Genomic DNA, 57671 nt, shown 5'->3' with positions numbered 1-57671 from the left:
TGCGTGCCCTGCGTCCCTGACGTCGGCACGATCGCGTCCCACTCGCGGAGCGCGGACACCGCGAGGAGTTGCTCGGCGATCTTCTCCTTGCCGGCACGGTCGACCTTCGTGACGATCGCGATCTTCTTCGCGCGCGGGAAGTGGTCGAGCGTCTCGTTGATGAACCGGTCGCCCGGCCCGATCGGCTCGTTCGCCGGGACGCAGAAGCCGATCACGTCGACGTCGCCCAGGGTGGACTGGACGAGGTCGTTGAGCCGCTCGCCGAGCAACGTGCGCGGTCGGTGCACACCGGGGGTGTCGACGATGATGACCTGCCCGTCGGGGCGGTGCACGATGCCGCGGATCGCGCGGCGGGTGGTCTGCGGCTTCGACGAGGTGATCGCGACCTTCTCGCCGACCAGCGCGTTGGTGAGCGTCGACTTGCCGACGTTCGGGCGGCCGACGAACGAGACGAACCCGGCTCGGAACGGTGTGGCGGAGGTGTCGGTCATGGGTGCGTGGTTCCCGTCGTGGTGGATGCGGTGTCGTCGAACGCCTGCTCCGCGCCGGCGAGGGCGTCGGTGCGTTCGGCGAGCACGGAGATGAGGTGGCGGCGCTTGCCCTCGACGCGGTCGGCCGTCAGCACGACGCCGGACACGGTCACGGACTCGCCCGCGGTGGCCAGGTGGCCGAGTTCCTTCGTGAGGAGGCCCCCGGCGGTGTCGACGTCGTCGTCGTCGAGGTCGATGCCGAACAGGTCGCCGAGGTCGTCGATCGGCATCCGGGCGGAGACCCGCCAGACGCCGCCGCCGAGGTCGACGCGGTCGATGACGGTGCGGTCGTACTCGTCGGAGATGTCGCCGACGAGTTCTTCGATGAGGTCTTCCATGGTGACGAGCCCGGCGACCCCGCCGTACTCGTCGACGACCAGGACGAGGTGGTTCTTCGCGGCCTGCATGTGCCGGAGGGTCTCGTCGGCGTGCTTGGACTCCGGGACGAACTCGGCGACGCGGAGCAACGAGGTGACGGGGCGGCCGCCGGCGTCGGTGCTCTCGTAGAGGGCCCTGGCGAGGTCGCGGAGGTACACGACGCCGAGGACGTCGTCGCTGTCCCGCCCGGTGACCGGCATCCGGGAGACGCCGGCGGCGAGGAACTGCTCCATCACCGCGGCGAGGGTGTCGGTGGCGTCCGCGGTGACCATGTCGGTCCGGGGCACCATGACCTCGCGCACCAGGGTGTCGCTGAACTCGAACACCGAGTGGATGAGCTCTCGGTCCTCGTCCTCGAGCACGTTGCTCTCGGTCGCCTCGTCGACCAGGGAGAGCAGCTGCTCCTCGCTGGAGACGCTCGACGTGCTGCCGTTCCGGCCGGGGGTCACCCGGTCGCCGATGAGCACCAGGAGGCCGGCGAGCGGCCCGAGCACGATGCGGACGGCGTGCACGAGCCCGCCGGTGACCGCGACGAGCCGGTCGGCGTGCGCGCGCCCGACGCTCCGCGGGCTGGACCCGACGAGCACGAACGAGACGGCGGTCATGATCGCCGCGGAGACGATGAGCGCCAGCCACCAGGTGTCGAGCACCGAGAAGAGCGCGATCGTGACGAGCACGGCCGCCGCGGTCTCGGCGAGCACGCGGAAGAAGTTCAGCGCGTTGACGTGGGCGCCGACGTCGTCAGCGATCGCCTCGATGGCCCGGCGGCGCTTGCTGCCGCGGGCGATGTCGTCGAGGTCCGCGCGCGAGAGCACCCCGAGCGCGGCGTCCGACGCGGCGAGGAGCCCGCCGAGGACGACGAGCACGAACGCCACCGCGAGCAGGACGGCGACGAGCAGCACTGCGGTCACCGCCCCCGGCGCTGCGCGGCGAAGGCTGTCAGGATCTCCCCCTGCAGCCCGAACATCTCGGCCTTCTCCTCCGGCTCGGCGTGGTCGAAGCCGAGGAGGTGGAGGATGCCGTGGCAGGTGAGCAGCAGGAGCTCGTCGGTCGTCGAGTGCCCAGCGGTCTTCGCCTGGGCCTCGGCGACCTGCGGGCAGAGCACGATGTCGCCGAGGAGCCCGGCCGGCGTCGGCTCGTCCTCGGTCCCGGGGCGGAGCTCGTCCATCGGGAAGCTCAGCACGTCCGTGGGGCCGGGCTCGTCCATCCACCGGACGTGCAGCTGCTCCATCGCCCCCTCGTCGACGAGCACGATCGCGAGCTCGGCGTCCGCGTGCACGTGCATCGCGTCGAGCGCGAAGGCCGCGAGCCGCTGCACCGCGTCGTCGTCGATGTCCACACCGGACTCGTTGTTGAGCTCGATGCTCACCGGGTTCCTCCTCGGGGGTCGTTCTGGGGGTACGGGCTGTGCTGGCGGTCCTGCGGCGGGCGACCACGACGCTCGGCACGGTTCGCGCCGGCGGGGTTCGGCGTCGGGGCGGTGCCGCGACCACCGGGGCGGTGCCCGGCCTGCTCGGCGAGCCGCTGTTCGTCGTAGACCGTGTACGCGTCGACGATGCGGCCGACGAGCGTGTGCCGCACGACGTCCTCGCTGCCCAGGCGGGCGAAGTGGATGTCGTCCACCTCGAACAGGATCTGCGTGACGATCCGCAGGCCCGAGACGTTGCCGGGCAGGTCGACCTGGGTGATGTCGCCCGTGACGACCATCTTCGAGCCGAAGCCCAGACGCGTCAGGAACATCTTCATCTGCTCGGGCGTGGTGTTCTGCGCTTCGTCGAGGACCACGAACGAGTCGTTGAGCGTCCGGCCGCGCATGTACGCGAGCGGTGCCACCTCGACCGTGCCGGCGGCGAGGAGCTTCGGGACCAGCTCCGGGTCCATCATCTCGTTGAGCGCGTCGTACAGCGGTCGGAGGTACGGGTCGATCTTGTCGGTGAGCGTGCCGGGCAGGAACCCGAGGCGCTCCCCCGCTTCGACCGCGGGGCGGGTCAGGATGATCCGGGTGACCTCGCGCCGCTGCAGTGCCTGCACGGCCTTCGCCATCGCCAGGTACGTCTTGCCGGTACCGGCGGGACCGATGCCGAACGTGATGGTGTTCTCGTCGATGGCGTCGACGTAGCGCCGCTGTCCGTCGGTCTTCGGGCGCACGGACTTGCCGCGGCTCGAGACGATGGGCGTGCCGAACACGTCGGAGGGACTGCGTTCCTCGTCGATGATCCGGGCGGAGGTCGGGATGTCGCCCTGGCCGATGTCCTGGCCGCGCTTGACCATGCCGACGAGCTCGTCGACGAGCGCGCGGGCACGGGCGACGTCGCGCTCCGGCCCGGTGAGGGTGACCTCGTTGCCACGGACCAGGACGCGGACGCCCGGGTACTGGCGTTCGACGGTCTTCAGCAGCCGGTCCTGGGGGCCGAGGAGCTGGACCATCGCGATCCCGTCGACGCTGAGTTCCGAGACGGCTTCGGGCTCGGGGTGTGCGGTGTCGTCAGCTGGCAAGGGTGCCTTCCTGCAGGTCGCCTGCGAGTACGTGCGCGTGCACGTGGAACACGGTCTGTCCGACGGTCTCGCCGGTGTTGAAGACGAGACGGTACTGCCCGCCGGAGCGCTCGTCGGCGATGCGCTGCGCGGTGGTCACGATGTGGGCGAGGAGGTCCGGGTCACCCGCGGCGAGTTCGGTCACGTTGGCGTAGTCCTCGGTCTTGGGGACGACGAGCACGTGCACGGGGGCCTTGGGCGCGATGTCCTCGAACGCGATGACGCGGTCGTCCTCGGTCACGATGGTGGCCGGGATCTCCCGCGCGATGATCTTCGAGAAGACGCTGCTCATGACCCCATCGTAGAACGCGCCACCGACCGCGACACCGGGTTCACCAGCGTCCGAGCTTGGCCTGCAGCACGGCGAGTGCCGCGGGGCCGGCGGTGGAGGTCCGCAGCACGCTGTCGCCGAGCCGCACCCGGACGGCGCCGGCGGCGGTGAGGCGGTCGAACTCGGAGCCGTCGATCCCGCCTTCCGGGCCGACGACCAGGACGATCTCGGTGGCGTCGGACGGCGGTTCCCAGGTCGCGAGCCGCACCGTGGCGGTCGGGTCCAGCACGACCAACGCGACCCGAGCCTCCAGGCCGGAATCGCCGGCACCGCCGGCACCGCCGGCACCGCCGGCACCGCCGGAACCGACCCCGGCAGCCAACGCCGCCGTCGTCACCGGCGCCGACACGGACGGCACCCGCGACCGGATCGCCTGCTTCGCGGCTTCCTGCGCGATGGCCGCCCACCGGGCCTGCCCCTTCGCGACCTTCGCGCCCTCCCACCGGGAGACGCTCCGCGCGGCCGACCACGGGACGACGTGGTCGACACCGATCTCGGTCGCCGCCTGCACCGCCATCTCGTCGCGGCCGCCCTTCGCGAGCGCCTGCACGAGCGTCAACGACGGGACCGGCGCTGGTGACGTGGTCAGCGACGACACGGTCAGCACCAGGGCGTCACGGTCGAGCGACGCCACCGAGCCGATGGCGACGGTCCCCCGGCCGTCCGAGAGCCGCAGCGTCTCGCCGACCCGGACCCGCGCGACGGTCACGGCGTGCCGCCCCTCTGGTCCGTCGAGCGCGACGGACCCGCCGACCCTCACGCCGTCGAGCGAGTCCACCAGGTAGAGCGATGCCATCAGAAGTTGAAGAAGCGGTCGCGGAGCTTGCCGAACATGCCCTGCTGGAACTTCGCGAGCTGGGGCGGCGCCGCCTTGTGCGACTTCGCGAGCTGCTCGACGAGCTGGCGTTCCTTGTGCGAGAGCTTCGTCGGGGTGACGACCTGCACGCCGACGCGGAGGTCGCCGCGGCCGTTCCCGCGGAGCTTCGTGACGCCGCGGTCCTTGAGGACGAGGACGTCGGCGCTCTGCACACCGGGGCGGAGCTCGAGCTCGACCGGGCCGTCGAGGCCGTCGATCGTGGTCTTCGTGCCGAGGACCGCGTCGGTCATCGACACCTCGAGCGTGGCGAGGAGGTCGTCCCCGTCACGGCTGAAGACGTCGTGGTGGCGCACGCGGATCTCGAGGTAGAGGTCACCGGAGGGGCCGCCGGCGGGGCCGACCTCGCCCTGGCCGGGCATCTGCAGGCGGAGTCCGGAGTCGACGCCGGCCGGGACGTCCACGGGGATGGTCCGGCGTGCGCGCACGCGGCCCTGGCCCTGGCAGGTGGGGCACGGGTTCGGGATGACGGTGCCGTGTCCGCGGCAGGTGCCGCACGGCGCGCTCGTCACGACGTTGCCGAGGAGCGAGCGGACCTGGCGCTGGATGTGGCCGGTGCCACCGCAGATGTCGCAGGTGCGCGGGCTCGTGCCGGGCGCGCAGCAGGAGCCGCCGCACGTCTCGCAGAGCACCGCGGTGTCCACCTCGACGTCCTTATGGGTGCCGAACACGACCTCGTCGAGGTCGACGTCGATGCGGAGCAGGGCGTCCTGCCCGCGCTCGGCGCGGCTGCGCGGACCGTTGCCACGGCCGCCACCGCCACCGCCGCCGAAGAAGGCGTCGAAGATGTCGCTGAAGCCGCCGGCGCCGCCGCCGAACGGGTTGTCGGCCTGGGGGCCGGCGTCGTACCGACGACGCTGCTCGGGGTCGCTCAGCACGTCGTACGCGTGCGTCACGTCCTTGAAGCGCTCGGCGGCGTCCGGGCTCGGGTTCACGTCCGGGTGCAGTTCGCGGGCGAGGCGGCGGTACGCCTTCTTGATGTCGGCGTCGGCCGCGTCGCGCGGGACACCGAGGACGTCGTAGTGGTCTGCCACGTGTTCCTCAGGTAGGTTTCGTCGGTCTTGCTGGTGGATCGGTCTGGAGGCCCGGGTCGGCTCCTGCGCTCAGCGCGCGTCCCCGGGGTGGTCGGTCGTCAATTCTCTCCGAGCAGTCTGGACAGGTACCGCGCGACCGCGCGGACCGCGGCCATGTTGGAGCCGTAGTCCATCCGGGTGGGGCCGAGGACGCCGAGCCGGGCGACCTCGCCGCCCGCCGCGACGTACCCGCCGGCGACGATGCTCGTCGCGTCGAGGCCGTACTCGGCGTTCTCGACGCCGATCCGTGCGGTCACGGAGACGTCGTCGAGCTGCATCTCCCCGAACAACCGGAGCAGGGTCACTTGTTCCTCGATCGCTTCGAGGACCGGGAACAGGCCGCCGGAGAAGTCCTGTTCGCTCTTCGCGAGGTTCGCGGCGCCGGCCATCAGCAGCCGGTCCTGCCGGTTGGCGGCGACCTGCTCGATGAGGGTCGCGACGACCACGCCGGCGAGGGTCTGGGACTCCGGCCGGATCTGCGCGGGGATCGCCCGGAGCGCGGTCGGGACATCGTGGAGCAGGAGCCCGACGGACGAACCGTTGACCACGGAGCGGAGTTCGACGAGCGCGGTCTCGTCGAGGGTGACGTCCGTCTCGACCACGCGCTGCTCGACCCGGGCGGTGTCGGTGATGAGCACCACCATCAGGCGGGTGTCCCCGAGCCGGACGAGTTCGACGTGCTGCACCCGGGCGCGCACCATCGACGGGTACTGCACGAGGGCGACCTGGTTCGTCAGCTGACTGAGCAGGCGGACCGTGCGGCTGAGGACGTCGTCGAGGTCGTTCGACGCGCCGAGGAAGGTCTCGATGGCCTGGCGCTGGGCACTGGTCAGCGGGCGCGCGGCGGCGAGGTGGTCGACGAAGAGGCGGTACCCCTTGTCCGTGGGCACCCGACCGGAGGAGGTGTGCGGGGCGATGATGAGCTGCTCGTCCTCGAGCAGGGCCATGTCGTTGCGGATCGTGGCGGCGCTGACGCCGAACGCGTGGCGCTCCACGATCGACTTCGAGCCGACGGGTTCGCGGGAGGCGACGTAGTCGCGCACGATGGCCTTGAGGACCTCGAGGGACCGTTCACTGACCACCAGGACCCCTTCCGCTCGCGCTGGCACTCGGACGTGACGAGTGCTGATCCTACGCCCGACCACCGACGTCCCGACACTTTGCGCACCGGTGTCGATACGCTCTCGGCATGAGCTACGGACAGCCGCCGAACGGACCCCAGGGCTACGGACAGCAGCCCGGCGGTCAGCAGTACCAGCCACCCCAGCCGATGACCCCCGAGGACCAGCGCCTCTGGTCGACGCTCACGCACATCGGCGGGATCTTCTTCAACTTCATCGCCCCGCTCGTCGCGTACCTGCTGTTCCGCGACCGCGGCGGCTTCGTCCGCGAGCACACCCGCGTCGCGCTGAACTTCCACATCACGATGGCCATCGCGTACGCCGTCGGTGTCGTCACGGTCTGGCTCGGCATCGGCCTGCTGATCCTCTTCGGCGTCTGGGTCGTGACGATCATCTTCGGCATCATGGCCGCCGTCGCCGCGAACCAGGGCCGGTTCTACCGCTACCCGCTCTCGATCGAGTTCATCAAGAACTGAGCACGAGCACCTAGTCGAGCAGCTCCCGCACCACCGCGTCCGCGAGCAGCCGGCCCTGCAGCGTGAGGACGAGGCGACCCGGCGTGCCGGGCGTCCCCAGGGCACTGCGCCCGTCCACGAGACCGCGTGCGATGAGCCCGGCGACCCGGCCACGGGCCTCCTGTCGGATCTCGTCCGTCCGCAGCTCCCCACGGACCCGCGCCGCCAGGAGCAGCCGCTCCACGTACCGGGTCTCGTCGTCGATGGTCTCCCGGCCGGCCGCCGGCGACTCGTCGGCGAGCACCCGGTTCGCGTACGCGGCCGGGTGCTTGACGTTCCACCACCGGGTGCCGGCGACGCTCGAGTGCGCGCCGGGGCCGACGCCCCACCAGTCGTGGCCCTTCCAGTAGGACAGGTTGTGCCGGCTGACGTGCTCGTCGCCGCGGGCCCAGTTCGAGACCTCGTACCAGCCGTACCCGGCGTCGCCGAGGACCTGGTCCGCGAGCTCGTACATGTCCGCGGCGAGGTCGTCGTCGGGCGCCGGCAGCTCCCCGCGCGAGACGGCGCGGCCCATCGCCGTGCCGTCCTCGACGATGAGCGAGTACGCGGACACGTGGTCGGGCTCGCAGGCGATCGCGGCGTCGAGCGAGGTGCGCCAGTCGTCCAGGGACTCCCCCGGCGTGGAGTAGATCAGGTCGAGCGAGACGTCGAGCCCCTGCTGCTTCGCGAGGTCGACGACGTCCGGCACCCGGAGCGGGTCGTGGGTACGGTCGAGCGTCGCGAGCACGTGCGGGACCGCGGACTGCATGCCGTAGCTCATCCGCGTGAAGCCCGCGCGCTGCAGGGTCGCGATGGACTCCGCGTCGACGGAGTCCGGGTTCGCCTCGGTGGTGACCTCGGCACCGGGGAGGATCCCCCACGTGTCGTCGATCGCCCTGAGGATCATCGCCAGGTCGCTCGCGGGGAGCATCGTCGGGGTGCCGCCGCCGAAGAAGACGGTGGACACCGGACGTCGCGGCACGCCGGAGCGGTCCAGGACCGAAGCGGCCCAGGCGATCTCGCGGACGGCGTGTCCGGCGTAGTCGTCGCGGCGGACACCGCGGAGCTCGGACGCGGTGTACGTGTTGAAGTCGCAGTAGCCGCAGCGCACCCGGCAGAAGGGCACGTGCACGTAGACGCCGAAGGGCACGTCGCCCGATCCGGCGCCGGGGGTGATCAGACCGTCCGCGGGTGCCGGGTCAGCGATCGGGAGGGCACTCGGCATGGAGTCCATTGTCCGCCATGATGGAGTCATGGAGCACCACCCCGTCCCGACCACGGTGCTGTGGGACATCGACGGCACCCTCGTCCGGAACGCCACATCGCCCGGCAACCTGTACCACCTCGCGCTCGAACGGGCGACGGGCCGCGACCTCCCCCTCCTCGTCGGGCACCAGCACGGCCGGACCGACGCCGGCATCATCGCCGAGCACGTCCGCGCCCACGACCTCGGCGACGACCTGATCCCCACCGTGACCCGCCACCTCCGCGACCTCTCCGAAGAACGGCACCGCGCGGGCGAGCACCGCACCGCCGCACCGGGGGCCGTCGCCCTCGTCACCCGCTTCGCCGAGCTCGGCTGGCGGAACGGCCTGCTCACCGGCAACTCCGCCTACCGCGCACGGGTCAAGCTCGCCGGCGCCGGGTTCGACGTCGACGCGTTCGACTGGGAACACTCGTACTTCGGCGACGAAGAGGTGGAGCGCGCCGGGGTCACCGCCCTCGCCGCGGACGCACTCGCCGGCACCCGCGCCGTCATCGTCGGCGACACCCCGCGCGACGGCGAAGCGGCGGACGCCGTCGGCATCCCGTTCCTCGCGGTCGCGACCGGCGTCTACGACGTCGACGCGCTCCGGCACACGAACGCCGTCGCGATCGCGCGCGACTGTGTCTCGGACGCGGCACTCATCGAGGACGCGATCGCCGCACTGCCGCCGCTGCGGCACGAGGGGTAGCGCGGACTAGTCGCCGCGCAGGGCCTCGAGGTACTTCTCCGCCATCACGCGCTGCTGGCGACGGAGCAGCGGCGCGACGAAACGCCACTTCGCGCTCGCCGGCTGCGAGAACTGCCGGATCTGCAGCCACACCGAGCCGTCCGCGGTGCGCTCGATGACGAACGACTCCTCACCCGAGAGCGGGTGCCCCTCGAGCGTGCCGTACGCGAAGCCCTTGCGGTCCGGCTCGTCGATGATCGACACGACCCGCACCGGCGCCTGCACCGTCTGCCCGAACGCGTGCATCGTCAGCACCGCGCTCGTCCCGGCGGTCACCAGCGGGGTCCCGTCCGGCGAGAACTGCTCCACCCGCGGCGTCCCGATCGAGGCCGGCGCGATCGGCACACCCTGCTCGTCGAAGGTCACCGGGTTGTACCGCACCTCGTCGTCGTCGGGTGCTTCGTCCACGCGCACCGCGATGCCGCTGCGCTCCTGGATCTGCCACGTCAGCGCCTGGGTCACCGCGGTCTCGAAGCGCTGGTCACCGTGGCCGATGCGGGAGCGCGACTCCGCGGGGACGAACCCCTCTGGCGGGTAGGTCATCAGGTCGGGCGCCTGCGTGGCACCGACTGCTCCGTAGGTCAGGGCGGTCAGGTACCCTCCGCGGCTGCTCATCTGGCCATCGTACTGGGGGTGCGTGGCCAGGTCGAACCGACGGCGCGCGGTCCGTCGTCCACTTCCCGTGCACCCCGAACTGGAGGCCGTGCCCACCTCCGCCACGCCCCTATCGTTGGCTCGTGCTCACGCCAGCCCCCGCTCGCCGACGGTCCGTTGACGCGCGCGTCCGGGCATCTGGCGTGCTCGCGCTCGGGAGCTTCGCGGTGGCCGCGGCGTGCCGGATCGCGGTCGACCGGGTGGCCGCCGGCTTCGAGACGCTGAACACCATCGCCGCCGTCGGCGCGTCGGCCGCCGGCCTCGGCGTGCTGCTCTTCGGGGCGACGCTCGTGCTCGCCGTGCAGCACCACCGGGGCCGTCGGCTGCCGCTGGTGCTCGGCGGGGTGACGGCGCTCCTGGCGCTCGGTGCCGTGGCAGCCGCGGTGGTGGCGACGACCGCGCCGGACGTGGGGGCGGCGTCGAACGCGACCATCGTGCGGACCGCGCTGGCGGGACTGGCTGCTGCGAGCCTCCCGGCGGTCTGCCTGGCGGCCCTGCGCGAGAGGTGACACCACTGGCGGCGGTCTGCCTGGCCGCCTTCCGGTCTCGCAGCCGCTAGTCCGCTACTTCTTCTTCTCTTCGACGTCGCCGGAGAGCGCCGCGATGAAGGCTTCCTGCGGGACCTCGACCCGACCGATGGTCTTCATGCGCTTCTTGCCCTCCTTCTGCTTCTCGAGGAGCTTGCGCTTGCGGGTGATGTCACCGCCGTAGCACTTCGCGAGGACGTCCTTGCGCATCGCGCGGATGCTCTCGCGGGCGATGATGCGGGCGCCGATCGCCGCCTGGATCGGGACCTCGAACTGCTGACGCGGGATGAGCTTGCGGAGCCGCTCGGTCATCAGCGTGCCGTACGCGTACGCCTTGTCGCGGTGCACGATCGCGCTGAACGCGTCGACCTGGTCGCCCTGCAGCAGGATGTCGACCTTGACGAGGTCGGCCGCCTGGTCGCCGATCGGCTCGTAGTCGAGGCTGGCGTAGCCCTGCGTCTTGCTCTTCAGCTGGTCGAAGAAGTCGAACACGATCTCGCCGAGCGGGATCTGGTAGCGGATCTCGACGCGGTCCTCACCGAGGTACTCCATGCCGAGCAGGGAGCCGCGGCGCTGCTGGCAGAGCTCCATGATCGCGCCGACGTAGTCCTTCGGTGCCAGGATCGCGGCGCGGACCATCGGCTCGCGGACCTCGACGATGCGCCCGGTCGGGAACTCGGACGGGTTCGTGACCTCGGTCACGGTGTTGTCCTCGTTCGTGACCTCGTAGATGACGCTCGGGGCGGTCGTGATGAGGTCGAGGCCGAACTCGCGGGAGAGCCGCTCGGTGATGATCTCGAGGTGCAGCAGCCCGAGGAACCCGCAGCGGAAGCCGAAGCCGAGCGCGACGGAGGTCTCGGGTTCGTACACGAGTGCCGCGTCCGAGAGCTTGAGCTTGTCGAGCGCCTCGCGGAGGTCCGGGTAGTCCGAGCCGTCGATCGGGTACAGGCCCGAGAACACCATCGGCTTCGGGTCCGTGTAGCCGGGCAGGGCTTCGGTCGCCGGACGCTGGGCGCTCGTGACGGTGTCGCCGACCTTCGACAGGCGGACGTCCTTCACGCCGGTGATGAGGTAGCCGACCTCGCCGACGGACAGGCCCTTCGTCGGGATGGGCTCCGGGCTCGACACCCCGATCTCGAGGATCTCGTGCGTCGACTTGGTCGACATCATCTGGACCTTCTCGCGCGGGGCGATCGAGCCGTCGATCATGCGGATGTACGTCACGACACCGCGGTAGCTGTCGTAGACCGAGTCGAAGATCATCGCGCGGGGCGCGGCGTCGACCGTGCCGACCGGGGCGGGGACCGTCCGGACGACCAGGTCGAGGAGCTCCGGCACGCCGACGCCGGTCTTGCCGGAGACGCGGAGGACGTCCTCGGGCTTGCCGCCGATGAGCTGCGCGAGCTCGGCCGCGTACTTGTCGGGGTCGGCGGCGGGCAGGTCGATCTTGTTGAGGACCGGGATGATCTGCAGGTCGTTCTCGAGCGCCAGGTAGAGGTTCGCGAGCGTCTGGGCCTCGATGCCCTGGGCCGCGTCGACGAGCAGGATGGCGCCCTCGCACGCGGCGAGCGACCGGGAGACCTCGTACGAGAAGTCGACGTGCCCGGGTGTGTCGATCATGTTCAGCGCGTAGGTCCGGCCGTCCAGCTCCCACGGCATGCGGACGGCCTGCGACTTGATCGTGATGCCGCGCTCACGCTCGATGTCCATGCGGTCGAGGTACTGGGCGCGCATCGCACGGTCCTCGACGATGCCGGTGATCGAGAGCATGCGGTCGGCCAACGTCGACTTGCCGTGGTCGATGTGCGCGATGATGCAGAAGTTGCGGATCGCGTCGGCCGGAGTCGCGGCGGGCTCGAGCGGAGTTGCTGCTTGTGGGCTCACGGTTCCTCAGGTGGGTCGGACGGTCGAACGATTGTCCCACGGTTGGGCGCGCTTGCGGTGCGGGGTGTGGCGGGCGCGCACCGGGCCTCCCGTCCGGGGTCCCGGCCGGCCGTCTGCTCAGACGGTGGCGTGCGCCGGAGCCGGCAGCGCGCCCAGGCCGCGCCGGAGGTCCTCCGGGGTCGCCGCCAGGCAGATCCGGATCCACCCCTCGCCCGTCCGGCCGAACGCGCTGCCCGGTGCGACCGCGACCTTCTCGTGCTGCAGGAACGCGAGCGTCCACTCCGCGACGTCACCCTGGGCGGCGTGCGACATGTCGATCCACAGGTAGAAGGCGCCGCGCGGGTCGTTGTAGCGGATGCCGGCGGCGTCGAGGACCTCGGTCGCGACCGCGAGGTTGGCGCGGTAGTGCTCCCGGGCGTCGCGCACCGCCGAGTGGTCCCCCACGATCGCCGCGAGGGCCGCGTACTGGTCCGGCTCGGCGACGCAGCTGATCATCGCCTCCTGCGTGGTCCGCATCGTCGCACCGAGGCCCTTCGGCGTCACGAGGTACCCGACACGGACGCCCGTCATCGCGTACGTCTTGCTCAGCGAGAACGCCGTGAACACCCGGTCGTCCTCGTCGAGCGCCGCCAGGCTCACGTGCCGGGTGTCGTACGTGAAGTACTCGTAGACCTCGTCGCTGATCACCCACAGGTCGTGCCGCTTCGCCAGCGCCAGGATGCTCCGGAGGGTGCCCTCGCCGAACACCGAGCCGAGCGGGTTCGACGGTGAGTTCACCACGATCGCCCGGGTGTGCTCGGTGATGCTCGCCTCGAGCGCGTCGAGGTCCGGCTCGAACCCGTGCTGTGGCTCCAGCCGGTACGGCACCGGCGTCGCCCCGATGATGTGCGCGTTCATCGTGAACGTCGTGTAGCCGGGGTCCGGCACGAGGAGCTCGTCGCCCGGGCTCAGCACCAGCGTCATCGCCTGGAACAGGGCCTGCGTCGCCCCGACCGTCACCCAGATCTGCTCGAGGTCCGCCTCGATGCGGTTCTCGCGGAGCAGCTTCTCCTGGATGGCCCTCCGGAGCGGTGCGATGCCGCCGTTCGGCGTGTAGTCGGTGCGGTCCTCGGTCCACGCCCGCTTGGCGGCGTCGGCGATGTGCGCCGCGACCGGGACGTCCGGCTCGCCGATGACGAGCATCGTGACGTCCTCGCCCTCGGCCTGCAGCAGGGCGGCCTGTTCGAAGACCCGGCGGATGCCGGAGGCGGGGACGGTGTCGATCCGAGGGGCGAGGGACGGCATGCCCAACACGGTAACGCCCGCGTGTTTCCGCGCGGTGACGCGTGTCGCGCGCATTGAACCGCCGTTCCCTGCCTGGTAGTGTTGCTTGCTGGCTTGCGCGTTCCCCGCCCACGGGTGGAACGCGAGACGACCAAGGGCCCCTCTACCCAGCGGTCGCATTCACCCGTACGAGACGAAGCAGGAGCACCACATGGCGAACATCAAGTCGCAGATCAAGCGCATCAAGACCAACCTCAAGGCCACGGAGCGCAACAAGGCCTACAAGTCCGAGCTCAAGACGTTCATCCGTCACACCAACGAGGCGATCGTCGCCGGCGACAAGGAGAAGGCCACCGCCGCTCTCGCCGTGGCGTCGAAGAAGCTCGACAAGGCCGTGAGCAAGGGCGTCATCCACAAGAACCAGGCCGCGAACCGCAAGTCGGCCATCGCGAAGAAGGTCAGCGCGCTCTGAGCCGCTGACGCTTGAAGGCCCCGCACCGAATGGTGCGGGGCCTTCGTCGTTCCGGGGGGGGGGCGGGGCGGGGTGGCCCGGGGTGGCGCGGGTCTCGCTGACGGCGGGCGCGCGGCGCGGCTCGGCTCCGCACAACGGAAACCACTTCGCACCACGTGATTCCGTGGTGCGAAGTGTTTTGCGTTGTGCGGCGCCCGCTCGCGCCGCGGACGGACAGCAGCCGGGTCGCGGCGCCGGCGCCGATGCCGCCACCTGGTGACGCGCGGGGCTCGGCTCGGCTCCGCACAACGGAAGGCACTTCGCACCACGCGTTTCCGTGGTGCGAAGTGGTTTGCGTTGTGCGGCGCCCGCTCGCGCCGCCGACCGCCGGGCGCCGGGCCGCGACGGGCGGGCGCGCGCGTGCGGGCGCGCGCGCGTGCGCGGACCGACGGGAGGCCCGGGTCGACTCAGCGGTCCTCGCCGCGACGGGCGATGGTGCGGACCATGACCTCGAGCGCGTAGTGCGCGTCGCGCGAGCCACCCTTCACCGCGGTGTCCGCCTCGGCGATGCTGATGATCGCGTTCGCGAGGCCGGCCTCGCTCCACCCGGCGACGTCGCGCTGGGCACGCTGCACCTGCCACGGCGCCATGCCGAGCGCGGAAGCCGCCTGGCCGCTGGAGCCCCGGAAGGCACTGACCTTGGCCATCGTGCGGATCTTGCTCGCGAACGCCGCGACGATCGGCACGGGCGCTTCACCCGTCGACAGGGCGTGCCGCAGCTCGACGATCGCCGGAGCCGACCGGCCCGCGAGCGCGATGTCGGCGACCTTGAACGCGTTGGTCTCGACGCGGCCGCCGTAGTACTTGTCGACGACCTTGTCCGTGATCTCCTGCGCTTCGTCGGCGAGCAGCTGCCGGCACGCGGCCGCGAGCTCGGCGAGGTCGTCCGCGAACGCCGCGACCAGGGTGCGGACGGCCGAGGGCGCGATCTTCCGTCGGGCGGCGCGGAACTCCGCGTTCACGAAGTCGATGCGGTCGGTCTCCCGCTTGAGCTCGTCGCACTGGACTTCGATCCCGCCGCCGACACCGCTGCGGATCGTGTCGAGGAGCTTCTTGCCCCGGACCCCGCCGCCGTGTCGGAGCACCAGGGTGACGTCGTCGGCGGGGTTGCCGAGGTAGGAGATCGTCTCGGTGATGAAGGCGTCCGTGCACTTCTCGACGTTGGTCACCCGCACGAGCCGGGGTTCGCCGAACAGGGACGGGCTGGCGAGGGTCGCGAGCAGGCCGGGGGCGTACTGGTCCGCTTCGAGGTCGTGGACCTCGAGCGCAGGATCCTCGCCGACCAGCAGGTCGCGCAGCATGCCGGTCGCCCGCTCTGCGAGGAACGTCTCCGGCCCGGTCACGAGGATCACGGGCGCGGGACGGATGCCCGACCACGGGACCTGGTCGATCTTCGCGGCGGCGCGCGCGGGCTTCTTGGCGGGCATGCGTTCCTTCCGACGGTGCGGCTCCGAGTCTACGGGCCACCCCCGACGCGGACGGCACGGGGTCGGCGGACGCCCGCTCGGTCCACACCTCTGGGCCCTCGGTCCCCCGGCGCACCACGACGGTGCCCTGCAGATCGGTACGGAAGGGTGTCGTCCCCGCTGCCGCCAGCATCGACAGCGCCCGGTCGGTGGGGTGTCCGTAGGTGTTGTCCGCGCCGACGCCGATCAGCCCGACCGGCGCCGCGAGCTCCCGGTAGAGCACCGGGTCCTGGTCCGCCGAACCATGGTGCGACACCTTGACGACGTCGACCGGTTCGATGCCGGCGCTCCCCCGCAGCCGGCGTTGCGCGGTGGCATCGAGGTCCCCGAGGAACACGCCCGACAGACACGACGTGCACGACGGTGCCGAGGGACCGACCGCGAGCACGATGCTCGCGTCGTTGCCGTTCGCGGAGTCGCTCGCCCGCGGCCAGAGCACGCGCCACGGGAGGGCACCGAGCAGCCCCGCGACGCCGTCGTCGCCCCGTCGCACGTCCACTCCTGCCCGCTGCAGGTCACGGACAACGGCATCGTCCGCCGGTCGTCCGGTCGACCCGGTCAGCGCGATGTCGACGTCGGCCGCGACCTCGTCCACGGCGCCGACGTGGTCGCGGTCGAAGTGCGTCAGCACGAGCAGGTCGATCCGGTCGACGCCGAGCAGGTCCAGGCACGCGCGCAGTCGCTCCGGGTCGTCCCCGGCGTCCACCAGCGCGGTGCTCGCCCCGTTGCGGACGAGGACCGCGTCCCCCTGGCCGACGTCGCACGCCGCGATCGCCCAGTCGCCGGGGAGCCCGGCCCGGACGATCGCCCGCGGGACGAGCGTCGATGCGATGCCGATCACCCCGACCACCGCCGCGATCAGCAGCACCCGGGTCCGGAGTGCTGCGGGTACGAGCACCGCGGCGACCAATCCCGAGCTGACCGTCGCGGCCGCCGCCACGCCGAGCAGCCCGGTGGGCCACGGCACCGCGGCGAACGGCAGTGCAGCGGCACCGTGCGCGACGGCACCGATGGCCGCGGCCGGCGCCCAGGCGACCGCCGCGACGACCGACGCTCCCGCCGGCCACACGGGTGCGAGCAGGCACGCGCCGAGCCCGAGCACGGTGACCACCGGCGCGAGCGGCTCGGTGACGAGGTTCGCGGGCACCGCATACGTCGGGAGCGCGGCGGAGAGTGGGATCGTCAGCGGCCAGCACGCCACCTGCGCGGCGATCGGCACGGCCAGCGCCGCGGCGATCGGCGTCCAGCACCGTCGAGCCAGCACCGCGGTCACGGGCGGTCCGAGCACGACGATGCCGCTCGTGGCGAGGACCGACAGCCCGAACGCGAAGGAACGCGAGAACCAGGGGTCGACGACGAGCATCCCGAGCACGGCGAGGCAGATCAGCGGGATGCCCCGCACCGGACGCCCCGCGAGGTGCACGACCAGGACGACGACGGCCATCACGGTCGCCCGGAGGATCGACGGGTCCGGACGCACCAGCACGACGAACCCGAGCAGCAGGGTGACCGCACACGCCGCTCGCGCCAGCCGCCCGAGCCCGGCCGCCTTCCCGAGCACGACGACGAGCGCGACGATCACCGCGCAGTTCGATCCCGAGACGGCGGTGAGGTGGGTGAGCGCACTGGTCTCCATGGCGGTCTCCGTCGCCGGGTCCAGCCCGCTCCGGTCCCCGATCGCGAGACCGCGGAGCAGCGACCCGCCCGGCTGCGGTAGCTGCGAGGTCACGTCAGCGAACGCGGACCGCGCGGTGTTCGTCTCGGCGAGGAACCCGCTCGGTGGCGACGTGGCCGGGGTGCCGCGGAGGAACACGACGAACGCGGTGGCCGATCCCGGTCCGTCCGCTTCGAGCATCCCGGAGCCGGACACCCGCGTCCCGGCACCGAGCACGGACGGCGCGTCGGTGTCCCGCGACGGGACGAGCCGGACCGGCACGTCGAGCCCGGAAAGGCCACGGGCACCGAGGACCTCATCGACCCCGTCGACCGCCGACAGCGTCCCGACCACGGACCGGTCCCCGGCGCCGAGGTCACGGTCGAGCACCGCCTCGACCCGTACCGTCCGGCCGAGGACCGCGGTGAGCGCTGCCGGCGAACGACCCGGCTCCGCGACGGCCACCGCGACCCCGACCAGCCCGACGAAGGCCGCCGACGTGACCACGAACGCAGCAGCGACGCGGAGCACCACCGACGAACGCCCGACACCCGGACGCCCGGCACCCGAACACACGACGACCAGCCCCACGAGGACCACGCAGCCCGCCCCACCGGCAACCCACCAGCCCCGGTCCGGCACCCCGACGAGCACCGCCGCAGCGACCCACGCGACGGCAGCCGGCACAGCGATGCGCAGGTCCGTCCGGTCCGGCGCGACGTTCACACCCGCACCCGGTCCTGCAGCTCGGCGAACCGGACGTCCCCGATGCCCGCGACGTCGAGCAGGTCCTCGACCGCGGCGAACCGCCCGTGTTCGTCACGCCACACCAGGATCCGCCCGGCCAGGGCCGGCCCGATGCCCGGCAGGGTCTCGAGCGCGGTCTGGTCCGCCGTGTTCAGGTCGATCAGGTCCGACGGCGCACCCGCTCCGGGAACGCCTGCCGACGCACCACCCGCAGCACCACCGGCGCCGCCAGCAGCCCCGCCACCGCCGGCGCTGCCAGCACCGCCAGCACCGCCGCCACCAGCCGCGTCCAGCGCGGCGGGCAGCTCGGTCTCCCCCACCTTCGGCACGTAGAGGCGCTCCCCGTCGACGAGGGGCCGCGCGAGGTTCAGCCGTGCGAGGTCGGCATCGCCAGCGGCTTCCCCCGCCGCGGAGAGGGCGTCGGTGACCCGACTCCCCGCAGGGAGCGAGACGACCCCCGCCCGCCCCACGGCCCCGAGCACGTGCACCACGACGACCGCCCCCGCAGCGGACGACGCAGAAGCAGAACCACCAGGACCAGGACCAGGACCGGAACCCGGCACACCAGGACCAGACGCACCGGCAGCAGGGACCGCGGACGCCCCGTCCACCGACACCGTCCCACCGGCACCCCCACCCCGCGCACTGAGCACGATCACGACCAGCGCCACCGCGACGACGATCGCAGCGAGGACGAGCGCCGCACGGGGCGTCAGGGTGAACCGGGACATGGCGGAAACGCTACGGAGCCCGACCGTTCGGCCGGGCTCCGCGACGAGACACTGTGGACAGCGAGCTGTAGGTTCCGCCTGTGCAGGAAGAACCGGAGGAGCGCGCTACCCCTTGATGGCGATGTTCACGAGCTTCGGCGCGCGGACGATCACCTTCACGATCTCCCGCTCGCCGATGTACCGCTGCACGTTCGCCGAGCCGCGGGCGAGCCGCTCGAGCTCGTCCGCCTCGATGGACTTCGACACCTCGAACGAGTCGCGCACCTTGCCGTTGACCTGCACCACCGCGGTGAGGGTCTCCTGCACCAGCAGCGTCGGGTCGGCCTTCCGCCACCCGTACGTCGCCACCGAGGACGTGTACCCGAGGCGCTCCCACATCTCCTCGCCGGTGTACGGCGCGAAGACGCTGAGCCCGAGGGCGATGGTCTCGACGGCTTCGCGGACGGCGGGGTCGCCGGCACCGGGGCCGTTGTCGATCGCCTTGCGGGTGACGTTCACCAGGTCCATGAGCCGTGCGATCACGACGTTGAACTTGAACGACTCCATCATCCCCGGCGCGTCGGCCAGGAACCGGTGGGTGACCTGGCGGAGCGCCCGGTCGCCCTCGGCCCACACGGCGTCCGGCGTCGAGGTGACGTCGGTCGCCAGGCGGTAGGCGCGGGCGAGGAAACGGGCGGAGGCCGCCGGGGAGACGTCCTCCCAGTTGATGTCGTCCTCGGGCGGGCCGGCGAAGCCCATCACCATGCGGATCGCGTCGACGCCGTGCGCGTCGAGCTCGTCGCCGAGGGAGACACCGCCCTTGGACTTCGACATCTTCGAGCCGCCGGAGAGCACCATGCCCTGGTTGAGCAGCGCCGAGAACGGCTCGGTGAAGTCGAGGTAGCCGAGGTCGAACAGGACCTTCGTGACGAACCGGGCGTAGAGCAGGTGCAGGATCGCGTGCTCGACGCCGCCGACGTACTGGTCGACGGGCGCCCACTTGCGCGCCATCTCGGGGTCGAACGCCTTGGTGTCGTCGTTCGGCGACAGGAAGCGCAGGAAGTACCAGGACGAGTCCACGAACGTGTCCATGGTGTCGGCGTCACGCTTCGCGGGCGTGCCGTCGACGGGGTTCGGCACGTTCACCCAGTCGGTCGCCCCGCCGAGCGGCGAGGTGCCCTTCGGCTTCAGGTCGAGGCCCTCGGTCGAGGGCAGCACGACGGGCAGCTGGTCGAGCGGCACCGGGTGCTCGGTGCCGTCGGCGCCGTGGATGATCGGGATCGGGGTGCCCCAGAAGCGCTGGCGGGAGATCAGCCAGTCGCGGAGGCGGTACGTCTTGGCGGCACGGCCGGTGCCGCGCTCCTCGAGGAGCTTGATGGCGGCGGTGATCGCGTGCTGCTTCGACATCCCGTCGAGCGGCCCGGAGTTCATCATCCTGCCCTGGCCCGTCAGCGCTTCACCGGTCGTCGCCGGGTCGAGCGACGGCAGATCGGCCAGCGACATGTCGGGAGTGATCACGGGGATCGCCCCGGTGACGGCGGCGTTCGTGTCCACGACGACCTTCACCGGCAGGTCGAACGCGCGCGCGAAGTCGAGGTCGCGCTGGTCGTGCGCCGGCACGGCCATGACCGCGCCGTGGCCGTAGTCGGCGAGCACGTAGTCGGCGGCCCAGATCGGCAGGCGCTCACCGGTGAGGGGGTGGATCGCGAACCGGTCGAGCGGCACGCCGGTCTTCGGGCGGTCGGCGTTCTGCCGGTCGATCTCCGATGTCTTCTGCGTCGCGGTCAGGTAGTCCTCGAACGCGGAGCGGACGGACGGCGACGCGGGAGCGACCAGGGCGGCAGCGAGGTCGGAGTCCGGTGCGACCACGAGGAACGTCACACCGTGGATGGTGTCCGGGCGCGTCGTGAACACGGTCACGGGCTCGTCGTGGCCCTCGATCACGAAGTCGACGTCAGCACCGACCGAGCGGCCGATCCAGTTGCGCTGCATGGCGAGGACCTTCGACGGCCACCGGCCCTCGAGCTGGTTGAGGTCGTCGAGCAGCCGGTCCGCGTAGTCGGTGATCTTGAAGTACCACTGCGTCAGCTTCTTCTTGACGACGACGGCGCCGGAGCGGTCGGAGGTGCCGTCGGGCAGGACCTGCTCGTTGGCGAGCACGGTCTGGTCCACCGGGTCCCAGTTGACCCAGCTGTCCTTGCGGTACGCCAGGCCCTTCTCGTACATCTTGAGGAACAGCCACTGGTTCCACTTGTAGTACTCGGGGTCCGAGGTGTGGATCTCGGTCGTCCAGTCGAAGGACGGCGCGTACCGCTTGAACGAGGCCTTCTGCTGCGCGATGTTCGCGTAGGTCCAGTCCTTCGGGTCGACGCCGCGCTTGATCGCCGCGTTCTCGGCGGGCAGCCCGAAGGAGTCCCAGCCGATCGGGTGCAGCACGTTGAAGCCCTGCTGCCGCCAGTAGCGCGCGACGAAGTCCCCGAGCGCCCAGTTCTCGGCGTGGCCCATGTGCAGGTCGCCGGAGGGGTACGGGAACATCTCGAGGATGTACTTCCGCGGACGGCGGTCCTCGGGGTCGATGGTGAAGAGGCCGAGCTCTTCCCAGCGGCTCTGCCACTTGTCCTGGATACGACGGAAGTCGTAGGCGTGCGGGTCCTCGACGGGCTGCTCGATGGTCACGGAACTCTCAATCGGTCTGGAGGCGCGGTGAACGTCCGTCGGACGTGCTCCGGTCATCAAGGATATGCGCCCAGGGCATGCGGCTCACGCCACCAGGCGGCCGTCTCGCATCCGGAGGGTCCTGGTGACCAGGTCCGGCGGCACCGGCACGTGCGACACGACCACGACGGTGTTGCCCGCGGCCCGCGCGGTCCCCACGAGGTCCCGGAGCACCGACTCGCCGAGGTCCGGGTCGATGTCGGCCGTCGGCTCGTCGAGCACCAGCACCGGGAACGCGTGCAGGAGCGCCCGGGCCAGCGCCAGTCGGTGCGCCTGCCCGCCGGACACGAGCGCGCCACGCTCCCCCACGCCCGCGTCGAGCCCACCGCGGCGCGCCACCCAGGACCCGAGCCCGACGCGCTCGAGCACCGCGAGGAGCTCGTCGTCGGTCGCGGTGTCCCGGGCGAAGAGCAGGTTCTGCCGGATCGACTGGTCGAACACGAAGGGGTCCTGCTCGATGAGCCCGACCCGGGCGCGCACGGCGTCCGGGTGCATCGACCGCGCCTCGACGCCGTCGAGCGTGTAGCTGCCCTCGTGGTCGACGAACCGCACGAGCGCGTCCACGAGCGTCGACTTCCCGGCGCCGCTCGGCCCCGCGATCACGACGACCTCGCCGGGGGCCAGCGCGAACGACACGTCGTCCACCGCGGGCACCGCCGATCCGGGCCACCGGACGGTCATCCCCGCGACGGCGACGGTGACCGGCCCGTCCGCGACGAGGTCGGACGCCAGGGCGTCGGCGTCCGGCTCGGGCACGATGCCCGCCGGCAGCGTCTCGGGGACGACCTGCTCGACGCGGGCGGCCGCTGCCCGGACCCGCCGGAACGTCAGCACCGCGAGGGGCACCCCGCCGACGACCTCGAACAGGGCGAGCGGCACGAACACGGCCAGCGCCCAGAGCGGCCCGTCGAGCGCCCCCGTGACGACCGCGGGTGCGCCGACCGCCAGGATCCCGATCACGGCGGCACCGCCGACGAGCCCGACGAGCGCGCCGACGAGCGCCTCGACCGTGGCCCGACGTCGCACCGCGCGGGTCACCCGGTCGTCGAGCGTCGCGATGTGCGCCAGCCGCTCGTCGAGGGTGCCGTAGGCGGCGAACACGTCGAGCGTGCGGACGGTGTCGAGCACCAGGTCGGCGACCCGGCCCCGTTCGGCAGCGGTGGTCTCGTCGCTCCGCCGGGCGATCGCGGCGGTGACGACGGACCCGAGCACGGCGGCCACGACGAGCGCGAGGAACAGGACGAGGGCGGCCGGCAGCGACACCAGGGCGACCGCGACGACGGCGGCCACGGCGGCCACACCCGCGGACACGAGCGGACCGACCACCCGGATCGGCAGGTCCTGCAGCCGGTCGGTGTCGGTGACGAGCCGGGTCATCAGGTCGCCGCGACCGGTCGCCCCGAGCCCCGCCGGCGCGATCGAGGCCAGCCGTCGGTACATCTCCGTCCGCACCACGGCGAGCTGCCGGAACGAGGCATCGTGCCCGGCGAGGCGGTCCACGTACCGGAGCGCGGCCCGCCCGAGCGCGAACGCCCGGACGCCGACCATCACGAGCGTCAGGTACAGGATCGGCGGGTGCTCCGCCGCGCGCGTGATCAGGTAGCCGCTCGCGGCGAGCAGCGCGACCGCGCACAGCGCACTGAGCGCGCCGGCGGTGACCGCACGCCCCCAACCGGGCCCACGCGGCATCGCGAGGCGCAGGACGGAGCCGTCACGGGCCTCCAGGTCGGTGCTGCTCATGCGTGTGCTCCCGCGACGTGCGTCGTGACGGATCCGGTGTCGCCGATGGCGACCAGGAGGTCGGCAGCCGCGACGACCGCCGGTCGGTGGCTGGCGACGACGACGACCGCGCCGTCGTCGGCGAGTCGACGGATCGCGGCGACGACGTGCGCCTCGGCGTCGGCGTCGAGCGCCGACGTCGGTTCGTCGAGCAGGACGAGCCGCGTGTCGGCCCGGGTGTGCCGGTACAGGGCGCGGGCGACGGCGACGCGTTGCGCCTGGCCGCCCGACAGACCGGTCCCGCCGGCACCGACCTGGAGGCCCGGGTCGAGTCCCAGCCCCGCCTCGCCCAGGGCGGACGCGACCGTCGACGGCACGGGGGTCGCGCTGAGCGCGACGTTCTCCGCGATGGTCCCGCGGACGAGTCGGGGCCGCTGGTCGGCCCACGCGATGCGGTCCGCCCGCGTCGTCCCCGCGGCCCCGGGCACGGTGATCGCGCCGTCGTGCGGCAGCACCCCGCGGATCGCGGCGATGAGGCTCGACTTGCCGGAACCGCTCGGGCCGGCGAGCACCACGACGGTGCCCGGACGCGCGTCGAGGTCCACGGGACCGATCACCACGTCGGGTCGGCGCACCGTGACGCCGCGGAGCACGAGGTCGGTCGCGGCCGGTGCCGTCTCCGGCCGGACGGCGGGCGTGCGGTCGTCGGCGAGGACGTCGAGCACCGCGCTGGACGCCTCGACGCCGTCCTGGGCCGCGTGGAAGTCCGCGCCGACCTGGCGGAGGGGCGCGAACGCCTCCGGGGCGAGGACCAGGACGAACAGCGCCGCGCCGAGCCCGAGCGAGCCGTCGACGAGCCGGATGCCGATCGACACCGCGACCAGGGCGACGGAGAGGCTGGCGGCGAGTTCGAGGGCGAACCCGCTCATGAAGGAGAGCCGGAGGACCCCGAGCGTCCCGCGGCGGTACTCGTCGGTGACCGTGCCGATGCGGCCGACCTGGCGTCGGGCCCGCCCGAACACCTTGAGCGTCGCGAGGCCCTCGACCGCCTCGAGGAAGGCGCCGCCGAGCCGGGCGAGCGCGTCGGACTGGCGCTGCTGCAGCGACTGCGTGGCCATGCCGATCAGGATCATGAACACCGGGATGACCGGCAGCGCGCAGAGGATGATCAGTCCGCTGGTCAGGTCGCCGAAGCCGATCGCGACGAGGAGCACCGGTGTCGCGATCGCGGTGAGCGCGAGCTGCGGCAGGTACCGGCCGAAGTACGCGTCGAGGGCGTCGAGCCCCGGCCCGAGCGTGGTCGCGAACCCCGCGCTGGACCGTTCCGCGAGCCAGGCCGGACCCCGTTCGGCGGCCCGGGCCAGCACCGTGGAGCGCATCTCGCTCTTCACCGTCGCGGCGGCCCGGGCGGCGAGGTCGTCCGTGGCCCAGGCCGCGACCGCCCGGAGGGCGAACGCCGCGCCGAGCAGCGCGAGCGTCGGGACGAACGTGTCCGGCATCCCGCCCCGCGCGTCGATGACCTGGGTCACGGCGGCGGCGATCCCCCACGCGATCCCGATGGTGGCGATCGTGCGGAGGACGCCGGTGCCGGCCGCGGCGGCGATGGAGCCGCGCGCGGACCGCGACAGGCGGAGCAGGCGCGGGTCGAGCGGCTTCATCGTGGTGCCTCCTGGTCTCAGTGCACTGCCGCGGTGACCTGGGCCCGCGTGACGCGCTTGCGGAACACCCAGTACGTGAACGCCTGGTAGGCGAGCACGAGCGGCACGAAGATCAACGCCACCCAGCTCATCACCGTCAGCGTGTACGTCCCACTCGAGGCGTTGTACACGTTCAGGCTGTTCGCCGCGTCGTTCGTCGCGGGCATCACGTCCGGGAAGACCGCGGTGAACATCGCGAGCACCACGGCGGCGATGGTCACGGCCATGAGCGTGAACGCCCGGCCCTCCCGGCCCCACGCGTTGCAGAGCACGGCGAGGACGAGCGCCAGCGCGGCGACGACCGACAAGACGAGTGACGTCGGGGTCGCCCGGACGAAGGCCATCGACACCAGGAACGCGGCGGCGACGACGATCGTCACGATGCCCGCGCGGGTCGCCAGGCGCTTCGCCCGCACCCGGATGTCCCCCTCGGTCTTCAGCGCGATGAAGACGACACCGTGCGTGAAGAACACCAGCAGCGTGGCGAGGCCGGTCAGCAGCGCGAACGGGTTCAGCAGGTCGAACAGCGTGCCCGTGTAGTTGTGGCCGGAGTCCATCGGGATGCCGCGGACCACGTTGCCGAACGCGACGCCCCAGAGGAACGACGGCACCGCGCTGCCGACGATGATCATCAGGTCGAACGAGCGCTTCCACTGCAGCTGCTTGTTCTGGTGCCGGTACTCGAACGAGACGCCGCGGGCGATCAGCGCCGCCAGGATGAGCAGCAGCGCCAGGTAGAAGCCGGAGAACATCGTGGCGTACCACTCCGGGAACGCTGCGAACAGGCAGGCGCCGGCGACGATGACCCAGGTCTCGTTGAGGTCCCAGACCGGGCCGATCGTGTTGATCATCACGCGCCGGTCGGTGTCGTCCTTGCCGAGGAACGGCAGCGCCATGCCGACGCCGAAGTCGAAGCCGTCGAGGACGAAGTAGCCGACGAAGAACAGGCCGACGATGGCGAACCAGAGAACGGGGAGATCCATCAGTAGACCGTCACTTCGTGCTTGACCTCACCGGTCTCCTCGTCGACCGCTGCCGGAGCGGCAGGGCCCTCTTGCGCGACCTTCTTGATCAGCCGGAACTCCACCACCGCGAGCGACCCGTAGATCAGCGTGAAGACGACCAGCGAGATGAGGACCTCGAGCCCCGTGACGTTCGGCGAGACCCCGTCCGCGGTCTTCAGCAACCCGAACACGAGCCACGGTTGCCGGCCCATCTCGGTGAAGATCCAGCCGACGATCATCGCCGCCATCGGCAGCGGCACGGCCCACGTCGCGATCCGCCACACCCAGCGCTGGCGCGGGAAACGGCCCTTGCGGGTCAGCCAGAGGCCGGCGAGCGAGACCATCACGGCGCCGACGCCGAGGGCGATCATCCAGCGGAAGGACCAGTAGGTCACCCAGATGATCGGCTTGTAGTCGCCGGGGCCGTACACCTGCGTGTACTCGGCCTGGAGGTTGTTGATGCCCTCGACGGTGCCGGTGAAGGTGTGGGTGGAGAGGAAGGAGAGCAGGTAGGGCACGCGGATCGAGAAGAGCTCGTGCACCCCGTCCGGCGTGCCGAGCGTGAAGATCGAGAACGAGGCGTCCTTGCCGGTCGCGGTGTTGTACAGCGCTTCCGCGGCGGCCATCTTCATCGGCTGCGTGTCGACCATCGTCAGGCCGAGCTGGTCGCCGGTGAGCACCGTGAGCGCCCCGGCCGCGACCATCGTCCACAGGCCGAACTTCAGCGCCGGCATCATCGTCTCGAGGTTCTGGTTGCGCGCCAGGTGGTAGGCCGCGACGGAGATGATCACGCCGGCAGCCACCATGAAGCAGGCGAACAGCGTGTGCGGGAACGCCGCCAGCGCGACCTTGTTCGTCAGGACGGCCCAGATGTCCGTGAGTTCCGCGCGGCCCTTGGCCTCGTTGATGACGTAGCCGACCGGGTGCTGCATGAACGCGTTCGCCGCGATGATGAAGTACGCCGACATGATCGTGCCGGCGCTGACGCACCACATGCTCGCGAGGTGCACGCCCTTCGGCAGGCGGTCCCAGCCGAAGATCCACACCCCGATGAACGCCGCCTCGAAGAAGAAGGCGAGGATGCCCTCGAGCGCGAGCGGAGCGCCGAACACGTCACCGACGAACCGGGAGTAGTTCGACCAGTTCATCCCGAACTGGAACTCCTGCACGATGCCGGTGACGACACCCATCGCGAAGTTGATCAGGAAGATCCGACCGAAGAACCGGGTGAGCTGCAGGTAGTGCGCGCGGCCGGTCCGGTACCAGGCGGTCTGGAACGTCGCGACGACGACGGCCATGCCGATCGTCAGCGGGACGAAGAGGAAGTGGTAGATCGTCGTCAGACCGAACTGCCACCGCGACAGGATCAGGGGATCGAGGATGTCGTTCATGCGGCGGAACCGATCGGGAACGCCGCGCGCTGCTGGTGCACGTCAGTTGCTTCCTGTGGAAGGGCTACTTCTGGTGTGTCACAACCGTTGGGACACCCCCACGCTACCGGCAGGACGGTCGTTTCGACAACTTGTAGAACTGCGGTCTGCACGAACGTGCAGCAGGTGTGCACGGCACAACCGTGCGGAACTTCTGTGCTCGGACACTCGTTCCCGCGCGCTCCCACGAACGACGACAGGTGCCGGGCGAGCGCCCGACACCTGTCGTTTATTTCTGCAGCGGGGTGCTTACAGCAGGCCCTGCTTCTGGAGGAACGCCTTCGCGACCGACGCCGCGGACTTCTGGTCCACGGAGTTCTGACGGTCCAGCTCGATGAGCGCCTCGGTGGTCAGCACCTTGTTGACCTTGTCGATCGCCGCGGTCGCCTTGGACGACAGCTTCGAGGACACGATCGGCGTGACGTTGTTCACCGGGACGAGGCTCTTCGGGTCCTCGAGGGTGACGAGCTTCTCGGTCGCGATCGACGCGCTGGCCGAGTAGATGTCCGCGACCTGCGAGTCGCCGTCCTTGATCGCCTTGACCGTCAGCGGGCCACCGGAGTCGTTCTGCTGGTTGACCTCGGCGGTGATGCCGTACTTGGCCTTGAGGCCGGTCGGACCGTACGCGGCCGTCGCGAACTCGGGGTTCGCGGCGATCGAGATGGTCCCGCCGATCTTGGACAGGTCGGCGATCGACTTGAGGTCGTACTTGTCCGCGAGGTCCTGGGTCACCGTGTAGGTGTCCGAGTCGGACGCGGCGGCCGAGGTGAGCGCCTTGACACCGGAGGGGAGCTCGTCCTTCAGGGCGGCGTTGATGCCGTCCGTCGTGGTCTCCGTCGTGGTGTCCTTCTTGTCGGTCTGGAGCAGGTAGTTCAGCAGGTTGCCGTTGTACTCGGGGAAGACGTCGATGTTCCCCTTGGCGACCTCGGGCCAGTAGGCCTTGCGCTGACCGATGTTGAGCTTCTTCGTGACGTCGAAGCCCGCGTGCTCGAGCTCCTGCGCGTAGAGCTCCGCGATGATCTCGTTCGACGGGTAGGCCTGCGAGCCGACGGTGATGGTCTTCGAGTCGCTCGAGCCCCCACCGGAGGACAGCGGGTCGCCCGAGGAGCAGCCCGCGAGGGCGATCGCTGCCGCGGTGGCGACGGCGATGGTCGCGCCGAGGCGCTTGGTACGTGCTGTGATCACTGGAGGGTTCCTTCCAAGGGGGTTGATGCTCGACTTTCCGAGCTGTCAGCGTCGCGCCGTCCATCACTCGCGGAGGCGGCGGTGAGTCCCGCCGGCACCGCGAGCCGCTGCAGGACGGCGAACACGATCTCGAAGACGATGGCGAGTGCGATCACCAGGAGCGAACCGCCGAGGACCTCTTCGTAGTCCTGGTTCGCGAGCCCGGAGAACGCGTACCCGCCGAGACCGCCCGCGTTGATGTACGCGGCCAGGGTGGCGGTGGCGATGACCTGGAGCACCGCGGCGCGGATGCCACCGACGATGAGCGGGAGCCCGAGCGGGATCTCCACCTTCGTCAGCAGCTGCCACGTCGTCATGCCCTGGGCGCGTGCGGCGTCGATCGTCACACGGTCGATCGCCTCGAGCCCGGAGTACGTGCCGGCCAGGATCGAGGGGATCGCGAGGATCACGAGGGAGATCAGCGGCGCCTGGATGCCGAGGCCGATCCACAGCGCGAGGATCGTCAGGAGGCCGAGGGTCGGGAGCGCGCGGACACCGCCGGAGAACCCGACGGCCAGGCTCTTGCCCTTGCCGGTGTGGCCGATGACCAGCCCGAGCGGCACCGCGATCGCACACGCGATGACGACGGAGAGCAGGGTGATCCAGATGTGTTCGACCAGGCGGACGGGGATGCCGTTCGGTCCGGTCGAGTTCGCGGGGTCGAAGATCCAGGCGATGGCGCCGGCGAAGAGGTTCACGCGGAGACCTCCCCGGTGCGGACGTCGGCCGCGGCACGGCGCCGGACACTGCGGGCGGCGCGGCCGCTCCCCCGGGTCCAGGGCATCACGATGCGTCCGATGAGCACGAGCAGCGCGTCGATGACGAGTGCGAGCACGATCGTCAGGACGATGCCCGTCAGGATCTCGACGCTGATGCCGCGCTTCAGGCCGTCGGTGAGCAGGAAGCCGAGGTTCGGGATGCCGAGGAGCGCACCGACCGTGACGAGGCTCACCGTGCTCACGGCGACGACCCGGATGCCGGCGAGGAGGACCGGGCCGGCGAGCGGGAGCTCCACGCGGAAGAACCGCTGCGTGGGCGAGTAGCCCATGGCCTCTGCCGCGTTGACGACGGCGGGGTCGACGGCGTCGAGCGCGTCCGCGGCCGAGCGGGCCATCAGCGCGACGCCGTAGATCGTCAGCGCGATCACCACGTTGAGCGGGTCGAGGATGTTCGTCCCGAGCAGCGGCGGCAGCGCGAGGAACAGCGGGAACGACGGGATCGCGTAGAGCAGGCTCGCCACCACGACGATCGTCGAGCCGGTCGCGCGGGCACCACGGCGCCCCTTGCGCAGCCGGTTCACGAGCAGACCGATCGGGACCGACAGCACGAAGCTGATCACGATCGGCGGGACCGACAACCAGACGTGCGCGATCAGGTTCGACGTGATCGTGTCGAGGTTGCCGGTGACCCAGTTCACGCGGTGTCCCGGGTCGGCTGCGGCACGGCGGACGCCGCGTCCACCACCTGCACCGGCCCGGTGAGCACACCAGCGGCACGGCCGTCGCCGTCCACCACGATCGGCCCGGTCGGCGTCTGCTCGACGCGGAGCGCACGACGACCGCGGCCGGCACCGATGAAGTTCGCGACGAAGTCGTCGGCGGGCTCCGCGAGGATCTCCGCCGGCGTGCCGAGCTGGGCGATCTCGCCGCCCTTCTTCAGGATGACGACCTGGTCGCCGAGCTTGAAGGCCTCGTCGATGTCGTGGGTGACGAACACCACCGTCTTGCCGAGTTCACGCTGCAACCGGATGAGCTCGTCCTGCAGGTCGTTGCGGACCAGCGGGTCCACCGCGCCGAAGGGCTCGTCCATGAGCAGGATGTTCGGGTCGACGGCGAGCCCGCGCGCGACACCGACGCGCTGCTGCTGCCCACCGGACAGCTGCGACGGGTAGCGGTCGGCGAAGGCACGGTCGAGGCCGACGGTGTCCATCAGCTCGAGGGCGTGCGCCCGTGCGTCCTGCTTGGACACGCCGGTGAGCAGCGGCACCGTGGCGATGTTGTCCGCGACCTTGCGGTGCGGCAGCAGCCCGGCGTTCTGCATCACGTAGCCGATGCTGCGGCGGAGCTTCACGGGGTCGACCCCCGCGACGTCCTCGCCGTCGATCGCCACGGAACCCGACGAGGGGTCGACCATGCGGTTGATCATGCGGAGCAACGTCGTCTTGCCACAACCGCTGGACCCGACGAAGACCGTCGTGGTGCGCGATGGGATGACGAGGTCGAACCGCTCGACGGCATTGGTGCCGTCCGGGTACGTCTTGCGCACCGAGCGGAACTCGATCATGGGTGCCCTTCTGGTAGGAGGTAGCCCGACTCCGAGTGAGAGTACCCGTCAGCACCGACAGCGGTTCGTCCGCGTGACGATCCGTGACGACTTCCGGACAGCCGAGCGCCCGCACCTCCGGTTCGGAGAGCGGGCGCTCGTCGGATTGGTGTGGCGGGTCAGGCGGTGGCGACGACCGATTCCATGTACGTCTTGACCATGGCCCGGTACGCCTCGATCAGGGCGGCGTCCGGTGCGCTGCGGTCCTGGTGGGCCCGGGCGAGCACAGCGTGGCCGGACTCGGTGAGGACGACCCAGGCGCGCGTGACCGTGTCGTTCGCCGGCAGCCCGAAGCGCTCGCGCATGATCGTGCCGACGGCACCCCCGAGCGCCGCCATGCGGTCCTCGGCGTCACCCACGCCGGAGTCCGCTGCGTCGCCGAAGCGGATCGCGCGGAAGCCCGGCTCGGTGCGGTACATGTCGCTCGTCATGTCGATGAGCGCGTCGCAGGCGTCCTGCCACGTCGTCGCGCCGCTCGCGTCGAGCGCCTCGACGAAGCGGGAGGCGAGTCGCTGCGTGCAGCGGATCGCGAGCGCCTCGACCACGGCGATGCGGTCCGGGAAGTACCGGTACACCGTGCCGATGGACGCCCCCGCCCGCTCGGCGACCATGGCCGTGGTGAGCCGCTCGAACCCGATCTCGTCGATCACCGCGGCTGCGGCGTCCAGGAGTCCGGCGAGGCGCGCCGAACTGCGGGCTTGGACCGGCTCGTTCCTGAGCAGTGATGATCCCCCCGGCAGTGCGTTCGAAACCTCGGTGACGAGCACGTGTTCTCCTTCTCGCGGTGGCCGCGGGCTGTTGGTGTGACGGGACGGAGCGGCGGGGCCGACCGACGGGGCCAACTCTCGCAGAGGACGGCTGGAACATCGCTGCGATTCTCGGGGTGTCTTCTGCCGTCGTGGACATCTTGCGTCCAGTGCGTGGAATGATGGGGCGATGCCCGACCCGACGTCCCACGAACCGTCGCTGGCCGAGCCGATCCTGCACCGGGCCGCCCGCATCGAGGACGCCGTGCAGGAGTTCCGCGAACAGCGTGCCCGACGCCGCGGTCTCGTCCCCACCGTCATCCCGTACACGGGCTACGGCGCGCCGGGGTGGATCCGGGTGCTCTGCCGTGTGCTGCTGACCCGTCGCGGCCTGGCATCCGACGCCTCGTTCGAGGGTGTGCGCGGCTGGAAGACCTTCACGAGCGTCGCCGTCGACCACGCGGAGGTCACGATCACGGCCGGCGGGACCACCCACACCGTGCAGTCCGACCGCGGCGGGGTCGTCGACACCATCGTGCCGATCGACCTCGAACCGGGGTGGCAGACGATCCGCTTGTCCGCAGGCGGACAGCGCGACGTCGAAGCCGACGTCTTCATCGTCCACCCGGACACCCGGTTCGGGTTGCTCTCCGACATCGACGACACCGTGATGGTCACGTCGCTCCCCCGGCCGATGCTCGCGGCGTGGAACTCCTTCGTGCTCACCGAGCACGGACGCCGGCCGGTCCCCGGCATGTCGGTGCTCTACGAACGCGTCCTCGCGCAGCACCCGGGCGCGCCGACCGTATACCTGTCCACCGGCGCGTGGAACGTCGCGCCGACGCTGCAGCGCTTCCTGACCCGGAACATGTACCCGTCCGGCACCCTGCTCCTCACCGACTGGGGTCCCACCCACGACCGCTTCTTCCGGAGCGGGCAGATGCACAAGCACGAGAACCTGCGGCGCCTCGCCCGGGACTTCCCGGACGTGCAGTGGCTCCTGGTCGGCGACGACGGCCAGCACGACGAGACCCTGTACGGCGACTTCGCGCGCGAACACCCGGAGAACGTCGCCGGCGTCGCGATCCGCCAGCTGTCGACGAGTGAAGCGGTCCTCGCCGGTGGACGCTCCCGCGCGCAGGAGCGCTCGAAGGAGTCCACGGCGCCGTGGGTCTACGCGCCCGACGGCGCCGGACTCTGGACCGAACTCGGCCGGATCGGGCTCGCCGACATCGACTGAGCGGCACCAGGACTGTACGGAACATCAGCCCCGCCGTCACGACGCCGGTGGAACACCGGTGGGCGGTGGTTCGATCGGGTCATGGCACAGCGCATCGAAGACCACGCGATCATCGGGGACTGCTACACGGCTGCCCTGGTCGACCGGGCCGGCACCATCGACTGGGCGTGTCTCCCCCGGTTCGACGCACCGTCGACCTTCGCCGCGCTCCTCGGTGACGAGCACGCCGGGCACTGGTCGCTCCGCCCGTCCGACCAGCACGCCACGGCCGAACGGCGCTACGACCCGGACACTCTCGTCCTGACCACCGTCTGGACCACCGACTCCGGCATCGTCGAGGTCACCGAGTTCATGCCGATCGACGCGCACCGGGCGACCATCGTCCGCCGGGTGCGGGGACTCCGTGGATCGGTGGAGATGCGGCAGACGCTGCGGATCCGGTTCGACTACGCCCGAGCGCTCCCCTGGGTCCGGCAGATCGGGGACGACGACGACCCCGCGCTCCTCGCCACGGCCGGCCCCGCGTCGGTGATCGTCCGGGGCATCCGCTTCCACGCCGACGACCACCGGCACCTCGCCGTCGCCACCGTGCGGGACGGCGACGTGCTCGACACCGTGCTGACCTGGTACCCCTCGCACCGCGAACCGCCGGTGCCGATCGACGTCGACGCGGCCCTCGCCCACACCAAGGACTGGTGGCACGCGTGGACCGGCAAGACCCGGGTCGAGGGCCGGTACGCGGCGGAGACCCGGCAGTCGCTGCTGTTCCTCCGGGCGATGACCCACGCCGAGACCGGCGGGGTCGTGGCGGCCGCCACCACGAGCCTCCCCGAGGACCCGGGCGGCGAACGCAACTGGGACTACCGCTACGTCTGGCTCCGCGACGCCTCCCTCGCACTCGCGTCGCTCATCGCGCACGGGTACCAGGACGAGGCGAAGCACTGGCGTGGCTGGCTCCTCCGGGCGATCGCCGGTGACCCGGCCGACGTGCAGATCATGTACGGCATCGCCGGGGAGCGGGAGCTCCCCGAGTGGGAGCTCGACCACCTGGCCGGGTACGCCGGCTCGAAGCCGGTGCGTGTCGGGAACGGTGCGTACACGCAGTACCAGGGCGACGTCTTCGGCGAGGTGCTCGCCGCACTCCACGACGCCCGCGAGCTCGGGGTCGAGGAGAACGCCGACTCCTGGGCCCTGCAGCGCGCACTGCTCGGCTACGTCGAGGAGCACTGGCAGGAACCCGACAACGGCATCTGGGAGATGCGCGGCCCCCGTCGGCACTTCACCCACTCGCGCGCGATGATCTGGGCGGCGTTCGACCGCGGGGTCGCCGCGGTGGAGGAGTTCGGGCTCGAAGGACCGGTCGACCGCTGGCGGAGCCTCCGCGACGCCGTGCGCGCCGAGATCGACGAGCACGGGTACGACAGGGCCCGCGGTGCCTTCCGGCAGCACTACGACACCGACGAGGTCGACGCGAGCCTGCTCGTGCTCCCGCAGATCGGCTTCTGCAAGGCGGACGACCCGCGGATGCTCGGCACGGTCAAGACCATCGAGGACGACCTCCGAGTCGGACCAGACGGCCTCGTGCTCCGCTACCGGACGTCCGCCGGGTTCGACGGGCTCAGCGGGAGCGAGCACCCGTTCCTCGCGTGCTCGTTCTGGCTCGTCGAGCAGTACGCCGCGTCCGGCCGGATCGAGGACGCCGAGCGCCTGATGGACGTCCTCGTCGGCTACGCCAACGACGTCGGCATGCTCTCGGAAGAGGTCGACGTCGCGACCGGCCACCACATCGGCAACACGCCGCAGGCGCTGTCGCACCTGACGCTCGTCGCCGCCGCGGACGCGATCAACCGTGCACGGGGCAAGGCCTCCGGCCACCGCACGCGCATCCCCCAGCGCGACGGCGGCACCCGCTCCTGGACCGGCGAGGGCGAGCGCGCGGGCACTCCCGCCTGACCGCCCCCGCGCCTCGGCGCGCCGCCGCGCCCCGGCGCCGCGCCCGCCTCGCCCCACGGCAGGCGGTCGAAACCCGCGTGGGACGTCGAAACGCGCGTAGGCAGTCAGAACTTTCGACCACCCACGCGCGATTCGACATCCCACCGCGGCCGCGATGGGAAGAAACGCACGACCACGACGGACGGGAGGCCCGGTGCCAGCTGGCACCGGGCCTCCCGTCCGTCAGATCCGCAGGATCGCAGTCGTCAGGAAGACGACTCCCAGTCCGCCGGGCCGCGCGAGCCCGCGCGGTACTCCTCGAGCGGGACGTCGTTCGCCTTCCAGGCGGCGACGACCGGCTCGACGATCTCCCAGCAGCGCTCCGCGACGTCGCCGCGGATCGAGAGCAGCGGGTCGTCGTGGAAGATGCCGTTGAGGACCTCGCCGTACGGGGTCAGCTCGCCGTCGCTGAACGAGGAGGACAGGGTAACCTGGCCCATCTCGAACGGGTTGCCGCCGCCGTTCGCCGACACGGTCAGCTCGATCTCGTCCGGGTTCAGGACGATGCGGAGCGTGTCCGTCTTCGGGCGACCGCTGAGGCCGGAGGGCAGACGCGGCACCGGCTTGAACGTGATCAGGACTTCCTTGCGGCTGGCACCGAGTGCCTTGCCGGAACGGAGCGTGAAGGGGACGCCCTTCCAGCGGGCCGTGTCCACCTCGACCGAGATCTCCGCGAGGGTCTCGGTCTTGCGGGAGGGCTCGACGCCGTCCTCGTCCTGGTACGACGGCAGGTCCTTGCCGTCGATCGTGCCGGCCGTGTAGACGGCGCGGCGCGAGGCGATCTTCGGGTCGTCACCCTTGAGCTGCGTGGAGCGGAGCGCACGCGCGAGCGACGAACGGAACTCGACGGCGTCGATCGCAGCCGGGGCGTCCATCGTGACGAGCCCGAGGATCTGCAGCAGGTGCGACTGGATCATGTCGACCATCGCGCCGGCCTCGTCGTAGTACTGGGCGCGGTTCTCGAGACCGAGGGTCTCGTCGTAGAAGATGTCGACCTTCTCGATGTTGTCCGCGTTCCAGATCGGCTCGAACAGACGGTTCGCGAAGCGCAGACCGATGATGTTCAGGACCGTGGTGCGTCCGAGGAAGTGGTCGGTGCGGTGCACGCGCTCTTCCGGGACGAGCTTCAGGACGGTCTCGTTGAGGGCCTTCGCGCTGGCGACGTCGGTGCCGAACGGCTTCTCGAACGCGAGCGTGGTGCCCTCGGGGAGCTCGACCTGCTCGAGCGCCTCGCAGATGTCCGAGGCGATCTGCGGCGGGAGCGCGAAGTACAGGATCGGCTCGTTCTCGGCGGCCGCGAGGAGCGCCTCGAGGTGCTTCGGGTCGGTCGGGTCACCCTGGATGAACTCGGTCGACTCGATGGTCGCGTCCACCTCCGGGCCCTTGACGTCCTGCGTGGCGAAGGACTTCGTGACGATGTCCTTCCACTGCTCGGGGGAACGCTCGCTGCGGCCCGTGCCGATCAGCTGCACGGGGACGGCACGGCCGCTCTGCAGGAACGTGCCGAGGCCCGGCAGGAGCAGACGGGAGGCGAGGTCGCCCGTCGCGCCGAAGATGATGAGGGTGCGCTTGTCGGTCACCGGAGGTGACTCCTTTCGCGTGGTGGTGGGGTCCGCATGGCTCAAGCCGTACACGGGCCGGATGATTCCCCTGGCAGGAACGCTCTCGCGCGCCGTGTCCGGGAAGGTCGTCTGGACGCAGTTCGGGCGGCACCGGTGGAGGTGCCGCCCGAAGCGTCAAGTGCGGGTCATGACGATGTCAGTGCTGCTGACATCAGTGACCGAAGTTGCCGCGGTAGTACTCGAAGACCCAGCCCACCAGCGTGACCGTGATCAGCACGAGGCCGATCGGGACGATCCAGAGGCCGGCCGCGACACCGAGGAAGGTGATCGCGACGGCGCCGGCGAGGAGGATCGGCCACCACGACCACGGGCTGAAGTGCCCGAGCTCGGCGTCGCCGTCCTCGATGTTGGCGTCCTGGCGGTCTTCCGGCAGGTCGCCGCCCTGTGCGGACAGCACCCGCCCGAGGTAGAACGCGATGAACGCGGACATGATGCCGACCAGGCCGATGCCGACCGTGCCGACCGGCTCCCAGCCACCGTTGTGGGCGAGGGCGAACCAGACCGTGTAGGCGGCGTCCGCGAGGATGAAGAACCCGAAGAGGATCCAGAACAGGTTGACGTTGGCGCGCATCGCCTTACTTCACCTCGCCCTTCGCGGCGTCGTAGGTCGGGGCATCGGGCGCGTCCTTCGCGGGACCCACACCGATCGGCACACCCGCTTCGGGGTGGTTCAGGTCGAATGCCGGGGACTCCGAGCGGATGCGCGGGATCGACGTGAAGTTGTGCCGCGGCGGCGGGCAGGAGGTCGCCCACTCGAGCGAGCGGCCGTAGCCCCACGGGTCGTTCACGGCGACCTTCGGTGCGTTCCGCGCGGTGACGTAGACGTTGAAGATGAACGGCAGGAACGAGATGCCGAGGATCATCGCGCCGATGGTCGACAGCTGGTTCATCCAGGTGAAGCCGTCGTTCGGCAGGTACGTCGCGTAACGACGCGGCATGCCGATGACGCCCAGCCAGTGCTGGATGAGGAACGTCGTGTGGAAGCCGATGAACAGGAGCCAGAAGTGGATCTTGCCGAGGCGCTCGTTGAGCATCCGACCCGTCCACTTCGGCCACCAGAAGTAGAAGCCGGAGAACATCGCGAAGACGACGGTGCCGAAGACCACGTAGTGGAAGTGCGCGACGACGAAGTACGAGTCCGAGACGTGGAAGTCGAGCGGCGGGGACGCCAGGATGACACCCGTCAGACCACCGAACGTGAAGGTGATCAGGAAGCCGATCGCCCAGAGGATCGGGGTCTCGAACGTCACCGAGCCGCGCCACATCGTGCCGACCCAGTTGAAGATCTTCACGCCGGTCGGGACCGCGATGAGCATCGTCATGAGCGAGAACCACGGCAGCAGCACCGAACCGGTGACGTACATGTGGTGCGCCCACACCGTGACCGAGAGGGCCGCGATGGCGATGGTCGCGTAGACGAGGGTCTTGTACCCGAAGATCGGCTTGCGGCTGAAGACCGGGAAGACCTCGGAGACGATGCCGAAGAACGGCAGCGCGATGATGTAGACCTCGGGGTGGCCGAAGAACCAGAAGAGGTGCTGCCAGAGCAGCGCTCCGCCGTTGGCTGGGTTGAAGATCTGGGCGTCGAACACGCGGTCGAGACCGAGGCCGAAGAGCGCGGCGGCGAGGACCGGGAAGGCCATCAGCACGAGCAGCGAGGTCACGAGGGTGTTCCACGTGAAGATCGACATGCGGAACATCGTCATGCCCGGGGCTCGCATCGTGATGATCGTCGTGATGAAGTTCACCGCACCGAGGATCGTCGAGAAGCCCGTCAGCCCGAGGCCGAACACCCAGAGGGTGCCACCGAGCCCTGGTGTGAACGTCGTGTCACTGAGTGGCGCGTAGGCGAACCAGCCGAAGGACGCGGCGCCCTGCGGGGTGAGGAAGCCACCGACGGCGATGAGGCCACCGAAGAAGTACAGCCAGAAGGCGAACCCGTTCAGTCGCGGGAACGCGACGTCCGGGGCACCGATCTGCAGCGGCATGATCGCGTTCGCGAAGCCCGAGAACAGCGGCGTCGCGAAGAGCAGCAGCATGATCGTGCCGTGCATCGTGAACAGCTGGTTGTACTGCTCCTTCGTCGCCACCAGCTGCAGGCCGGGCTCGAAGAGCTGTGCGCGGATGACCAGGGCCATCACGCCGGCGAGCAGGAAGTACAGGAACGACGTGATCAGGTACATGTACCCGATCGTCTTGTGGTCCGTGGAGGTGATCCACCGGACGATGATGTTGCCCTTCCGACCGACCTTCGACGCCTGGAAGTCCGGCGTCGAGGTGGCAGTCGGTTGGCCGACGAATGACGTTGTCATCTGGCGAGCCCCTACTTGTCGTCTGACGCCGTGACGGGCGCCTTGTTGTCAGGCTGGTTCGTGTTGGTGTTGTACTCGTCGCCGAGCAGGCCCACCTTGCCCTGGTCCTTGAGCGTGTCGAGGTACGCCTGGTACTTCGCGGGCGACACGACCTTCACCTGGAAGAGCATCAGCGAGTGGTACTCGCCGCAGAGCTCGGCGCACTTGCCCTGGTAGGTGCCGACCTTCTCCGGGATGAAGTACTCGTAGTTCGTCTTCCCCGGGAGCATGTCCTTCTTGTAGAGGAAGTCGATGATCCAGAAGGAGTGGTCCACGTCGCGGGAGTCGAGCTCGATCTTGACCTTCTTGCCGACCGGCAGGTAGAGGGTCGGGAGCTGCGACTCGTCGATCGCGCCGTTCGCGTTCTCTTCTTCCTGGGCCTGGATGCCCTGGTAGTAGACGCTCTTCGACGGGTCGTTCTGGTCGATGTAGTTGAAGTCCCACGCCCAGCGCTTGCCGTAGACGTGCACCGTGGTGTCCGGCTGCGCGAAGGGCTTCTCGATGGCGGCCTGGTCCTTCGCGGTGAAGGCGAAGAAGCCGAGCACGAGGATCAGCGGCACGATCGTGTAGAAGATCTCGAGCGGCATGTTGTAGCGCATCTGCACCGGGAGGCCGGTCTGGCCCTTCCGACGGCGGTAGACGATCGCTGCCCAGATGATCAGGCCCCACACGATGAGACCGACGGCGAGGAGCACGACCCAGCTGGTGGTCCACAGGCCGACGATGCGGCTCGTGTGGTTCGTGACGTCCTTCGTCTCATCGGTGCCGGGGAGCCATCCGTTGAGCTGCTGCTGCGAGCAGCCCGCCAGTGCGATGACCAGACCGACGGCCACCGGGACGGCCGCCCAACGTATACGGCGATTCGAACGCACTGTTACCTCTCGGAAAGACTGAAGCCGCGGGCTCAGCCCGTCGAGACCGACGTCGGGTCACAGAGGTGACCCATGGCTGGCTCCCAGCTTGGTTGGGACACTCCTAGCTTACTCGCAGCTGGTGACGCCTCGTGCACACCCGACACACCCTCGGGCCGGATCGGCGCGGGTCGGACAGGGATTTTCCCTGGTCAACCGCAGGTGTCGTCGAGTGTGAGAAGTCCGGCATGCAGAAACGCGGGTGGGGAGCGACCGTGTCGGTCGTTCCCCACCCGCGTTCACGCGTCGGTGGCTGCGGATCAGTGGAAGCTGTCTCCGCAGGCGCAGCTGCCCTGGGCGTTCGGGTTGTCGATCGTGAAGCCCTGCTTCTGGATCGTGTCCTCGAAGTCGATCGTGGCTCCGTCGAGGTACGGGACGCTCATCTTGTCGACGACGACCTCGACCCCGTCGAACTCCGCCGTGGTGTCCCCGTCGAGCAGGCGCTCGTCGAAGTACAGCTGGTAGATCAGGCCCGAGCAACCACCCGGCTGCACGGCGAGGCGCAGGCGGAGGTCGTCGCGCCCTTCCTGCTCGAGGAGGCTCGCGACCTTGCCCGCGGCGGCGTCACTGAGCAGGACGCCGTGCGACGGCGTCGCCGTGGCAGCCACGTCCGTGACGACGGCTTCGTTCGTGATGGTGTCGCTCATGCGCGCCTCCCTCTCGCAGCGGTGCGGTTCACCGCGCCTGGTCCGATTGTAAGCACGCCCACCGACCGACGTGAGCCGTTGTGGAGAACGTGCACCGGGCCTCCAGGCTGGGTCGTGTCGTCAGCGCGTCGCCAGGCGAGCCAGCAGGATCGCCTCGGAGGCGATCGCACGGTGCAGGACACCGAGGTGCTGGGACTCGTTCGGGCTGTGCGCACGGGTGTCCGGGTCCTCGACGCCGGTCACCAGGATCTGCGCCTCCGGGAACTCCGCGGCCAGGTCGGACACGAACGGGATCGAGCCGCCGATGCCCTGCTCGACGGGCGCGGCGCCCCAGCCCTCGGCCATCGCGGTCCGCGCTTCCTGCACCGCCCAGCCGCTGGTGTCCACCAGGAAGCCGTCGCCGGCGTCCGGCTCGCTGATCTCCACGCGGGCACCGAACGGCGTGTGCGCGTGGATGTGCCGCTCGACCGCGGCGTACGCGTCCGTGGCCGCCTGGCCAGGCGCGACGCGCACCGAGACGCGCGCGGACACGGTCGGCAGCAGCGTGTTCGAGGCGTTCGCGACGCTCGGGACGTCCATGCCCGTGACCGTGATCGACGGCTGGAACCACATCCGGGACAGCACGTCGCCCGTGCCGACCGGCTTCGCGCCGGGCACCAGCGCGGCGTCGGCGGCGAGCTCGTCCTCGGAGCGGGCCGGGACCGGCGCGTCGTACGCGGTGAGGCCCTCGACCGCGACCGAACCCGCGTCGTCGTGCAGCGAGGCGAGCAGCCGGACCATCGGGAGCATCGCGTCGGGGGCCGCTCCCCCGAACATGCCGCTGTGGCTGGCGTGCTCGAGCGTCGTGAGGGTCAGCTTGAACGTGACGTTGCCGCGGAGGGAGACGGTGATCGCCGGGACCTCGGTCGACCAGTTGTCGCTGTCGGCCACCACGATGACGTCGGCGGCGAGGTGCTCCTTCTGCTCGCGGAGGAAGGTGCGGAACGAGCGGGAGCCGAACTCCTCCTCCCCCTCCACGAACAGCACGATGCCGAGGTCGAGGTCGTCGCCGAACTGCGCGTGCAGGGCACGGAGCGAGGCGATGTGGGTCATCACGCCGGCCTTGTCGTCCGAGGCGCCGCGGCCGTACAGACGGTCCCCGCGGAGCGTCGGCTCGAACGGCGGGGTCTCCCAGAGCGCGTCGTCGCCCTGCGGCTGGACGTCGTGGTGGGCGTAGAGCATCACGGTCGGCTTGCCGTTCCGGGCCGGGCGGACCGCGAGGATCGCCGGCTGGCCGAGCTCGACGCCGTCGTGCTCGGTGCCTTGCGCGTCCGAAGCGCCCGCGGGCGTGTCGCCGCTCACCGCGCTGCGGACGATCCGGACCTCCTCGAACACGCCGGTGTCCCGCGCGAGCTCCGCCACCGCCTCGGCACTCCGGCGCACGTTCGCCGCGTCGAAGGCCGACCACGACACCGACGGGATCCGCACCAGGCCTGCGAGATCGGCGATCGTCCGGGGCAGGTCACCCTGCACCTGTTCGCGGAGGGCGTCGAGGAGCCGGGGGTCGGTCGCGGGTGCGGACTGTGCGGTGTCGGTCATGCCCGGTAATCTAGAGGACACCGGCACCGGGGCGCTCCTCGGTGCACCGCTCACCGACAGCAGGAATCACCGTGGCGAAGGCAGCACCGAAGACCAACACGACAGTCAACCCCTCGGAAGAGGAACTGCTCGAACAGGGCAAGGGTCGTCCGACGCCGTCGCGCCGTGAGCGCGAAGCCGCCAACCGCCGCCCGCTCGTCGGCAACACCCCCGTCGACAAGAAGGCCGCCCGCGCGCGTCTCACCAACGAGCGCGAGAAGGCCCGGGTCGGCATGGCCAACGGCGAGGAGCGCTACCTCCCCGCGAAGGACAAGGGCGAGCAGCGCAAGTTCGTGCGCGACTACATCGACGCCCGCTGGAACGTGGGCGAAGTGATGATGCCCATCCTGGTGATCTTCCTGATCGTCGGGTTCGTGGCGTCGCAGACCGCGGCGGCCTCGTACGCGCTGCTCCTCGTGTGGGCGTTCGTCGCACTGTTCATCATCGACTGCCTGGTGCTCTGGTTCGTGCTGCGCCGCAAGCTCACCGCGAAGTTCGGCGAGTTCCAGAAGGGCTCGTTCCTCTACATCCTGACGCGGGCGTGGCAGCTGCGGTTCCTCCGCCTCCCCAAGCCCCAGGTCAAGCGCGGCCAGTACCCCGCCTGACCCCTCCTGCTCCGCGCGAAGCGCCGTCGGCCCCCAGGCCGGCGGCGCTTCGTCGTCCGTGCTTCGTGCGCGCTTCGTCGTGCGCGCTTCGCCCGCGCTTCGTCGTCCGTGCTTCGCCCGCGCTTCGTCGTGCGCGCTTCGTGCGCGCTTCGTGGTCCCCGGCGGTTCCTCGCGCGGTCATGACACCCCGTGTGCGGGACGCCGACCGGTCACGAACCGTCACCCGGCGAGCGATCACGCGACGATCTGCGACCGCCCGGAGGACGTGAGCGGGGTGTCGCGACCGCTCGCGGTCGCCATCCGGAGTGGCCCGGTGCGCAGCGGCGTCACCCCGGTGGCGTGCGGGCCACCCGCCGGACGGGAGGCTCGGTGCCGGGCCGCAACGAGCCTCCCGGCCGCCAGGTGGTGACGACCGCCGATGCCGCGAGATCGCACTTCGTGTCGCCTTGCTCACGTCGAGGCGACCGCAAGTGCGATCTCACGCCCGCGCGGTGGCGCGGCGCCGGACGGGAGGCTCGGTGCCGGGCCACGACGAGCCTCCCGGCCCGTGGGTGGTGACGACCGACGAGGCCGCGAGATCGCACTTCGTGTCGCCTTGCTCACGTCGAGGCGACACGAAGTGCGATCTCACGCCCGCGCGTGCGCGCCCCGCCCGCGCGGTGGCGCGGCCCCGCGCGGCAGCCCGCGCGTCAGCGCGCGGCGCGCCGCAAGCGGCGCCGGCGCAGCCGGTTGATCCGCGTGGCCCAGGTGGGCCCCTCGTAGAGGAACGCCGTGTAGCCCTGCACCAGGGTCGCGCCGGCGTCGATCCGGGCCTGGACGTCGGCCTCCGAGGTGACGCCTCCGACCGCGATCACGCAGAAGTCCGACGGCACCGCAGCCCGCACGCGCCGGAGCACGTCGAGTGAGCGCCCGGCCAGCGGTGCTCCGGAGAGTCCCCCGGCTCCCATCGCCGCGACGGCGTCAGCAGGGGTCCGGAGCCCGGACCGGTCGATCGTGGTGTTGTTGGCGATGACCCCGGCGAGCCCGAGGTCCACCGCCAGCCCGGCGATCGCGTCGATCTGTTCGTCGGTGAGGTCCGGCGCGATCTTCACGAGCACGGGCACGCGTCCGGCGGCGGCCTTCACGGCGGAGAGCAGCGGCCGGAGCTGGTCGAGTTCCTGCAGGCCGCGGAGCCCCGGGGTGTTCGGTGAGCTGACGTTCACCGCGAGGTAGTCCGCGAAGGGGGCGAGGAGCCGGGTCGACTCGAGGTAGTCCTCGACGGCGTCGGCGACGTCGACCACGCGGCTCTTGCCGATGTTCACGCCGATGACCGGGCGGCCGGGGTTCCGGCGTGCACGTTCCAGGCGGCGGGCGGCGGCTGCGGCGCCGCGGTTGTTGAAGCCCATCCGGTTGATCAGGGCGCGGTCCTCGATGAGCCGGAAGAGCCGGGGCTTCTCGTTGCCCGGCTGCGGCTTCGCGGTGATCGTGCCGACCTCGACGTGGCCGAAGCCGAGGAGCCCGAGGCCGGCGATGCCGCGGGCGTCCTTGTCGAACCCGGCGGCGAGGCCGAAGCGGGAGGGGAAGTGGATGCCCATCGTGGTGACGCCGTCGGCGGCCGCGGGGCGGGAGTAGCGCTCGACGACACCGGAGAGGAAGGGCACGTGCGGCAGCCAGCGGATCACGGCGAAGGCGACGTGGTGGGCGCGCTCGGGGTCCATGTTCGCGAAGACGGACCGGAAGACGACGGCGTACCCGCCGCGGACGAGCCGCTCGGCGACGCCGCTCACGCGGACGCCCCGGAAGCGGACGGGGCCCCGGATGCGGCCGAAGAACCAGACCCGGACGCGGCCGAAGCGCCAGAACCAGCAGCCCCGTGGTGGTCGATCCGCAGCTGCCCGATCGCGGACTCGAAGTCCTCGAGTGAGTCGAACGCCTGGTACACGCTGGCGTACCGCAGGTAGGCGACCTCGTCGAGCTCCCGCAGCGGGTCGAGGATCGCGAGCCCGATGTCGTTCGCCTCGATCTGGCTGGCGCCGGAGGACCGCACGATCTCCTCCACCCGCTGCGCGAGCACCGCGAGGTCGGAGTCGGTGACGGGTCGCCCCTGGCACGCTTTCCGCACGCCGGAGATGATCTTCTCCCGCGAGAACGGCTCGAGCACCCCGTTGCGCTTGACGACGTTGAGCGATGCCGTCTCGGTCGTGGAGAAACGCCGGCCGCAGTTCGGGCACTGGCGGCGTCGACGGATGGAGGTGCCGTCGTCGCTGGTGCGGGAGTCGACGACGCGGGAGTCCGGGTGGCGGCAGAAGGGGCAGAACATGTCGGCCCCAGGCTATCGGTTCACACGCTCCGTCACGGCGGCACCGTGTGCGGGGAGCTGTTCCTCGGTCGAGAGCGCCACGATGTGCGGCGCGACCTGGGCGAGGGCGTCCGCCGTGTAGCGGATCACCTGCTGCGGCCGGAGGAACGTGGACGCGGAGAGCCCGGACCCGAAGCGCGCCTGGCCGCCGGTCGGCAGCACGTGGTTGGAGCCGGCGAGGTAGTCCCCGAGGCTCACGGGCGTGCTCGGTCCGACGAACACCGCACCCGCGGCGTCGATGTCGGCGAGCACCGCGTCGTCGTCGGCGGTCTGGATCTCGAGGTGCTCCGGTCCGTACGCGTTGCTCACTGTGGCCGCGTCGGCGAGCGAGTCGACGAGGACGACGGCGGACTGCGGTCCGTCCAGGGCGGCCTGGAGGCGCACGGCGGTCCCGAGCACGGCCGTCTGCCCCGGGACGGCGGCTTCCACCGCATCGGCGAACGCCGCCGACGTCGTCACCAGCACGCTGCCGGCCTGCTCGTCGTGTTCGGCCTGGCTGATCAGGTCGGCGGCCACGAACGCGGGGTCGGCGGTGTCGTCGGCGATCACGAGGATCTCGGTCGCGCCGGCTTCGGCGTCGATGCCGACGACGCCGCGCACCAGGCGCTTCGCGGCGGCGACGTAGTTGTTGCCGGGGCCGGTGACCAGGTCGACGGGTTCGAGGCCGATCGACGGGACGCCGTACGCCAGCGCACCGATCGCGCCGGCACCGCCCATCGCGTAGACCTCGTCGATGCCGAGGAGGCCGGCGGCGGCGAGGATCGTCGGGTGCACCGCTCCCCCGTGGTCCCGCTGCGGCGGGGAGACGAGCGCGATCGACCCGACGCCGGCGACCTGCGCGGGGACGACGTTCATGACGACGCTCGACGGGTACACGGCCTTGCCGCCGGGGACGTAGAGCCCGACGCGGCGCATCGGCTGCCAGCGCTGGTGCACCTCGGCGCCGTCGGCCAGGGTCGTGACGGATGCGGGCGGCACCTGCGCGGCGCTCGCTGCCCGGACGCGGCGGATCGCCTCGTCGAGTGCTTCGCGGAGTTCCGGCGTCAGGCCGGCGACCGCGGCGGCGATCTCGGCGGCCGGCACCCGCACGTTCGCGGGGGCTCCCCCGTCGAACCGCTCGGCCTGCTCCTGCAGCGCTGCCGCCCCGTGCGCGCGGACGTCCTCGACGAGCATCCGTGCGGCGTCGACCGCGTGCGAGACGTCCCCGGCGGCGCGCGGCATGAGTCGGAGGAGTTCGGCGCGGGCGGGCAGTCCGCCGCGGAGGTCGATTCGCTGCATCATGAGGCCCCCAGCGTACCGAGGGCAGGAGTGCCGCCCGGTAACGTGAGCATCGATGAACTTCGAGAAGGCCCGACGACTCGTCGCCGACCTGGCCCGTGTCAACGAGCGGTACCTGCGCGACGACCACTACCGCAACGACATCCGTGAGCGGCTCGGGCGCACCGTGTCCCGTGTCGACGTCGGCGTCGCCCGACGCGAACGCGACCGTGCACCCCGGTCGGCGCAGCCGTTCGAGGGGCTCGTGGAGACGAGTCTCGCGATCGCCGGTATCCGCACCGAGGCCCGCGCGCCCGAGGTGGTCCTCGTCGTCGACGAGCTGCGTGAGGGCGCCGCGTTCGCCGGCGTGCAGACCGCCCTCGCCGCCGCGGTAGCGCTCGGGCAGCGCCTGGACCGCCGCGTCCGGGTCGTCATGGTCCGCTGGACGACGCCGGGCAACAGCACCGCCGCCGCCGAGGCCCTGGTGGCCGACCGCTTCCCGGAGACCCGGATCGACGGGCGCCCCGGCGTCCGGGTGGTCCGCCGCGAGGACGTCCTCGACACCGTGTTCGGCGCCGAGGACGTGTGGATGGCCACGCACTGGAAGACCGCGCACGCGATCGACGTCGCGGTCACGGCCGGTGTGATCGACCGCGCCCGCGTCGTGTACCTCGTGCAGGACTACGAGCCCGGCTTCAGCCCGTGGTCGACCGAGTACGCCGTCGCCGCGTCCACGTACCGCGCCGGCTTCCGGATGGTCGTGAACTCCGAGCCGCTCCGCCGCTACCTGTCCGAGGTCGAGGGCATCGACGTCCCCGAGGCGCTGACGTTCGCCCCGCACCTGGACGAGGAGCTCCTGCAGCGTGTGGCCGACGCCCGTCGCCCCGCGGAGGACCGTGTGGTCCGGGTCCTCTTCTACGGGCGCCCGAGCAAGCACCGCAACCTCTTCCGGCTCGGCGTCGCGGCGCTCCGCGTGGCAGTGCAGGAGCTCGCCGACGACGACGTCCGCCTGGAGTTCCACTCCGCCGGCGAACTGCACGGCGACGTGGAGCTCGACGGCGGACGCGGCGACGTGAAGCTCGTCTCGCACGGCACGATGCCCTGGGACGACTACTTCCGCTTCATCGCGTCGACGAACGTCGTGCTCTCGCTGCAGCACAGCCCGCACCCGAGCCACCCGCCGTTCGACGGGGCGATCTCCGGCGCCCGCGTCGTGACGAACGAGTTCCGCGACACCCGAGGTGCGCTGCACCCGAACCTCGCGGCCGTCCCCGCCGACGCCCGCTCGCTCGGCCTCGCCGTCGCCGACGCCGTCCGCCGGGTCCTCGCCGAGGGACCGACCGGCTACGCCCCGCTCGCCGACGGCGCGCTCGGCGGCACCCTGGAGCGCGCGATCCACGCGCTCGCGACCGAACTCGATGAGGAGTCCGCCCGATGACCCGATCCGTCCTCGTCGTCGTCCCCGTGTACGGCGACCTCGAGTCGCTGCTGCGGTGCGTCGACGGCCTCGTCGAACACCTCGACACGACGCACCACCGCGTGCTCCTCGTGAACGACTGCGGCCCCGACGCCGACACCATCGAGCGCGCGCTGCTCGACCGCACGGCCGGCATGGAGGCGTTCCGGTACGAGCGCAACGCGCAGAACCTCGGCTTCGTCGGCACCTGCGACCGCGCCGTGACCGAACTCGACACCGGCGGCGACGCGGTCCTGCTGCTCAACAGCGACGCCGTCCCGACCGCCGGGTTCCTCGAGGCGATGCTCGAGGTGCTCGACGAGGACCACACCGGCGTCGTCACGGCCCGGAGCGACAACGCCACGATCGCGAGCATCCCCTACCGCCTGACCACGCCGGGCGCCGCCCGCACCGAGGAGCGCACCCGCGCCGTCTGGTCCGAGATCGCCCCGCTCCTGCCGGCGTCCCAGGTGATGCCGGTCGCGATGGGCTTCTGCTTCCTCACCCGCCGCGAGCTCATCAGCGAGCACGGCCTGTTCGACGACGCGTTCGCCCCCGGCTACGGCGAGGAGAACGACTACTGCCTGCGCATCGCCGCGCACGGCTGGACGTCGCGGATCGCGAACCGCGCACTCGTCCTCCACGCGGGCGGCAAGAGCTTCTCCGGCAACCGGAACGCCCTCCGTGCCGCCCACCAGCAGGAACTCGAGCGGCGCTACCCGTTCCTGCCGGACGCCGTCGCCGCCTACCAGCGGCACGGCATGACGGCGACGGAGCGCTTCGCCGACGCGCTGGTGCCCGCCGGCACCGTCCGCCGGGTCGCGGTGGACCTCCGCCACGTCGAGGAGACGGCCGGCCTGGTCGGTGCGCTCGACGCCGCCTTCGGGGACGGGTACCGCCTGGAGGCCCGGCTCCCCTCCGGCGTGCCGGCCCCGGCCGGATGGGCGCTCACGTCCGGTGCCCCGAACGCGGACGACCTGGTCACGGTCACCGTGCTCGTGGACCCGACGCCCGCAGCGGTCGTCCTCGCGAACCGCCGGTCGCTGCACATCGTCGTCGTCCGGTCCCCCGAGCCGTGGACCCCGTGGTCCTCCGCGGCGCACCGTGCCGGCTCAGATGCCGTTGCCCCGCTCGTCGACGCGCATGCCGACGTCGTCGTGCCGCGCGGCGAACTCGTCGACGCAGGTCCGGCCATCGCCGCGGCGGTCACCGCTCCGCTGGCCGACCGCGCTGCCGCCGTCGAACGCCGCTGGGCCGCGCTGCTCCCCCTCGACGTCACCGCTGCCGAGGCCGCGGACGCCGGCGCCGCGGACGAGGTCGTCCGGCTCCGCCGCGAACTCCACGAGCTCCGCACGAGCCGGTCGTTCCGGACCGGCCAGGCCATCGCGAAGGTCGCGGGTCGGCTGCCGGGTCGTCGCTGATGGCCGACAAGAACGGGCTCGGCCGCGTCGCTCGGAAGCTCGCGCGACTGGGCCGCGGCCCGGAGAAGCCCCTCACCGTCACCGACCGGCTCGACCGCTGGGCTCGCCGGATCGCCGAGTTCGGCATCGTCGACCGCGCGTACCTCGAGGCCCAGACCGGGCGCCGCTTCGCCACCGACGACGAGGCGATCTCCTTCTACGTGCACAACGACGGGCAGCGCGGCCTGTCGCTGTCCCCGCTCGTCGAGCACGAGTGGATGCGCGAGCACCAGCCCGACGCGCGGATGTCCTGGTACGACGCCCTGCACCAGGAAGGGCCGGAGCTCTTCGCGACCGGTCCGCTGTTCGATGCGGGGGTCTACGCGGCGACCCTGCCGAGCGCGGAGCGTCCGGCATCCACCCTCGACGCACTCCGGCACTTCGTGCGGAACGCGACCGGCGAGACCACGCTCCCCGTGCCTCCAGGCCGACCGGGAGACGCGCCCACGTGGGCCGCCGCACGCGACGCAGCCGTCCGCACTGCCCGCGCGTTCGCCGACGCGCAGCACCGGACCCGCCGGCGCTACCGCAGCACGTGGGACGGGCCGCCGGCCGACGAGGTGCTCGCCCGGTACGCCACCGGAGCCGCTCGGCGTGACGCCGAGACGCCGCTCGTGTCCGTGGTGATGCCGGTGTTCCGGCGCGCCGACGTGCTCGGTGCCGCGATCGACTCCGTGCTCGCGCAGCAGTACCGGTCGTGGGAGCTCGTCGTCGTCGACGACGGCTCCGGCGACGCGACCCCCGACCTCGTCCGCGAGCGCGCCACCACCGACGAGCGGATCCGCCTCGTCGAGCGGGAGAACGGCGGTGCCGGCGCCGCACGCAACACCGGGCTCGCGGCCGTCCGCGGCGAGTTCGTCGCGTTCCTCGACGCCGACAACACCTGGCGGCCGGAGCACCTGTCCGCCGCCGTCGCCGCGCTGCTGCAGGACGACGACGTGTCCGGTGTGCACACCGGCGTGCGGATGGTCGGCGCGAACAACGCGGACGACGCGACCGCTCCCGTGGAGACGTACCGCGGCGAGGACGGCACGCTCGACGACCTGCTCGCCGGGAACTTCATCGACCTCAACGCGGTCGTCGTCCGGCGCTCCGTGGTGGCCGCCGTCGGCCCGTTCGACGAGGCGCTGCGCCGCTGGATCGACTGGGAGTGGCTGCTCCGCATCGGGACCCGGTTCGGTGTCCCGCGCTACGTGCCCGTCCTCGGGGTCGACTACGACAACGTGCGGGACGCCCGGCGGGTGTCCTCCGCGCAGCCCGCGTCGTGGCAGGAAGTGGCGCTCGCGTCGCACCGGATCGACTGGGACGCCCTCGCCGGGGCGGTCCGCGACGACACGCTCGTGTCGATCGTGATGCCCGTCTTCCGGGACTGGACGATGACCCGGCGGGCCGTGTCGGCCGTGCTGGCCGCTGCCGACGCCGACGGGGACCGCGTCGAGGTCGTCGTCGTGGACAACGGGTCACCGCGTTCGGTGTCCGCGATCCTCGGCGCATGGTTCGCCGACGAGCCGCGCGTGCAGCTGCACCGCGAGGACCGGAACCGGAACTTCGCGCTCGGCAGCGACCTGGGCCTCGCGTGGTCCACCGGTGGCACCGTCGTGATGCTCAACAACGACACCGAGGTGGCGTCCGGGTGGCTGCGGCCCCTCGTCGACGCACTGTCCGACCCGTCGGTCCTCGGAGCCCAACCGCTCCTGGTCTACCCGGACGGGGTCGTGCAGGCCGCCGGCACCGTCTTCGGTGGCGACAAGGTGCTGCCGTGGCACTTCCTCGGCGACCACCCGCGGTACGACGCGGAGCGAGCGCTCGACCCGTCCGCCCCTGCCTCCTCGCGCCGGTTCTCGGCGATCACGGCCGCCGCCGCTGCGTTCCGAGTCGCCGACCTGCTGCGCTGGCGCGGGTTCGACCCGGTCTACGCGAACGGGCTCGAGGACGTGGACCTGTGCCTGCGGGCGCTGTCGTCCTCCCCTGCCGGCTCGGCGTTCGTCGTCGTGCCGTCCTCCGTCGTCGTGCACCACGAGAGCCGCTCCCCGGGGCGGGACGATGCCCGGATCGACAACCGGCGGCTGTTCGACGAGCGGTGGCGCGGGCACTACCCCGCGGCCGACGCCGCAGCCCGGTACGCCGCCGCGGGGCTGGAGTGCCTCGGCGTCGAGCCGGGTCTGCCGAAGGGGCACCGGGTGATGGTGCGGTCGTCGCGGGCGGTCATCGTGCGGAGTGAGTCCGCGCCGCTCCGTGTGGCGGTGAAGCACGACGGGTCGCGGGCGTCCGATGTGTCGGACCTCGCGTCGACGCTCCGGGCCGCCGGGCACGACGTCCAGGTCGACGCGCCGTCGTCCTGGTACCGGGGGTCGAGCGGGTTGGACGAGGTGACCGTGTGGGTCGGGGCCGGGTCCTCAGCCGCCGCTGGGGCGCCGTGGGTGCCGCAGCCCGGCGCGGTCAACGCGGTGTGGCTGGGTGCAGGTCAGTCGGTTCCGGACGGGGAGTTCGCGGTCGTGTTCGACCACGCGAGTCCGGTGTCGTCGATCGTCTCAGCGCTCGCGCAGCACTGACCCTTCGTCACGTCCCAGGCCGATGCTGCTGGGACGTTCATCGCGTTCCAAGGCTGCTGTAGCGCGTTGTTCATCTGCGCGGAGCACGCTGCTCCTATGTCGCTCCTCACCGATGCCATCAAGTCGTCCCGGACGACCCACTGCGCGGTGTGCGGGACGGTCATGCTGAAGCACGACGCGATCGACCGTGACGGAGAGCACTTCTGCTCCGTGCTGCACGAGGTCGAGTACGCCGCGACGATGCTCGACTGACCTGCTCGCCCATAGGATCGGGCAGTGCCCGATCGCTCCCTCGCGGTGTTCCCCGCCTACCGCGACAACCCCTACCTGAACTTGATGCTGCTGGCTCCCCGGGCCCGCGGCTGGAACGTCCTCGAGAGCCTGCGGCTCGAGCAGCTGGAACAGCACCTCGGGACGCTCGGCGACGGCGACGTCTTCCACATGCACTGGACGGCGCCGATCGTGCAGCGGGCCGACACGCTCGCCGAGGCGACGGAGCGGCTCGAGCGCTTCCGCCACGCGGTCGACGACGCTCGCTCCCGTGGGGCGGGTCTGGTGTGGACGATCCACAACGTGCTCCCCCACGACGCCCGGCACGTTGCGCTGGAACTCGAGTTGAACCAGTGGCTCGCAGAATCCGCCGACGTGATCCACGTGCTGAACGCAGCCACCGCCTCCGTCACCGAGCAGCACTACCTGCTCGATCCGGCGAAGGTCGTGCACATCCCGCACCCGAGCTACCAGGGGGTGTACCCGGCGTCGTCATCACGGGCCGACGCCCGGGCGTCCTTCGGGCTCGAGGACGACCGACACGCCGTGCTCTTCTTCGGGCAGATCCGGCCGTACAAGGGACTCGACGTGCTGATCGAGGCGGTGTCCCGCGTCCCCGCCCACGCCCGTCCCGTCCTGCTGCTCGCCGGACGCACGAGCGACGAGGACCGTGCGGCACTCGACGACCTGATCGGCGACGACGTGCGGACGATCCGCTCGTACGACTACGTCCCGGACTCCGACGTCCAGCGGTGGTTCCGCGCCGCTGACCTCGCCGTCTTCCCGTACCGGCAGGTGCTCAACTCCGGCAGCGTCCACCTGGCGGCTTCCCTCGGGGTCCCGGCGGTCATCCCGGACGAGCCGCACCTGCGAGCCGAGTTCGACGGCGAGGACTGGTTGCGGTGGTTCGACACACGTGAGCCGGTGTCCTCGCTCGCTGCGATCGTGGAGGCGGACGCTGAATCTCCGGCCAGCGGCGCAGCGGCAGAGGCGTTCAGCCGCCGTCTCGCTCCGTTCGCCCTCTCACGCCGGTATGCCGACCTGCTCGACAGCATCCGCACGGCAGCCGGAGCCGGCGCGGCCTGAGGTCAGCGGAGTCGGCGTCCGACTCGCCCGAGCACGCCGGCGAGCCCGCGGCGCGGCGGTCGACGGCGGTCGACGAGGAAGCGCCAGCCGTTCTTCCGATCCGCGAGCGGCTGCAGCGGGAACTCCGCGTCGAGCGGAGGGAGCGGCATCCTCGCCGTCACGACGGGCAGCAGCTCCGAGGAGCGCTCTCCCCGGACCGACACGGCGTAGCGGCCGTCGTCCAGTCCATCCGCACTGATGCGTGCGGACCAGGCTCGACTGCCGTCAGCCCGCGAGGCCTCCCCCGCTCGGATCGGCGCTGTGGACTGGATGCCGCCGGCATGCAGCACGATGCTCACGGCCGGAACGTCGACGTCCCCGGTCAGGGTCCCGCTCAGTTCGAGCCCTTCGGCAGTGGGTTCCACGCGACTCACCACCAGCGGCACGAACCGGCGGAGCCGGGACACCTCGGCCACGGACTTCGTGTCGCCACGCCTGAGCGCGTCGACCATCGCAGCGCGGAGGCCCGGTTCTGCGGGATCCCGCGCTCCGAACGGCAGCGACGCGAGCGCTTCGACGCGCTCGGCCAGCCACGCCTCCGGGACGGCGTCGGCGTCGTTGATGAGCGCCGGGACGAGTCCCTGCTCGACGAGGAGTGCGACGTCTGCTCCGTGCGCCTGCGACGCTCCCGCGGTGAGCACGGCCTGGATCCACGCGTCCAGACGCTCGGCAGCGTCATCCGAACGCGAACCCTGGACGAAGGCAGCGGCCTCCGTCCAACGCCCGGCGAGGACGAGCATCCAGAGCGCGCGACGAACCGGCGCCACGGCATCGATGCCGTCGAGGGGGATCACGGCGACCAGGTCATCGAGCGCCGCCGACACAGTGCCGGTCGCGGTTTCGTCCGGGGCTGTCGCGAGGAAGCGGCTGAGGTGCGCCCAACCATCGGCGTCGAGAACGACCTCCGCGTGTGCTCTGCGGAGGGCTGCACGGTCCTGAACGAGCTCGGCGCAGCGGAGTTCCTGTTCGAGGTACCGGACCGTCGTCTCGGCGTCGTCGCGGAGCGAGAGCGACGACGTGTCCCCGCGATCCCGGTACAGATAGACGCAGTCCGGGACGACGTCGATCGTCTCCGCAGCGACGAACGCGCGAGTCATCGGTTCGATGTCGTCGACGCTCGGGATCTCCGGGAACCGGAGCTCTGCGCGGTCCCAGAACGAGCGGCGGAACATCCGGTTCCAGCAGGCGCGCCCTGACAGCAGTTCGGGGACCTCGTCGGGTGCGAGACCGGTGCGCGCGGCGTCGAAGGGGTACCACCGCTTCGTGGGACTCCACGTCGCCGTCGGGGAGAACTTGAGGTGGTCGCCGATGACCATGTCGGAGCCGCTCGCCTCGAGGGAGGCCAGCATCGCGCTGTAGGCGCCGTCCGGGACGAGGTCGTCGGAGTCCGCAAAGACGAGGTACTCGCCGGTAGCGAGCGCAATGCCCTCGTTTCGGGCGGCCGCAGCAGTCGTCGCGTTGGAACGAACGAGCCGGATTCGATCGTCCTTCGCTGCCAGAGCACTGACGATAGGAGCCGTTCGATCTCCCGAACCGTTCTCGACGACGATCACCTCCCATGCGCGCACCGCCTGCGCCTGGATGCTCTCGAGTGTTTGCTCGATCCAGGGAGCGGCGTCGTGCGCGGGCACCACGACTGAGATCACGAGTCCGTCCCCGCTCGTTCAGCGACTCACGACTGCGTTGCGGCCGGCTGGTCCGTCTCGGTCGCCGATTCGTCCTCCTCGACCGTGACGGCGAGCGGAGCCTCGGCGTGAGCGTGTTCGGGGCGATCCAAGCCGAGCATCGCTTGGAAGACCCGTTCGGACGACCCACCGTCGCGAGTGTGGAAGGTTGCGGCCGTGCGGTCACGATAGCGACGCGGCGACTCCCAGTCGTTTGCGGCGGCTTCTCGAATCGAGGCGATGACCGCAGGCACGTCCCGAGCAATCGGTCCGAACCCGTCGCGCTCGTAGTCGAAGTATCCGCGTCGCCCGACATGCGTTCCGTCGAAGAACCGCTCTGAATCGAACTGGAAGTACGTCAAGGGCACGTCGACGAACGCAGCTTCGAAACCGAGCGAGGAGTAGTCGGTGACGAAGGCAGCTGCACGAGCGATCACGTCCTGTACGTTCTGGTCGGCGAAGCTGAACAGCTGGACGTGGGCCGGGAGCTCGAACTCGGAAAGGTACTGACGCACGTTGGGGTGCGGCATGAACGCGATTCGCTTTCCCGTCTCACGAGCCAGCTCGGCGAGTTCTTCCGAATTGAGGAGCGCTTCGTACATCTGCGCGTACTCGGTCGATCGGAAGTCGGGAATCCGCTTACGGTCGTTCGACGTGCCGATACGGTCCCCGAGGAGCCACTGCCGCCAGGTCGGCATGATGACGATCAGGTCGCGGACCGTGCTTTCCTCGCGCTTCTGCTGGAGCGCGTCGTGCCGGGGCAGGCCCGTGAGCACGACCTCATGCGACGAGAACGAGTACGGACCGTGTCCGGCGATCGCATCGAACTCAGCGCGCGTAGTTGTGACGAACCGATCGAACCCCTTCCAGCTCAGCCACCGAGACATGTCGTAGTTGATGACACCGTGCTGGAGGAACGTGAAGCGGAAGGCATGACGACCGTACCGGCGCCGATCGAGGGGATCGGTCACGTAGTGGTCCGCGTGGGACGACGCAAGGTGGTCAGCGTGGAGGAGCAGGAGCTTCCAACGCGTCGTGTTCGGCTCGACAAGTCGGAAGCCCTCGCGCTCGAGTCGGTCCCAGTCCGCCGAGTCCCGCCGGAGTACGAACCAGGCGTTGACCTCTGGGCGGTTCTTCCGCACCCACCGGTACAGGTGCTCGGCGTTGTCGTTCGCATCGGTGTCTCGATCCATGAACACCCAGGCGTGCTCGAACTGGCGGCGGATCTTCGGGCTCCGGACGAGCCACTGCATGGCCTCGTCGGTGATCCCTCTGTCAGACCACTTGTTGCGCAGGTCTCGAACGAGCTTGCCGGCTCGTGCCCGAGCATGAGCCTTCAGCCCCGTGGACGGAGAGAAGTCCGCGCGAACGCGGCGCCGGATGGCACGGATCTGCGGGTCGATGAGCGCCGGAGTCAGCGCGTCGGGGTGACCGTTCTGGTTCCACCGGGTGAAGTGCACCTTCTGCCCGTCGAGCCACATCTCCAAGCGCCGACCGCGCGGGAACCAGAGATGCCGTTCTCGCATGAGCACGCGGCCGAAGAACGTGTAGTCGCGCACCGTCTCGTGTATGGGCCCGGCGTCTTCGGCGTCGAGTTCGAACCGCTCTTCCGGCACAGGTCCCGTGAACCAGTACGAGACCTTCATCTGCTGTCGGCGCTCATCGACGTCCGACAGCTTGACCCAGTCGTGGCGCAACGGAACGTCGTCGTACCCGTACATCAGCGCATGACGCACGGCGAACTCCATGCCGGTGACGTCAAAGCTCCGCACGGCGTCTTCGGAGAGCAGGCTGAGTATGCGTTCGACGAGTTCGTGGAAGCGCGGGAGAGTCTCGAGTGGTGCGCTCGCGGTGGTCGAATGCACTGACTGCTCACCCTTGAAGTACCAGTGCAGGTCGTAGAGCACTGTGTTCTCCAGCCAGCGTGGAGCACGCCCGAGCTGCGCCGTGGCGCGCTCCAGCAGATCCAAGTAGCCGAACTCCACCTGGTTCGTGTACTTCTCGGGCTTGCTGAAGCCACCTTCGACGAGTGAGCTCCCGTCTCCCCGCAGACGGTATCGGTACTTCGCTGAGGCCATGAGCCCGAGATGGTGGCTCCCGGTCTCCAGGAGGTAGCGAGCAGTCAGGTGCCCGTCCTCGAACGTCGGTCGAACTCGCCCATCGAATTCGATGCCCTTCTCACGGAGGAGGTCAACGCGGATGAAGGACGAGTTGACGGAGAGCTGGATGATCGGCTCCACCGCCATGTCGACGATTCGCGATCCCAGCTTGAAACGCGTTCGCTGCGGGTGGTTGTCTACGATCTCGCCGGCGGGCGTCAGTCGAAGCTGGTGCGCCGCGGCCAGGTTGACCGGGTGCAGTGCATCCGCACGCCCATGGAGGCGAAGGAACTTCTCGACTTCCTCGAAGTACTGGGGGTCGAGCTCGTCGTCCGGATCCGGGAACGTCACCCACTCTCCCTGTGCTGCGGCGAGACCCGTGTTCCGCGCACCAGAGAGTCCCTGGTTCTCCTGCTCGATGATGTTGACGTTCAGCGAACGCTGCGATGCCCACTCGCGGACGATGCTCGCGCTGTCGTCAGGCGAACCGTCGATGACGACAATGATCTCGACAGAAGCCATGTCGGATGTCTGGGCCTGGATCGAATCGAGGAAGGCGGGAAGGTAATCCGCAACGTTGTAGGTGGGGACCACAGCGCTGATCAACGGACGTCGGTTGGCGGGCACGTGCTCCCCTATCGAGATGGCGTTCGGGCGCTAGCACTCTACCCACACACAGACCTACGTCGAGACATCCTCGCCCTGCTCCCGGCCCGATCGGTCTGCCGACGACCTCTAAGATCGACGAGCACTCCGTCTGGCGCACTCGCGTGCTTCGTGACGCGAGGCGGTCAGTTCCAGATCGTTCGAGTGAAGGTGTTCCACAGCATGGTCGAGCTCTCCCCGCCAGCGTTGGCGCGTC

48 protein-coding genes and 1 pseudogene (2 of these 49 running past the window's edge) are annotated in these 57671 nt (G+C 70.7%); 13 read left to right on the top strand and 36 right to left on the bottom strand.

The window, feature by feature from the left end:
* The 8 genes from era to hrcA form a co-directional block, all read right to left on the bottom strand.
* Window positions 1-491: the 5' portion of a GTPase Era gene (era, locus tag EDF55_RS01275; RefSeq protein WP_123653138.1), read on the bottom strand. Its footprint begins 430 nt before the window's first position; only the first 491 of its 921 coding nucleotides appear in the window; its start codon is at window positions 489-491; its stop codon lies off the left edge, out of view.
* Window positions 488-1810 (bottom strand): hemolysin family protein, encoded by a 1323-nt coding sequence (locus EDF55_RS01270; protein ID WP_123653812.1) that lies wholly within the window; start codon window positions 1808-1810, stop codon window positions 488-490. Before EDF55_RS01270 ends, era begins: the two co-directional genes overlap by 4 nt.
* 5 nt (window positions 1811-1815) lie before the next feature.
* Window positions 1816-2277: an rRNA maturation RNase YbeY gene (gene ybeY, locus EDF55_RS01265; protein WP_123653137.1), complete on the bottom strand. Its 462-nt coding sequence runs from the start codon at window positions 2275-2277 to the stop codon at window positions 1816-1818.
* Window positions 2274-3335: a PhoH family protein gene (locus EDF55_RS01260; RefSeq protein WP_260235824.1), complete on the bottom strand. Its 1062-nt coding sequence runs from the start codon at window positions 3333-3335 to the stop codon at window positions 2274-2276. Before EDF55_RS01260 ends, ybeY begins: the two co-directional genes overlap by 4 nt.
* A 58-nt stretch (window positions 3336-3393) precedes the next feature.
* Window positions 3394-3735 (bottom strand): histidine triad nucleotide-binding protein, encoded by a 342-nt coding sequence (locus EDF55_RS01255; RefSeq protein WP_123653135.1) that lies wholly within the window; start codon window positions 3733-3735, stop codon window positions 3394-3396.
* A 40-nt stretch (window positions 3736-3775) separates the two neighbouring features.
* Window positions 3776-4570 (bottom strand): 16S rRNA (uracil(1498)-N(3))-methyltransferase, encoded by a 795-nt coding sequence (locus EDF55_RS01250; protein WP_123653134.1) that lies wholly within the window; start codon window positions 4568-4570, stop codon window positions 3776-3778.
* Window positions 4570-5682 carry a molecular chaperone DnaJ gene (dnaJ, locus tag EDF55_RS01245; protein WP_123653133.1) on the bottom strand — a complete coding sequence of 371 codons (1113 nt, stop codon included), beginning with the start codon at window positions 5680-5682 and terminating at the stop codon, window positions 4570-4572. The genes EDF55_RS01250 and dnaJ overlap by 1 nt, the downstream gene beginning before the upstream one ends.
* A 98-nt stretch (window positions 5683-5780) precedes the next feature.
* Window positions 5781-6803: a heat-inducible transcriptional repressor HrcA gene (gene hrcA, locus EDF55_RS01240; protein ID WP_123653132.1), complete on the bottom strand. Its 1023-nt coding sequence runs from the start codon at window positions 6801-6803 to the stop codon at window positions 5781-5783.
* 107 nt (window positions 6804-6910) lie between these two features.
* On the opposite strand from hrcA, the gene EDF55_RS01235 reads away from it, so the two are divergent.
* The gene (locus EDF55_RS01235; RefSeq protein WP_260235688.1) at window positions 6911-7318 is read left to right on the top strand and encodes a DUF4870 domain-containing protein; all 408 of its coding nucleotides are present in this window, start codon (window positions 6911-6913) and stop codon (window positions 7316-7318) included.
* 10 nt (window positions 7319-7328) lie between these two features.
* Here EDF55_RS01235 and hemW read toward each other — a convergent pair whose 3' ends face one another.
* Complete coding sequence (gene hemW / locus EDF55_RS01230; protein ID WP_123653131.1) at window positions 7329-8561, bottom strand: radical SAM family heme chaperone HemW; 1233 nt, start codon at window positions 8559-8561, stop codon at window positions 7329-7331.
* A gap of 28 nt (window positions 8562-8589) precedes the next feature.
* On the opposite strand from hemW, the gene EDF55_RS01225 reads away from it, so the two are divergent.
* Window positions 8590-9291: an HAD family hydrolase gene (locus tag EDF55_RS01225; RefSeq protein WP_165931485.1), complete on the top strand. Its 702-nt coding sequence runs from the start codon at window positions 8590-8592 to the stop codon at window positions 9289-9291.
* Window positions 9292-9297: 6 nt separating this feature from the next.
* Here the strand turns inward: EDF55_RS01225 and EDF55_RS01220 are convergent, their stop codons facing one another.
* Complete coding sequence (locus EDF55_RS01220) at window positions 9298-9945, bottom strand: DUF1990 family protein (RefSeq protein ID WP_123653129.1); 648 nt, start codon at window positions 9943-9945, stop codon at window positions 9298-9300.
* Window positions 9946-10067: 122 nt separating this feature from the next.
* Here EDF55_RS01220 and EDF55_RS01215 point away from each other — a divergent pair, with 122 nt between their 5' ends.
* Window positions 10068-10493 (top strand): hypothetical protein, encoded by a 426-nt coding sequence (locus EDF55_RS01215; RefSeq protein WP_123653128.1) that lies wholly within the window; start codon window positions 10068-10070, stop codon window positions 10491-10493.
* A 54-nt stretch (window positions 10494-10547) separates the two neighbouring features.
* Here EDF55_RS01215 and lepA read toward each other — a convergent pair whose 3' ends face one another.
* Complete coding sequence (gene lepA, locus EDF55_RS01210; RefSeq protein ID WP_123653127.1) at window positions 10548-12395, bottom strand: translation elongation factor 4; 1848 nt, start codon at window positions 12393-12395, stop codon at window positions 10548-10550.
* 117 nt (window positions 12396-12512) lie between these two features.
* The gene (locus tag EDF55_RS01205) at window positions 12513-13679 is read right to left on the bottom strand and encodes a pyridoxal phosphate-dependent aminotransferase (protein WP_123653126.1); all 1167 of its coding nucleotides are present in this window, start codon (window positions 13677-13679) and stop codon (window positions 12513-12515) included.
* 190 nt (window positions 13680-13869) lie between these two features.
* On the opposite strand from EDF55_RS01205, the gene rpsT reads away from it, so the two are divergent.
* On the top strand, window positions 13870-14130 hold the full coding sequence (rpsT, locus tag EDF55_RS01200; RefSeq protein WP_123653125.1) for a 30S ribosomal protein S20: 261 nt from the start codon (window positions 13870-13872) through the stop codon (window positions 14128-14130).
* Between the two features lie 446 nt (window positions 14131-14576).
* Here rpsT and holA read toward each other — a convergent pair whose 3' ends face one another.
* The 13 genes and pseudogenes from holA to EDF55_RS01135 all read right to left on the bottom strand — a co-directional run bounded on the left by holA (window position 14577) and on the right by EDF55_RS01135 (window position 31624).
* Window positions 14577-15596, bottom strand: coding sequence for a DNA polymerase III subunit delta (holA, locus tag EDF55_RS01195; protein ID WP_123653124.1), 1020 nt, complete (start codon window positions 15594-15596; stop codon window positions 14577-14579).
* A 619-nt stretch (window positions 15597-16215) separates the two neighbouring features.
* Window positions 16216-17490 (bottom strand): annotated as a pseudogene (locus EDF55_RS19205) (ComEC/Rec2 family competence protein); the annotation flags it as partial.
* Window positions 17491-18011: 521 nt separating this feature from the next.
* On the bottom strand, window positions 18012-18767 hold the full coding sequence (locus EDF55_RS01185; protein ID WP_123653123.1) for a ComEA family DNA-binding protein: 756 nt from the start codon (window positions 18765-18767) through the stop codon (window positions 18012-18014).
* 105 nt (window positions 18768-18872) lie between these two features.
* Window positions 18873-21479 carry a leucine--tRNA ligase gene (gene leuS / locus EDF55_RS01180; protein WP_395869683.1) on the bottom strand — a complete coding sequence of 869 codons (2607 nt, stop codon included), beginning with the start codon at window positions 21477-21479 and terminating at the stop codon, window positions 18873-18875.
* A gap of 27 nt (window positions 21480-21506) precedes the next feature.
* Window positions 21507-23201, bottom strand: a complete 1695-nt coding sequence (cydC, locus tag EDF55_RS01175; RefSeq protein WP_123653121.1) for a thiol reductant ABC exporter subunit CydC — start codon at window positions 23199-23201, stop codon at window positions 21507-21509.
* Complete coding sequence (gene cydD / locus EDF55_RS01170) at window positions 23198-24838, bottom strand: thiol reductant ABC exporter subunit CydD (protein WP_123653120.1); 1641 nt, start codon at window positions 24836-24838, stop codon at window positions 23198-23200. The genes cydC and cydD overlap by 4 nt, the downstream gene beginning before the upstream one ends.
* Window positions 24839-24855: 17 nt before the next feature.
* Window positions 24856-25860, bottom strand: coding sequence for a cytochrome d ubiquinol oxidase subunit II (cydB, locus tag EDF55_RS01165; protein WP_123653119.1), 1005 nt, complete (start codon window positions 25858-25860; stop codon window positions 24856-24858).
* Window positions 25860-27272, bottom strand: coding sequence for a cytochrome ubiquinol oxidase subunit I (locus EDF55_RS01160; protein ID WP_123653118.1), 1413 nt, complete (start codon window positions 27270-27272; stop codon window positions 25860-25862). The genes cydB and EDF55_RS01160 overlap by 1 nt, the downstream gene beginning before the upstream one ends.
* A 288-nt stretch (window positions 27273-27560) precedes the next feature.
* Entirely contained in the window at window positions 27561-28496 is a 936-nt protein-coding gene (locus tag EDF55_RS01155) for an ABC transporter substrate-binding protein (RefSeq protein ID WP_243698340.1), read from the bottom strand.
* Window positions 28493-29233, bottom strand: coding sequence for an ABC transporter permease (locus tag EDF55_RS01150; RefSeq protein WP_123653117.1), 741 nt, complete (start codon window positions 29231-29233; stop codon window positions 28493-28495). Before EDF55_RS01150 ends, EDF55_RS01155 begins: the two co-directional genes overlap by 4 nt.
* Complete coding sequence (locus EDF55_RS01145) at window positions 29230-29952, bottom strand: ABC transporter permease (protein WP_123653116.1); 723 nt, start codon at window positions 29950-29952, stop codon at window positions 29230-29232. The genes EDF55_RS01150 and EDF55_RS01145 overlap by 4 nt, the downstream gene beginning before the upstream one ends.
* Window positions 29949-30818 (bottom strand): ABC transporter ATP-binding protein, encoded by an 870-nt coding sequence (locus EDF55_RS01140; protein WP_123653115.1) that lies wholly within the window; start codon window positions 30816-30818, stop codon window positions 29949-29951. Before EDF55_RS01140 ends, EDF55_RS01145 begins: the two co-directional genes overlap by 4 nt.
* Before the next feature lie 158 nt (window positions 30819-30976).
* Entirely contained in the window at window positions 30977-31624 is a 648-nt protein-coding gene (locus EDF55_RS01135; RefSeq protein WP_185017033.1) for a TetR/AcrR family transcriptional regulator, read from the bottom strand.
* Between the two features lie 169 nt (window positions 31625-31793).
* Between EDF55_RS01135 and EDF55_RS01130 the strand changes: the two genes are divergently transcribed.
* The gene (locus tag EDF55_RS01130) at window positions 31794-32843 is read left to right on the top strand and encodes an App1 family protein (RefSeq protein WP_123653113.1); all 1050 of its coding nucleotides are present in this window, start codon (window positions 31794-31796) and stop codon (window positions 32841-32843) included.
* An 81-nt stretch (window positions 32844-32924) separates the two neighbouring features.
* Window positions 32925-34796: a glycoside hydrolase family 15 protein gene (locus EDF55_RS01125; RefSeq protein ID WP_123653112.1), complete on the top strand. Its 1872-nt coding sequence runs from the start codon at window positions 32925-32927 to the stop codon at window positions 34794-34796.
* 245 nt (window positions 34797-35041) lie between these two features.
* On the opposite strand, the gene EDF55_RS01120 is transcribed toward EDF55_RS01125, so the two are convergent.
* From EDF55_RS01120 to EDF55_RS01095, 6 genes are all read right to left on the bottom strand, one after another.
* Complete coding sequence (locus EDF55_RS01120; protein ID WP_123653111.1) at window positions 35042-36415, bottom strand: glucose-6-phosphate dehydrogenase; 1374 nt, start codon at window positions 36413-36415, stop codon at window positions 35042-35044.
* A 193-nt stretch (window positions 36416-36608) separates the two neighbouring features.
* On the bottom strand, window positions 36609-37028 hold the full coding sequence (locus EDF55_RS01115) for a cytochrome c oxidase subunit 4 (protein ID WP_123653110.1): 420 nt from the start codon (window positions 37026-37028) through the stop codon (window positions 36609-36611).
* 4 nt (window positions 37029-37032) lie between these two features.
* Window positions 37033-38769 (bottom strand): cytochrome c oxidase subunit I, encoded by a 1737-nt coding sequence (ctaD, locus tag EDF55_RS01110; protein WP_243698341.1) that lies wholly within the window; start codon window positions 38767-38769, stop codon window positions 37033-37035.
* Between the two features lie 11 nt (window positions 38770-38780).
* Entirely contained in the window at window positions 38781-39680 is a 900-nt protein-coding gene (gene coxB / locus EDF55_RS01105) for a cytochrome c oxidase subunit II (RefSeq protein WP_123653109.1), read from the bottom strand.
* Window positions 39681-39979: 299 nt separating this feature from the next.
* On the bottom strand, window positions 39980-40366 hold the full coding sequence (locus tag EDF55_RS01100; protein ID WP_123653108.1) for an iron-sulfur cluster assembly accessory protein: 387 nt from the start codon (window positions 40364-40366) through the stop codon (window positions 39980-39982).
* Between the two features lie 120 nt (window positions 40367-40486).
* Complete coding sequence (locus tag EDF55_RS01095; RefSeq protein WP_123653107.1) at window positions 40487-41944, bottom strand: dipeptidase; 1458 nt, start codon at window positions 41942-41944, stop codon at window positions 40487-40489.
* A 71-nt stretch (window positions 41945-42015) separates the two neighbouring features.
* Here EDF55_RS01095 and EDF55_RS01090 point away from each other — a divergent pair, with 71 nt between their 5' ends.
* Entirely contained in the window at window positions 42016-42588 is a 573-nt protein-coding gene (locus EDF55_RS01090; RefSeq protein WP_243698342.1) for a DUF3043 domain-containing protein, read from the top strand.
* 689 nt (window positions 42589-43277) lie between these two features.
* Here the strand turns inward: EDF55_RS01090 and EDF55_RS01085 are convergent.
* From EDF55_RS01085 to hisD, 3 genes are read right to left on the bottom strand one after another with little or no spacing between them, the layout of a single operon-like run.
* Window positions 43278-44354 (bottom strand): quinone-dependent dihydroorotate dehydrogenase, encoded by a 1077-nt coding sequence (locus EDF55_RS01085; RefSeq protein WP_123653106.1) that lies wholly within the window; start codon window positions 44352-44354, stop codon window positions 43278-43280.
* Window positions 44351-44887 carry a transcriptional regulator NrdR gene (gene nrdR, locus EDF55_RS01080; RefSeq protein ID WP_123653105.1) on the bottom strand — a complete coding sequence of 179 codons (537 nt, stop codon included), beginning with the start codon at window positions 44885-44887 and terminating at the stop codon, window positions 44351-44353. The genes EDF55_RS01085 and nrdR overlap by 4 nt, the downstream gene beginning before the upstream one ends.
* A 12-nt stretch (window positions 44888-44899) precedes the next feature.
* Window positions 44900-46207 carry a histidinol dehydrogenase gene (hisD, locus tag EDF55_RS01075; RefSeq protein WP_123653104.1) on the bottom strand — a complete coding sequence of 436 codons (1308 nt, stop codon included), beginning with the start codon at window positions 46205-46207 and terminating at the stop codon, window positions 44900-44902.
* 52 nt (window positions 46208-46259) lie between these two features.
* Between hisD and EDF55_RS01070 the strand changes: the two genes are divergently transcribed.
* The 5 genes from EDF55_RS01070 to EDF55_RS01055 all read left to right on the top strand — a co-directional run bounded on the left by EDF55_RS01070 (window position 46260) and on the right by EDF55_RS01055 (window position 53007).
* A complete protein-coding gene (locus EDF55_RS01070; protein WP_123653103.1) occupies window positions 46260-47621 on the top strand; it encodes a hypothetical protein in 1362 nt (453 codons plus the stop codon).
* Window positions 47618-49060 carry a glycosyltransferase family 2 protein gene (locus tag EDF55_RS01065; RefSeq protein WP_123653102.1) on the top strand — a complete coding sequence of 481 codons (1443 nt, stop codon included), beginning with the start codon at window positions 47618-47620 and terminating at the stop codon, window positions 49058-49060. The genes EDF55_RS01070 and EDF55_RS01065 overlap by 4 nt, the downstream gene beginning before the upstream one ends.
* Window positions 49060-51651, top strand: a complete 2592-nt coding sequence (locus EDF55_RS01060) for a glycosyltransferase family 2 protein (RefSeq protein WP_185017031.1) — start codon at window positions 49060-49062, stop codon at window positions 51649-51651. Before EDF55_RS01065 ends, EDF55_RS01060 begins: the two co-directional genes overlap by 1 nt.
* Window positions 51652-51747: 96 nt before the next feature.
* On the top strand, window positions 51748-51903 hold the full coding sequence (locus EDF55_RS18635) for a hypothetical protein (RefSeq protein ID WP_185017029.1): 156 nt from the start codon (window positions 51748-51750) through the stop codon (window positions 51901-51903).
* A gap of 24 nt (window positions 51904-51927) precedes the next feature.
* Complete coding sequence (locus EDF55_RS01055) at window positions 51928-53007, top strand: glycosyltransferase (protein ID WP_123653100.1); 1080 nt, start codon at window positions 51928-51930, stop codon at window positions 53005-53007.
* Between the two features lie 2 nt (window positions 53008-53009).
* On the opposite strand, the gene EDF55_RS01050 is transcribed toward EDF55_RS01055, so the two are convergent.
* Together EDF55_RS01050 and EDF55_RS01045 are read right to left on the bottom strand one after the other, a co-directional pair.
* A complete protein-coding gene (locus tag EDF55_RS01050) occupies window positions 53010-54692 on the bottom strand; it encodes a glycosyltransferase family 2 protein (protein ID WP_123653099.1) in 1683 nt (560 codons plus the stop codon).
* 26 nt (window positions 54693-54718) lie between these two features.
* Window positions 54719-57436, bottom strand: coding sequence for a CDP-glycerol glycerophosphotransferase family protein (locus tag EDF55_RS01045; protein ID WP_123653098.1), 2718 nt, complete (start codon window positions 57434-57436; stop codon window positions 54719-54721).
* A 201-nt stretch (window positions 57437-57637) separates the two neighbouring features.
* Between EDF55_RS01045 and EDF55_RS01040 the strand changes: the two genes are divergently transcribed.
* On the top strand, window positions 57638-57671 hold the beginning of the coding sequence (locus tag EDF55_RS01040; RefSeq protein ID WP_123653097.1) for an acyltransferase. Its footprint extends 1118 nt past the window's final position; 34 of the gene's 1152 nt are visible here — the first part of the coding sequence; it begins with the start codon at window positions 57638-57640; its stop codon lies off the right edge, out of view.

The organism is Curtobacterium sp. ZW137, from assembly GCF_003762905.1.
Lineage (GTDB): Bacteria > Actinomycetota > Actinomycetes > Actinomycetales > Microbacteriaceae > Curtobacterium.
Note: the sequence above shows the minus strand (reverse complement) of the source record. Positions and strands in the feature narration are given on the sequence as shown.

Bases quoted from the DNA above. Each gene is read 5' to 3' on its own strand.
- EDF55_RS01260 (WP_260235824.1), bottom strand. From the start codon at position 3,335: ATGGTCCAGCTCCTCGGCCCCCAGGACCGGCTGCTGAAGACCGTCGAA.
- EDF55_RS01255 (WP_123653135.1), bottom strand. From the start codon at position 3,735: ATGAGCAGCGTCTTCTCGAAGATCATCGCGCGGGAGATCCCGGCCACC.
- EDF55_RS01250 (WP_123653134.1), bottom strand. From the start codon at position 4,570: ATGGCATCGCTCTACCTGGTGGACTCGCTCGACGGCGTGAGGGTCGGC.
- EDF55_RS01235 (WP_260235688.1), top strand. From the start codon at position 6,911: ATGAGCTACGGACAGCCGCCGAACGGACCCCAGGGCTACGGACAGCAG.
- hemW (WP_123653131.1), bottom strand. From the start codon at position 8,561: ATGCCGAGTGCCCTCCCGATCGCTGACCCGGCACCCGCGGACGGTCTG.
- EDF55_RS01225 (WP_165931485.1), top strand. From the start codon at position 8,590: ATGGAGCACCACCCCGTCCCGACCACGGTGCTGTGGGACATCGACGGC.
- EDF55_RS01220 (WP_123653129.1), bottom strand. From the start codon at position 9,945: ATGAGCAGCCGCGGAGGGTACCTGACCGCCCTGACCTACGGAGCAGTC.
- EDF55_RS01205 (WP_123653126.1), bottom strand. From the start codon at position 13,679: ATGCCGTCCCTCGCCCCTCGGATCGACACCGTCCCCGCCTCCGGCATC.
- rpsT (WP_123653125.1), top strand. From the start codon at position 13,870: ATGGCGAACATCAAGTCGCAGATCAAGCGCATCAAGACCAACCTCAAG.
- holA (WP_123653124.1), bottom strand. From the start codon at position 15,596: ATGCCCGCCAAGAAGCCCGCGCGCGCCGCCGCGAAGATCGACCAGGTC.
- EDF55_RS01185 (WP_123653123.1), bottom strand. From the start codon at position 18,767: ATGTCCCGGTTCACCCTGACGCCCCGTGCGGCGCTCGTCCTCGCTGCG.
- leuS (WP_395869683.1), bottom strand. From the start codon at position 21,479: ATGACCGGAGCACGTCCGACGGACGTTCACCGCGCCTCCAGACCGATT.
- cydC (WP_123653121.1), bottom strand. From the start codon at position 23,201: ATGAGCAGCACCGACCTGGAGGCCCGTGACGGCTCCGTCCTGCGCCTC.
- cydD (WP_123653120.1), bottom strand. From the start codon at position 24,838: ATGAAGCCGCTCGACCCGCGCCTGCTCCGCCTGTCGCGGTCCGCGCGC.
- cydB (WP_123653119.1), bottom strand. From the start codon at position 25,860: ATGGATCTCCCCGTTCTCTGGTTCGCCATCGTCGGCCTGTTCTTCGTC.
- EDF55_RS01160 (WP_123653118.1), bottom strand. From the start codon at position 27,272: ATGAACGACATCCTCGATCCCCTGATCCTGTCGCGGTGGCAGTTCGGT.
- EDF55_RS01140 (WP_123653115.1), bottom strand. From the start codon at position 30,818: ATGATCGAGTTCCGCTCGGTGCGCAAGACGTACCCGGACGGCACCAAT.
- EDF55_RS01130 (WP_123653113.1), top strand. From the start codon at position 31,794: ATGCCCGACCCGACGTCCCACGAACCGTCGCTGGCCGAGCCGATCCTG.
- EDF55_RS01125 (WP_123653112.1), top strand. From the start codon at position 32,925: ATGGCACAGCGCATCGAAGACCACGCGATCATCGGGGACTGCTACACG.
- EDF55_RS01115 (WP_123653110.1), bottom strand. From the start codon at position 37,028: ATGCGCGCCAACGTCAACCTGTTCTGGATCCTCTTCGGGTTCTTCATC.
- ctaD (WP_243698341.1), bottom strand. From the start codon at position 38,769: ATGACAACGTCATTCGTCGGCCAACCGACTGCCACCTCGACGCCGGAC.
- EDF55_RS01100 (WP_123653108.1), bottom strand. From the start codon at position 40,366: ATGAGCGACACCATCACGAACGAAGCCGTCGTCACGGACGTGGCTGCC.
- EDF55_RS01095 (WP_123653107.1), bottom strand. From the start codon at position 41,944: ATGACCGACACCGCACAGTCCGCACCCGCGACCGACCCCCGGCTCCTC.
- nrdR (WP_123653105.1), bottom strand. From the start codon at position 44,887: ATGTTCTGCCCCTTCTGCCGCCACCCGGACTCCCGCGTCGTCGACTCC.
- hisD (WP_123653104.1), bottom strand. From the start codon at position 46,207: ATGATGCAGCGAATCGACCTCCGCGGCGGACTGCCCGCCCGCGCCGAA.
- EDF55_RS01070 (WP_123653103.1), top strand. From the start codon at position 46,260: ATGAACTTCGAGAAGGCCCGACGACTCGTCGCCGACCTGGCCCGTGTC.
- EDF55_RS01065 (WP_123653102.1), top strand. From the start codon at position 47,618: ATGACCCGATCCGTCCTCGTCGTCGTCCCCGTGTACGGCGACCTCGAG.
- EDF55_RS01060 (WP_185017031.1), top strand. From the start codon at position 49,060: ATGGCCGACAAGAACGGGCTCGGCCGCGTCGCTCGGAAGCTCGCGCGA.
- EDF55_RS18635 (WP_185017029.1), top strand. From the start codon at position 51,748: ATGTCGCTCCTCACCGATGCCATCAAGTCGTCCCGGACGACCCACTGC.